This is a genomic window from Vampirovibrio sp. (assembly GCF_041737375.1).
Taxonomy (GTDB): Bacteria; Cyanobacteriota; Vampirovibrionia; order Vampirovibrionales; family Vampirovibrionaceae; genus Vampirovibrio.
Window position 1 is genome coordinate 1 of sequence record NZ_JBGSRV010000003.1, and the last position, 57671, is coordinate 57671.

General features: G+C 52.1%; 40 protein-coding genes and 1 tRNA gene. 18 read left to right on the forward strand and 23 right to left on the reverse strand.

Annotation, left to right across the window (positions count from 1 at the left end):
- Positions 1 to 258 precede the first annotated feature (258 nt).
- On the reverse strand, positions 259 to 945 hold the full coding sequence (locus ACEW81_RS00750; RefSeq protein ID WP_373531047.1) for a response regulator: 687 nt from the start codon (positions 943 to 945) through the stop codon (positions 259 to 261).
- A gap of 398 nt (positions 946 to 1343) precedes the next feature.
- On the opposite strand from ACEW81_RS00750, the gene ACEW81_RS00755 reads away from it, so the two are divergent.
- Together ACEW81_RS00755 and ACEW81_RS00760 are read left to right on the forward strand one after the other, a co-directional pair.
- Entirely contained in the window at positions 1344 to 3338 is a 1995-nt protein-coding gene (locus ACEW81_RS00755; RefSeq protein ID WP_373531048.1) for a tetratricopeptide repeat protein, read from the forward strand.
- A 273-nt stretch (positions 3339 to 3611) separates the two neighbouring features.
- Positions 3612 to 6491, forward strand: coding sequence for a glycosyltransferase (locus tag ACEW81_RS00760; RefSeq protein ID WP_373531049.1), 2880 nt, complete (start codon positions 3612 to 3614; stop codon positions 6489 to 6491).
- 188 nt (positions 6492 to 6679) lie between these two features.
- Here the strand turns inward: ACEW81_RS00760 and ACEW81_RS00765 are convergent, their stop codons facing one another.
- The 3 genes from ACEW81_RS00765 to ACEW81_RS00775 are packed head-to-tail and all read right to left on the reverse strand — an operon-like array spanning position 6680 to position 11597.
- Complete coding sequence (locus ACEW81_RS00765) at positions 6680 to 8371, reverse strand: alpha-amylase family protein (RefSeq protein ID WP_373531050.1); 1692 nt, start codon at positions 8369 to 8371, stop codon at positions 6680 to 6682.
- Positions 8371 to 10242, reverse strand: a complete 1872-nt coding sequence (locus ACEW81_RS00770; RefSeq protein WP_373531051.1) for a hypothetical protein — start codon at positions 10240 to 10242, stop codon at positions 8371 to 8373. Before ACEW81_RS00770 ends, ACEW81_RS00765 begins: the two co-directional genes overlap by 1 nt.
- Entirely contained in the window at positions 10242 to 11597 is a 1356-nt protein-coding gene (locus ACEW81_RS00775; protein ID WP_373531052.1) for a hypothetical protein, read from the reverse strand. Before ACEW81_RS00775 ends, ACEW81_RS00770 begins: the two co-directional genes overlap by 1 nt.
- Before the next feature lie 501 nt (positions 11598 to 12098).
- Here ACEW81_RS00775 and ACEW81_RS00780 point away from each other — a divergent pair.
- The 5 genes from ACEW81_RS00780 (at position 12099) to typA (ending at position 22391) form a co-directional block, all read left to right on the forward strand.
- Positions 12099 to 16475, forward strand: coding sequence for a hypothetical protein (locus ACEW81_RS00780; RefSeq protein ID WP_373531053.1), 4377 nt, complete (start codon positions 12099 to 12101; stop codon positions 16473 to 16475).
- Positions 16476 to 16682: 207 nt separating this feature from the next.
- Positions 16683 to 18044, forward strand: a complete 1362-nt coding sequence (locus tag ACEW81_RS00785; protein WP_373531054.1) for an MFS transporter — start codon at positions 16683 to 16685, stop codon at positions 18042 to 18044.
- Between the two features lie 126 nt (positions 18045 to 18170).
- Positions 18171 to 20123 carry an ABC-F family ATP-binding cassette domain-containing protein gene (locus tag ACEW81_RS00790; RefSeq protein ID WP_373531055.1) on the forward strand — a complete coding sequence of 651 codons (1953 nt, stop codon included), beginning with the start codon at positions 18171 to 18173 and terminating at the stop codon, positions 20121 to 20123.
- A 90-nt stretch (positions 20124 to 20213) separates the two neighbouring features.
- Positions 20214 to 20438 (forward strand): DUF3185 domain-containing protein, encoded by a 225-nt coding sequence (locus ACEW81_RS00795; protein WP_373531056.1) that lies wholly within the window; start codon positions 20214 to 20216, stop codon positions 20436 to 20438.
- A 114-nt stretch (positions 20439 to 20552) separates the two neighbouring features.
- Complete coding sequence (typA, locus tag ACEW81_RS00800; protein WP_373531057.1) at positions 20553 to 22391, forward strand: translational GTPase TypA; 1839 nt, start codon at positions 20553 to 20555, stop codon at positions 22389 to 22391.
- Between the two features lie 118 nt (positions 22392 to 22509).
- Here typA and ACEW81_RS00805 read toward each other — a convergent pair whose 3' ends face one another.
- The 8 genes from ACEW81_RS00805 to gyrB all read right to left on the reverse strand — a co-directional run bounded on the left by ACEW81_RS00805 (position 22510) and on the right by gyrB (position 35557).
- A complete protein-coding gene (locus ACEW81_RS00805; RefSeq protein ID WP_373531058.1) occupies positions 22510 to 23250 on the reverse strand; it encodes a hypothetical protein in 741 nt (246 codons plus the stop codon).
- 124 nt (positions 23251 to 23374) lie between these two features.
- Positions 23375 to 23761, reverse strand: a complete 387-nt coding sequence (locus ACEW81_RS00810) for a metal-sensitive transcriptional regulator (RefSeq protein ID WP_373531059.1) — start codon at positions 23759 to 23761, stop codon at positions 23375 to 23377.
- A gap of 111 nt (positions 23762 to 23872) precedes the next feature.
- Positions 23873 to 27031 (reverse strand): efflux RND transporter permease subunit, encoded by a 3159-nt coding sequence (locus ACEW81_RS00815; protein WP_373531060.1) that lies wholly within the window; start codon positions 27029 to 27031, stop codon positions 23873 to 23875.
- Between the two features lie 2 nt (positions 27032 to 27033).
- The gene (locus ACEW81_RS00820) at positions 27034 to 28359 is read right to left on the reverse strand and encodes an efflux RND transporter periplasmic adaptor subunit (RefSeq protein WP_373531061.1); all 1326 of its coding nucleotides are present in this window, start codon (positions 28357 to 28359) and stop codon (positions 27034 to 27036) included.
- On the reverse strand, positions 28328 to 30103 hold the full coding sequence (locus ACEW81_RS00825) for a TolC family protein (RefSeq protein ID WP_373531062.1): 1776 nt from the start codon (positions 30101 to 30103) through the stop codon (positions 28328 to 28330). The genes ACEW81_RS00820 and ACEW81_RS00825 overlap by 32 nt, the downstream gene beginning before the upstream one ends.
- 101 nt (positions 30104 to 30204) lie before the next feature.
- Entirely contained in the window at positions 30205 to 30921 is a 717-nt protein-coding gene (locus tag ACEW81_RS00830; protein WP_373531063.1) for an S-layer homology domain-containing protein, read from the reverse strand.
- Between the two features lie 119 nt (positions 30922 to 31040).
- Positions 31041 to 32903 carry a DNA helicase RecQ gene (gene recQ / locus ACEW81_RS00835; RefSeq protein WP_373531064.1) on the reverse strand — a complete coding sequence of 621 codons (1863 nt, stop codon included), beginning with the start codon at positions 32901 to 32903 and terminating at the stop codon, positions 31041 to 31043.
- Positions 32904 to 33133: 230 nt separating this feature from the next.
- Positions 33134 to 35557 carry a DNA topoisomerase (ATP-hydrolyzing) subunit B gene (gene gyrB / locus ACEW81_RS00840; RefSeq protein WP_373531065.1) on the reverse strand — a complete coding sequence of 808 codons (2424 nt, stop codon included), beginning with the start codon at positions 35555 to 35557 and terminating at the stop codon, positions 33134 to 33136.
- Between the two features lie 19 nt (positions 35558 to 35576).
- On the opposite strand from gyrB, the gene ACEW81_RS00845 reads away from it, so the two are divergent.
- Positions 35577 to 35789: a hypothetical protein gene (locus tag ACEW81_RS00845; protein ID WP_373531066.1), complete on the forward strand. Its 213-nt coding sequence runs from the start codon at positions 35577 to 35579 to the stop codon at positions 35787 to 35789.
- A 650-nt stretch (positions 35790 to 36439) separates the two neighbouring features.
- On the opposite strand, the gene ACEW81_RS00850 is transcribed toward ACEW81_RS00845, so the two are convergent.
- Both ACEW81_RS00850 and ACEW81_RS00855 read right to left on the reverse strand, forming a co-directional pair.
- Positions 36440 to 37228 (reverse strand): endonuclease III domain-containing protein, encoded by a 789-nt coding sequence (locus ACEW81_RS00850; protein ID WP_373531067.1) that lies wholly within the window; start codon positions 37226 to 37228, stop codon positions 36440 to 36442.
- Between the two features lie 86 nt (positions 37229 to 37314).
- A complete protein-coding gene (locus tag ACEW81_RS00855) occupies positions 37315 to 38331 on the reverse strand; it encodes a M23 family metallopeptidase (RefSeq protein WP_373531068.1) in 1017 nt (338 codons plus the stop codon).
- Positions 38332 to 38551: 220 nt separating this feature from the next.
- On the opposite strand from ACEW81_RS00855, the gene obgE reads away from it, so the two are divergent.
- Positions 38552 to 39838 (forward strand): GTPase ObgE, encoded by a 1287-nt coding sequence (gene obgE, locus ACEW81_RS00860; protein WP_373531069.1) that lies wholly within the window; start codon positions 38552 to 38554, stop codon positions 39836 to 39838.
- Positions 39839 to 39919: 81 nt separating this feature from the next.
- On the opposite strand, the gene ACEW81_RS00865 is transcribed toward obgE, so the two are convergent.
- Together ACEW81_RS00865 and ACEW81_RS00870 are read right to left on the reverse strand one after the other, a co-directional pair.
- Positions 39920 to 40270, reverse strand: a complete 351-nt coding sequence (locus ACEW81_RS00865) for a hypothetical protein (protein ID WP_373531070.1) — start codon at positions 40268 to 40270, stop codon at positions 39920 to 39922.
- Between the two features lie 186 nt (positions 40271 to 40456).
- Positions 40457 to 41509 (reverse strand): hypothetical protein, encoded by a 1053-nt coding sequence (locus ACEW81_RS00870; protein ID WP_373531071.1) that lies wholly within the window; start codon positions 41507 to 41509, stop codon positions 40457 to 40459.
- Positions 41510 to 41738: 229 nt separating this feature from the next.
- Between ACEW81_RS00870 and ACEW81_RS00875 the strand changes: the two genes are divergently transcribed.
- The 4 genes from ACEW81_RS00875 to ACEW81_RS00890 all read left to right on the forward strand — a co-directional run bounded on the left by ACEW81_RS00875 (position 41739) and on the right by ACEW81_RS00890 (position 44844).
- Positions 41739 to 42566: a transporter substrate-binding domain-containing protein gene (locus tag ACEW81_RS00875; protein ID WP_373531072.1), complete on the forward strand. Its 828-nt coding sequence runs from the start codon at positions 41739 to 41741 to the stop codon at positions 42564 to 42566.
- 24 nt (positions 42567 to 42590) lie between these two features.
- Positions 42591 to 43292: an amino acid ABC transporter permease gene (locus ACEW81_RS00880; protein WP_373531073.1), complete on the forward strand. Its 702-nt coding sequence runs from the start codon at positions 42591 to 42593 to the stop codon at positions 43290 to 43292.
- Entirely contained in the window at positions 43285 to 43980 is a 696-nt protein-coding gene (locus tag ACEW81_RS00885; protein WP_373531074.1) for an amino acid ABC transporter permease, read from the forward strand. The genes ACEW81_RS00880 and ACEW81_RS00885 overlap by 8 nt, the downstream gene beginning before the upstream one ends.
- Before the next feature lie 330 nt (positions 43981 to 44310).
- A complete protein-coding gene (locus tag ACEW81_RS00890; protein ID WP_373531075.1) occupies positions 44311 to 44844 on the forward strand; it encodes a hypothetical protein in 534 nt (177 codons plus the stop codon).
- Between the two features lie 272 nt (positions 44845 to 45116).
- Here ACEW81_RS00890 and ACEW81_RS00895 read toward each other — a convergent pair whose 3' ends face one another.
- The 4 genes from ACEW81_RS00895 to ACEW81_RS00910 form a co-directional block, all read right to left on the reverse strand.
- Positions 45117 to 45686: a type II secretion system protein gene (locus ACEW81_RS00895; RefSeq protein WP_373531076.1), complete on the reverse strand. Its 570-nt coding sequence runs from the start codon at positions 45684 to 45686 to the stop codon at positions 45117 to 45119.
- A 134-nt stretch (positions 45687 to 45820) separates the two neighbouring features.
- The gene (locus tag ACEW81_RS00900; protein ID WP_373531077.1) at positions 45821 to 46192 is read right to left on the reverse strand and encodes a hypothetical protein; all 372 of its coding nucleotides are present in this window, start codon (positions 46190 to 46192) and stop codon (positions 45821 to 45823) included.
- Between the two features lie 227 nt (positions 46193 to 46419).
- Positions 46420 to 47046 (reverse strand): hypothetical protein, encoded by a 627-nt coding sequence (locus ACEW81_RS00905; protein ID WP_373531078.1) that lies wholly within the window; start codon positions 47044 to 47046, stop codon positions 46420 to 46422.
- 275 nt (positions 47047 to 47321) lie between these two features.
- Positions 47322 to 47690, reverse strand: coding sequence for a hypothetical protein (locus ACEW81_RS00910; protein ID WP_373531079.1), 369 nt, complete (start codon positions 47688 to 47690; stop codon positions 47322 to 47324).
- A 530-nt stretch (positions 47691 to 48220) separates the two neighbouring features.
- Between ACEW81_RS00910 and ACEW81_RS00915 the strand changes: the two genes are divergently transcribed.
- Positions 48221 to 48772, forward strand: coding sequence for a hypothetical protein (locus tag ACEW81_RS00915; RefSeq protein ID WP_373531080.1), 552 nt, complete (start codon positions 48221 to 48223; stop codon positions 48770 to 48772).
- Positions 48773 to 48844: 72 nt separating this feature from the next.
- Here the strand turns inward: ACEW81_RS00915 and ACEW81_RS00920 are convergent, their stop codons facing one another.
- The gene (locus ACEW81_RS00920; protein WP_373531081.1) at positions 48845 to 49336 is read right to left on the reverse strand and encodes a hypothetical protein; all 492 of its coding nucleotides are present in this window, start codon (positions 49334 to 49336) and stop codon (positions 48845 to 48847) included.
- A gap of 257 nt (positions 49337 to 49593) precedes the next feature.
- Positions 49594 to 49684 (reverse strand) — tRNA-Ser (locus tag ACEW81_RS00925).
- Positions 49685 to 49894: 210 nt separating this feature from the next.
- On the opposite strand from ACEW81_RS00925, the gene ligA reads away from it, so the two are divergent.
- From ligA to ACEW81_RS00945, 4 genes are all read left to right on the forward strand, one after another.
- Entirely contained in the window at positions 49895 to 51973 is a 2079-nt protein-coding gene (gene ligA / locus ACEW81_RS00930; RefSeq protein WP_472922800.1) for an NAD-dependent DNA ligase LigA, read from the forward strand.
- Between the two features lie 165 nt (positions 51974 to 52138).
- The gene (locus ACEW81_RS00935; protein WP_373531083.1) at positions 52139 to 52492 is read left to right on the forward strand and encodes a hypothetical protein; all 354 of its coding nucleotides are present in this window, start codon (positions 52139 to 52141) and stop codon (positions 52490 to 52492) included.
- 227 nt (positions 52493 to 52719) lie between these two features.
- Positions 52720 to 55368, forward strand: coding sequence for a single-stranded-DNA-specific exonuclease RecJ (gene recJ / locus ACEW81_RS00940; RefSeq protein WP_373531084.1), 2649 nt, complete (start codon positions 52720 to 52722; stop codon positions 55366 to 55368).
- Between the two features lie 29 nt (positions 55369 to 55397).
- On the forward strand, positions 55398 to 55943 hold the full coding sequence (locus ACEW81_RS00945) for an adenine phosphoribosyltransferase (RefSeq protein ID WP_373531085.1): 546 nt from the start codon (positions 55398 to 55400) through the stop codon (positions 55941 to 55943).
- 150 nt (positions 55944 to 56093) lie between these two features.
- Here ACEW81_RS00945 and ACEW81_RS00950 read toward each other — a convergent pair whose 3' ends face one another.
- On the reverse strand, positions 56094 to 57533 hold the full coding sequence (locus tag ACEW81_RS00950; RefSeq protein WP_373531086.1) for a hypothetical protein: 1440 nt from the start codon (positions 57531 to 57533) through the stop codon (positions 56094 to 56096).
- Positions 57534 to 57671 lie beyond the last annotated feature (138 nt).

Genomic DNA, 57671 nt, shown 5'->3' on the forward strand with positions numbered 1-57671 from the left:
ACTCCGGGGGCGGCCAGTTCTTTGTTTTGGAATGACTGGCTCAATCAGTTCCCATTGCTCGTCACTCAAGGGTCTCCAAGGCATACGCTATCCTCTTCCAAACCCTGAAATTCTAACCCAAAGTTACCGTATTGGCTCTAAATTCAAAACACCAAAATCCAAAAATATGAGTTGCGCTCAAAAAATACGGCATCGTCTGTTAAGTCGGAATCTGCCAAAATAACCACACTTTAAATGACCAGGTCCTTGTCCCCTTAATTATAGCAAGGCATGCTGAACGGCCTTGACTGCGGCCTGCATGCGATCCTGCACCGATAATTTTTGCAAAATACTGCAAACATGGGCTTTGGAGGTATGCAAACTAATATCCAGGGCTTTGGCAATTTGGGAATTGCTCATGCCTTCCACAATAAAACGGAGGACTTCTCTTTCCCGATCAGTTAATGCCAGATGACGGGTTAAAGCCCGTTTATTTCCCCCTTGGGCAAACACCTGTAGCGCTCGGGAAGCCACCCGAGGATCCAGCCAAAGAGCGCCTTCACAAACCGATTTAACCACCTCCACCAGCCGTTCGGAAACGATATCCTTGAGGCAATAGCCATTGGCTCCCGCCGCCAGGGCCATAATCACAGAGTCCTCCGTCTCATGAGAGGTTAAAATCAGGATTTTGGTGGTTTGGTTAAATTTCCGGATTTCTCGGGTTAATTGCAGACCGTCCATATCAGGAAGCCCCAGGTCCAGAAGCAATAAATCCGGCTGATGCTGCTTAACCAGTGCCAAGGCCTGTTCCCCGCTTTCCCCTTCTCCAACCACCTGAAACGCATTGTCCGCATCAAGAACCATACGAATGCCAATTCGAATTAACTTGTAATCTTCCACCAGTACCAATCGAAGTTTTCCGTCGCTTTGTTTTCCGTCGCTTTCTCGTTGAATCGCTTTTGACATTGCTGTGCTAACCCCTATCTTTCTTTCTCTACGTATATATGCTTCTCATTATTTTTTTCTACGTGAATCATCGCTGAACGATTTTTGATTGTTTTATAAGATATTGTTTTAGAGCCTATTCCGGTTTGGTTGGCCGAATTATAGGGAAAGCCATTTCTGATTCTAACTAGCTTGTTGGGTAAAGGAAAAATGACGCTTGTCTAATCCTTACTCAACAGTAAGCGCAGGTCATCCGCTCAGAAGCGCTGAGGATTAAGACCCCGCAAGCATTCTGAAGCACCCTTCACCAGCCGCCCCATGCTACAAGCCGCACAAATTAGACCATAGAGGGATGTACGAGAGCATTGCTTTGGTTATGATGCGACGACAATCAAATAAGAGTGGAGAATCCTGATTCTATGCGGACTCAATCAAACAAGGTGTGGGCCATTGCCCTGAGTGTTACGTTTTTTAGCGTTGGCTTTTTTAGCGAAACCCACTTAAGCGCTGAAGCGGCGGCTCGGGTTTACAAAAGCGGCACCTCATACACTCGCTCTTTGCGAAATGCGGATGGCTACTTGCAAACGGGTGTGCATCAGGCTGCTGAAACTCGTTATATGAATATTTTAAAATCCAATCCCGGTAATATTGGGGCCAGAGCGGCTTTATCCAATGCCCAGGCCGAGTTGTACAAACTGGACGCCGCTGAAAAGAACGCGGACATGGTTCTTTCCAGAAACCCCAAAAACGCTATGGCCCATATTGCCAAGGGCATTGTATACCGCAACCGAACCGCTTCCATGGACATGACCTACCGCAGCAAGCGGGATGAGCTATTAGCCCAATCCGCCGAAGCATTGCGCAAAGCCATTTCCCTGGATTCCGATTCACCGGAAGCGCACAACCAGCTAGGACAGACTTACCGTTTTATGGGCCGTAACAACGAAGCCCAAAGCGAATTTCAAAAGGCGCTGGAACTGGATCCCCGTTTTTCTGAAGCCATGTTGAATGAAGGCATTATGCGGATGGAATCCGGTGATGCCAGCGGGGCCAAGGCCCGGTTTCAGGAAGCCATCAAACTCAACAGTAAAAACTATTTGGCCCACTATCGCCTGGGTTCTGCCCAATTGGCGGCAGGTGACCCGCACGAAGCTTTAAAATCCCTGAATACCGCCTTGGCACTAAACCGGGGTAACGCCGTGGTCATGGCCAAAATGGCGGAAGCCTATCAGGCTCAGGGAAACACATCAGCAGCCATTGCCAATTACCGCAAGGCCATTCAGGCCAATCCCGGCTTAATGCCTGCTTATGTGGGCATTTCAGATATTTTTGACGGCCGGGGCGATGGCGAACTGGCCATGTCGGAGCTGAGAAGCGCCTTAAACGTCAATCCCAACTTTTCGGCGGGAAGAAACCGGCTGGGACGGATTGCCCTGACCGTGGACAAACCCGATCAAGCGCTTCAGTACTATAAAGAATCTTTAAAGCAAAACCCCAACGATGCGGACGCCATTAACGGTATTTCACAGGCGCTGACCGTGGTGGCCCAAAAGCAGGCCAACTGGAGCCAGACAATGGGTTCTGAGAGCGACTTGGTGAACGCCGAGCAATCCATTCAGGAAGCCTTGCGTATGAATCCCGGTGATTTGCGCCTGCATTTGGCCAACCTGCGAATCAGCCAACTGGCTGGCAAACCGGCCATGACTGAGGCTGAAATGAACAACTTGGCAAATCGCGCCCCGCAAAACGAAGCCGAAGCCATGGTGCAGGGAGAGGCTTTTCTAGCGCTGGGACGCTATCAGGAAGCCGATCAGGTGTTTAGCGGCCTGATGCAACAAGCCGCCGGAAACCCCGACAAATTACTGGTACTGGGAGACACCCTGAAAGTGAACGGGGATCTGCCTCGGGCCAAAGACGCCTACCGGGCGGCCCTTGCCTCAGAACCGGGTAATTTAAAGGCTCAGCGGGGCATTGATCGCATTGAAAAAGCGGAATCGGAATCCCAGAAAACATTGAGAACCGCCAAAGCCCTCAACACCTGGCGTCGTGCCGGTAAAGAAAGTTCCATTGATTTTTACGAGGACACCCTGGCAAAAAATCCACGCCAGCCAGAACCCCGTTTGGAACTATCCAAACTGTACGAAAAAACCAAGGACTACGGACTGGCTGCCCGCTCCTATCAGTTCTATCTGGGATTGCGCCCCGATATGCCGTTGAAGGAACGTGAAGGCTACCAAAAAAAGATAGCCAAGTTGCAGGAAAAAGCACAGGAAATGGCCCTGCGTCAAAGCGGTAACCCGCAACCCCAAGGGGGAGCGGCGATGCCCTACAGCAGCCAGCCCGCCCAAAGCAGGCTAGCCCCGCAAGACAACGTCTTTCAACTGAGCAGTCCGGCCAACACCGCTCAAAAATAAAAGCAAAAACTTTTCAAACGCCCTGAAGTTCGCTTCGGGGCGTTTGTGTTTGCAGTCTTCATTTCAATATCTTTTCAACATAATTTGTATCAAAGACTTAATTATTTGAGGTGTTCCATCCGCTGAAACCGGTATGACTCATGGTTGGCAGCGAAATGGGTTTATGCGTTAATAATGTTTCGTTCAGGGTCTATATTTTATTTTGGAGCCATAAGGCAATTTCCGTGCTTCAGCATGCTTTTTAAAAAAAAGGCGCAGGGGTAACTTCATTTAATGTCATACACCATTCAAGGCACTCCAAAAATTAGCTACATCCCTAAACCGTTGCACTTTGGGCAAACGGGTAAGCCGGATCAGGGCAATATTCAGCATACGCCTCAAAACGGGGTTTGGATCACCACCGAACGCTCACCGGCAAAGGTGGGCGGGCTGGGAGAGGTTTCCAAAACCATCCCGGAAGCGTTCGCCCAATTCATGCCAAAAAAAGATTTACGGATTATTGTGCCTTATCTGGGCAAACACCGGGATGATGATGAAAGTAAAAAAGCCGCGCTGGCCCAAGGAAAAACCGATGTCAGCGAACAAGATATTTTTCAGCCCACCGGCGCCCAACTGAATTTTGAAACCGATGATGGCCGTCAGGCCCGACTGGAAGTACTTCAAAAATTTGAAGACGCCACCGGCTTTAAGGAGCACAATCAATCCCGAAAAGACGGTGAGAAAGTAGGCAACTGGGTTTACGCCCTGCGCAACGACGACTACTTTATGGGCAAGAATGAATATGGGGTTGAGGCCGAAAAAGGCTTGTCCGATTACACCTACAGCCCAGAGGCCGGTGAATTTGACAAAGTAATGCTCTTTAACAAGGGTGCCAAGGAACTGGTGCCTTTGCTGGATGGCAACAGCACTGATCCCCGCGCTGCCCGACTCAGCCGGTTCAACAACCTGCACAAAGCGCAAGCCTTCCCTGATAAAAAAGGGGTAAAAGCACCTGCCAACCAGGATTTTCGAAAAAATATCGATTTCGTGATTACCCACGACTGGCTGACCGGTGCCGTTAGCAATGAGTTGCCCGATTTGCCATACACCCGCAAACATTTTGTGGTTCATAACATGTTTGATAAAGAGCAGGCCCCTCATGTGGCCCTCCGAACCGGCCTGCTCACCCCTCCCCGGCTGTTTAATCAGGAGCGCACCTTTTCCGCGCTGAATGCGGGTATTGAGCCTTCTGATTCTATCTGGGTGAACAACAATTTTAAAAAAACGGTGCTGGAAAGCACCCTGCCCAACGGCGCCCCCTTTATCAACACCTTGCGTCAAAAAAGTGAAGCGGGACGCACCCACAACTTGCACCACGGCCTCAGCCTGGATTACACCGCTTCTGGCCCCCAAGCCCCTGCCTGTCTGGAAGAATCCTATACAGCTCCCCCGAACAGTGGCAAAAAAGGGTGGCTGAGCCAAGCCCAAAGCAATCAGCAAAAACTGACCCAAAACCTGAATACGCTGAATGAAAAAGCCAAAAACCTAAAAGCTGCCAACAAAACCCAGGAGCTGAAGCTGCTGAATAAAAGCATTACCAAAGCCAAGGCGGATTTGAACAAAGTCACCATTCAAATTAAAGCCGCCCAGGCTGGACATGCGGCAGGGCTTGCAAAAGGGGATGATACCCCTTACCAGTTCCAAAAACTGGCGGTGAATGAAGGCCAAACCCTGCCCACCCCGGCGCAAATGCAAACCTTCAAAGCGGCCAACAAAGCTGCCCTGCAAAAAAAGCTGGGGCTTAAGCAAGATCCGGATGCCACCATCATCGCCTGGGCCGCTCGGCTGGATCCCCGCCAAAAAAACGTGTACCTGTTTATGAAAAGCGTTGAAGAGATTTTAGAAAACGATCCCGAAGGTAAGGTTCAGTTTGTGGTGGTGGGCGATACCTCGGATCCCCAAATTATTGAATGGATCAATGGGATCAACAAAAAATACAACACCGACAAAGGCGAAAACCGGGTTTACATTCCCAACGTGTTCGCCAACCAGGATGAAGTCAAGCAAATTAACGCTGGGGCTGATTTCACCGCCCTGCCCAGCCTGTATGAACCCTACGGCTTAACCCAGCTAGAGGCCATGAAAATGGGTTCGCTTCCCATTGTGCATGGGGTGGATGGGCTTCGCAGCACGGTCAGTGATCCTGAAATGAACGAAAAGCTGAAAGCCCTCACCCCACCGGATGAATGGGAAGCGGTATGGGAAAAAGATCAAAACGGCATTTTAATGGAGCCGGTGGATATTGATGAGTGCAAAGCCTACATTGATGATCGCCAGGATTTTGAAGCACTACAAGCCTTAAAATCCAAACTGGATCAAAGCAAAGAACCCCTGCCCAAAGACGACCCCACCACGCTGGCCGACTGGAAAAAAAAGCAGGATGAGGCGCTGAAAGCGTTGATGGGAAAAATGGAAGGTTTGGCCAGCACCTTTAAACACAAGCTGGAAAGCTTTCAATTGCAATCCACAGAATTGAACCAGGCGCTTCAAAAACTAACCGCCGACGGCACGCTGACCCCGAAGCGAGAAACAGAACTAAATCTTAAAATCCAGTGGTTGAAGCAGCAAACCATGGAAAACTCTCCCCTGAGCCGCCGTGCCCAACAAGCGCAAGCCGCTTATCAGGAAGTGCTTAAAAACCCGGATACGCTGGAAACGGAATACGAACGCATCAAAAAACTGGTTGAACCCGATGAGAATACTAACGTCAAGGCGGCAGCCAAGCTGACCCACGCCATTCATCGGGGCATTGACTTGCTGAAAGACAAAGAAAAGAATTCGCAAATTCGGATTGACGCCATTGATTACGTAAATACCGAGCACGACTGGAAAAATATTTTACAAAAGTATTACCAGCCCGCTCTGGAAAATGACAGCCTGGATACCGAAATCCGAACCAGCCGTTCCAAAGAATTAAAAGAATTATTAGAGATTCAGGCGGCGTTAAAGCCCCCCGGTCCTGAGAATAAAAGCTACGCGCAAACCCGGCCCGGTGCCAGCGCAAAACCCAGTGGTTTTTCGGAGACGATGCGATATTACTGGAACACGTTCTGGAATATGAACCAGAAATTCTGGGCCGCGATTGGACGACTTGTTTCACTCCGCAAGGACTAAAACAACGAACCCCAGAAAACAAAATAAAATCTAGAAAAAATAAAACCAAGCGAGGCGTTGCCTTACCTGGTTTTATTTTTTATTTTTCTTTCTTTTTTTGAGCGTTGTAGGCTGGGCGCATTTTGGGCAACCCAAAAAATGGCTCATAAAGCCCTTCATTGCGCCAAACCCAACGAGCGCACTACCACTTAATACGTAGGCAAGTACCGGGACAATAAGGGGGTGTTGATTTCAAACAGGTGGAATCGTCCCGGCCCCAAATCTACTTCCAGCTGGTTTACACCGGGGAAAAACTGGCTGGGGCGTCCATAACTAGGCGCCAGATTATTAAGCGGCTGAAAGGCAGTCATGCCCGGAATGGACAAAGTGGCCTTAGAACGGGCGTTGATGTCTTTATTGGCCACCACCAGCAAGGTTTTTCCGTTGGCCTGACGGGCAAAAGAAATGACCTGATTATCGGCCACATTGCTGTTGGCCGGAATGGGAATAAAGGCCCCCTGAGTTAAAGCGGGTCCGTATTGGGGACTGTTTCGCAACGTCAGCATATGCTTCATAAACAGGCCAATTTCCGGGTGAGTGCCTTTGTGCTGCGGCACGAAATTGAAAATATCAAACTCCCCGGTATAGCCGGTGGTAAACCCATCCAGAATATAAGGATTGGTCCACGGTTGAGCGGCCATTAGCCCGGAGGCCAAAATGCTCATGGGAGCGCCGCCATGCTCCATCAAACTGGGATCATCGTGGGTGAGGAAGGAGCCGATAAACGATTTATCGTTGCCGCCCTGCTGGCTGGCCCGTTGGAACATGGCCCGATTGGACAGCAAATAATCCATATATTCCTTGGCGTTACGCATGGCATGGAAAATATGAAATTGCCCGTACATAGAATCAAAGCCCGACTTCAACAAGGCTTCTGGAATATCACGGGGCAGGTTTTTCAGCGGCGATTGATCCTCTTCGCAGTAGCTTTCAGCCAGCCAGGCCTTATCGGCATATTTACTGGTGAAGTGCTTCCAAAAATCGGTGGTGCGGGCTCTGGCTACATCCACCCGAAAGCCATCCACACCAACCTGATTGGCCATCAGGTCAAAAAAGCCTTCGTAATACTGGCGCAAGGCATCATCGTTTTTAAACATCACAATGTCCACCCAGTTGGTGGGGGTGAGCTTATTGCCGTTGCTATCCTTTAAAATCAAATCCGGGCGGGTGCGGGCCAAATCTTCAGAAGCGCAACTGGGCACATCCACCATCACGTGAATATTGCGTTTGTGGCATTCATCCACAAACTGGCGGGCCTCCTGCAAGGCGTTGGTCTGATTGCCGGGGGTGTCAAACTCGGGATTAATGGTGTGGTAATCGGAAGGGGCGTACAAACTACCCGCTGCTCCCAAGCGCCGGGTTTGCCCAATGGGATTGATAGGCAACAGGTGAATGGTATTGACCCCTAAAGCCACCAGCTGATCCAGATTTTGAACCGCTGATAGAAACGTGCCATTTTCTCCCAGCATGGGGGAGATGCGGCCATCCATATTTTTATCCTTGGCCCCGAACGTGCGAATGTTCAAGGCGTACATAACGGCCTGATTTTTATGAAACATTTGTTTTAACTTATTTTGCCACACTGGCCCCTTGGCCCAACCGGATGCAATGGGGCCAGCACCGGCAACACCATTCAACCCCATGGCAGCCCCGGAAGGGGAAGTTACAGCAAGAGGAGCGCGCATAAACATATCAGGGCGGGGCAAAGCAGGCATGTACGGCAAACCACCAGTGGCCGAAAAGGCAGGTGGAGTCGCAGCAGAAGGCCGGTTCATGACTGGATAAGCCTGGGGATAATATTGGCCGTAACGGACGGCTGGAGGAGGGGAAGGGAAAGCCATCAGGACGGTCCTCCGCTTTGCGGTTGTAAGGGCGGCTTGAAGTCACGACCTACCATCAGGGCGGAATAAAGCCCGGAGGCCACCAGCATGGTGCCACCCAAGCCGTAAACCACCCGGTTTCGCCACATGGCGTGAGCCTTCACATCTTTCAACACCCGGCTGAGGTGTGAACCAGGGTTAGCCCCCATCAATTGGTTGGCAATTTGATGCTGTCCGCCAGCCAGGGCATTTTCCATTTCAGAGAAAGCCGATCGCTGCAAGGCCTTGGCCGCTTGAGAGTTACCGTCACGCTTTTGGTTAATTAAATCCGTGAGCGTGCTGTTGGTCAAATTCAAGCGAATGCCATGGCGAAGCTCGGACAACGCTTTCTGAGCGGCTCCATCCAGAGTTTTTTCGGTGAAGCGTTTTTCAAAAGTTTTCTGGGCTTCCTGCAGAACCGCCCGATAATGTTCCACCGTGCTGCCAGCGTTGGTAATATTTTTTTCCATCTGGTCAGCGTGCTGCCGAACCAGATTCAGGCGCTTTTGCAAGGCCTCTTGTTTGTTTGTGTCCTGCGTTTTTTTCAATTCGGTTTCAAAATGATCTTCAAACGTGTGCAGGAAGTCTCGGGCTTTTTTACGCAAGGCGCCCAATTTACCGCCAATTTCACGGGTGATAACGCCCTGATCATCAGTTTTTTCCAGCACCTTGAATTCCCGGTCCAGATAAGAGAGAGTACGGTCCACTTTTTCTTTGGTCAGGCCCTCTACCCGGTTTTTGGGATGCTGGGCATCCTGAGTCTCGGCTTCATTGGTGAAATAACGGGTAATCTTGTCACTCAGCAACGTATCGCCTTCATCCATCACTTGCTTGCGGGTTAAAGCGTTTCTCAAGCCGGTTTTGTCAGAGATAGCCTCCCCGAAATCTTTCCACCAGCTGGTCAGTTCCGATTCCGGCAACGGGCCGGTCAACCGGTTCAAAGCCGCTTTCAAGCGCTTCTCAAATACTTCGGGCTTGTCGTGAGACATGGCCTGCTTGGCCCGGAAGCTGTCCACGCCTTTGGCCATCCAGTTATAGCCCCGAATTACCGGGCCTTGTAAATTATCCGCCACCAAGCCGGAAATCACCGGCGTGGCAGGACCGGCCATCAGCATCCACCAGGTGTGGGTTTGCACCGAAATCTGGCGCATTTTCTCCTCGGTTTCCCGGCGTTGATTGGGGCCGGGGGCGATATTCAACCGCTTGGCCACTTTGTCCATGGTGTCGGCGGGTAAAATGTGCAACGGCAAGTAGTTGGGGTCCTTGAAAATGTTCAGCCGCTCGCCATAAGTGCTGTCGTACTGTTGGCCCAAATTAACGCCGGTTTTGAGGCGAACCATATTGTTAATGACTGTGGGCGTGGCGGCCATGGCCCCAAACCAGCTCATAAAGCCCACATATTCGCCAATGCCTAAAATTTTCTGCTTTAAGCCCACGGTGGCTAGGGTGGCAATGGCCAAGCTGCCAAAGCGCTTCATCTGATCATCCAAATCAGCCAACTGGGAATCCTTTACCGGTTGCTGGCGGGCCACCTGGGCCAAGGTTTTTCCGGTATCGGCCCAATTCGGTTTCAGGCCTTCAATCAGTTGATGGGTGGCCAATCGGGCATACAGGCCCGGATGCTTTTTCTGCAAGTCATCGTTGGCCGGAGGAACCTGCACAGGCGCTTGTAACGGCAAAGCAGTCACCATCCCCGCTCTTTCCGGCAGGCGGCTGGGGCCCATCATGGGGTTCAGCATCGGGCGCCAGTTGTTCAGCGGAACTGGCGGACCATAAGCAGGCGCCCCAAAGCTTCTTCGGCTAAGCAAAGAAGGCCCGTACAAGGGGTAGCTAGGGGGGAAGCCATTACCCATCAGGAGATACCTCCCCGATACCAGAGATTAGGATTGAGCGAATCGGAAACAACCGGCGCTATTGAAAATGGCTGGACGGGTTGCTGGGAAAATTGCAAGGCGGATTTCTGAACGATCATGCCACCCTTGGACTGCATTGCCGGGTTATTATCAGGCCAAGAGCCTGGAATGGACGGGATAATCGGGCCTGAAATAGGCATGCTGTCATTTGAAACACCGGGTTGTCCAGTTTCCATGCGCTGGGCCACTTCAAACACCCCTTTGCGAGGCAGCTTATCCACATGCCCGCCGGGCAACTGCTGCTGAATGGCGGCAGTGAGAGAGGATTGCTCCGGGGCCAGAGCGGGAGAGAGGTTGGTGATAAAAGGAGACTCAAACGGCTTTCGGCTTCTGGCGCTGGCCATCCAGCTATGGCCAAAAATCATGGCAACCAGCGCCCCGGCGGTTCCCCATACACCGTAGCGGAGGTACTTGGCTTTTTTGAGGGCTTGGGCATCCAGGCCAGCCTGATGAGCGGTTCCCATAAAGGCCTCTTTGAACGGATCGGCGATTTTGGAGCCAATATGCGTGCCGGTGTTGACCAGACGGGTGACCACATTGCCTTCCGTTTTATACTGGAAGTTCCAGATGTTTTTCAGGTTGCTCCAGCCGCCGTCTTTCACCTTGAACAGGCTGGTCCAGGCATCGCTGCGAGCGATATAACCCGCGCCCACCGCCGCCAGAATATTTCCTAAAATCAGCTTGTCGGCTCTGGCGGCACTGATAATGGTGCGCACCTGATCCTGCACTTCCCGCTTGGGATCGGAGACATCATCAGGCACGCCCAAACGCTTCATCATGCGGCGATAATCGTTGCCTTGCAGTAAGTCAAACCGGGGAAAATCGGTACTGGCAAAAACCCGTTCCACATCGCCATTGGCCTTGCGAAACTTCAGATTTAAATCAACGCCGGTTTTGGCCTTATAAAAGCTGTCGATACTTTTATTGGCGCCCAGCACACCCAGATAATAAAGTCCGACCCCCACTGCCTGACGGGCAAAATCCACCTTGGCCCGACCGGCGGCAAAGCTAAGCGCCAAAACAGCCCCGCCCGCATAGTAAGGAATAGAAGTGACGTTCAGGAAGTTGGAGAACGTAAAATTAGAATCGCCCCGCAAGCCGTGATAAATGGTTTTGGGCAGTTTAACCAAAGTTTCATGAGCGGCCAGCTTGGTTTTACCCCAGGCGTTTAAGCGCAACAGGTTGTCGTCAAACGGGGTATCCAGATTATATTTTTTGCGGGTAATGGGATCGGCCAGCAAGTCGGTAACCGGAACGGGGCTGGCCTCGTTATGGTATGCCAGCGCCGGATTCATAGCGCTGGGCGGCTCCTGGCCAAAGGCCACAGGCGGGGCCGGGGGGCGAAGTTTTGCCCCGGGTGTGGTCAGTTGAGTTGTAAAATTTGGCGTAATGCCCATGCGAATAATCCGAAAGATACCCCTAGACTTTCGTGAAACACCGACCCGGTGCTTATTTTGACCGGTGCTTATATTTGAAAGATATAGGGCTGGTATTGGAGGACTAACAAATTTGGGTGTCTTTGGAAGTACTCATAGTAACAGCCCTCAATTTCATTAATTGTCATGAAACACGGGGGAATTCCAACCTTTTTATCAATTACTTTATTAATAAAAAGAACAAATGAATCAGGCCCAACCCCATGCCCTGAGAGAATTTAAAAAAGAGCTTAAAAATCAATTTGGCACTTTTTGGCATGTCGTGATTTTTATAGTATCACTTTGAATAGAAGCGTTTTGTCAGGGGTCTGTAAACGCAAACCAGTCATCCAGCCTGAACACCCCCACACGGGGATTCTTATGGAAATTGATTTACAAACCGCCAGACCCGCCCAGCCATTATTGAGGAAAAAACCAGCCGTGACCAGCGTTAAGCCACCGACAGTTCGTTTTTCCGGTTATAAATACGATGAAAATAAAAACCCGTCGCTGTTTTTACCTGGCTTTAAAAACGCTAAAAAAGTGACAGCTGAAATCCTCCCTTCCCCTGAATCCGGGCTTTCCGCCGGTACCAAAGTGGAAATGACCTCACAAGACGGGTACTGGACTTTAAACGGAAACTCAAAACTCAAACCGGGCGCTGCCTATCGCTTCCACGCCCAGAACGCTCAAGGCCAAGCCATGGCCGTGCCGCTGGATTTTCTGGAAACCGTGGCCGTTAAAAACGAGCAATCCGGTGCTATGGAAACCTTTAACCGCATTGCCCTGCATGACGAGAACACACCGCAAAAAAGCTCGGTTTTTGCCGACATTTACGCCGACAGCATTTTAACGCCAGCCCAAATCCAGACACTGGATGAACAAGAGCGCCAACGCCTGAACTGGGGCAAAGACCAGAAACCAATCCCCGCCCGCTTGCCGGTGCTACCCATGCGGAACCATTTTAATAAATTTAACCAAATCACCCTAAACCCGGAAACCTTCGAGAAAAAGGGCCTTCTGCCCGATCAAGCGGAAACCCACGGCTACGAAGAAGGTTTGAACCAGCTGGTGCCCAAACTTCGGGAACGGGGGGTCTCCGCCATTTTGTTCAAACCCTTTATGGGGGGCGATAATTTATCGTCGCACCGCTACTGGACCACCGATCCGTATGTGTTGAACGATACATTTCGCAACAAGGCCGCCTTTCGAAACTCTCTGGATTTGATGCTGAAAAACGGGATGAAGGTATTCGCCGATGGGGCCTTTGTCAACCAGGGTCTGAACGGGGTGCAGGTAATGTCCAACCTGCGAAACACCACTGATTCCCCCTACTGGGGAAACTGGTTTAAATTTGGTGATCATCAGCCCGGACTGAAACAGAAATTGCCGGGCCTGGCCCAACAGCCTTACAAGTTTGGGGTACTGCCCACCAAAACCGTCAATGGTTATTCGGAAATTGATTATGCGGCTTTTGCCATTCGGCTGTTAAACAACCCGGTGGATGAAGCCAGTTACAACCCCAAAAAGCCCACTTTTATTGAACTCTATGATCCCCGGCTGGAAAAGCAAGATGGCACCCCCATCCCCCTGTCACTCAACCCGGCAGATCATCAGGCCACCGCGGAGGCCCTGAAATCCAGCAACAATTCGGTGCAACGCTATAAATTTCCGGTCGATCCCGAAACAGTGCGGAAAAAAATGATTGCCCCTAACACTGGCCCGGATCCCAAAGCCAAATTTCTGGACTGGACGAATTTCAGCCTGACAGTGCCTTCCGCCGATGATTCCTCCAAAAAGTGGGACGGGCAAATTGATGTGGCCCTGATGAACACCCAAAGCGAAGAAGTAGTGGACTACCTGAAAGGGGCGGTCAATTACTGGAGCCGCATGGTCATGAACCACTACACCCACACCGTGGCCCAAGAAATGCAAAAAGCCAAACAACAACTGGTAATCAAAAATGGCAAGGACAACGTTACCGAGGCAGACATTTTAAAGGCGGTCACCCAAACGCGAGAAGCGACCACCCGCATTTTGCCCCCCGAAACCCATGCCGTGGATCATATTAATGCGGAAACCGCCAAAGAATTCGCAATGGCCAGCGCAGATTACGAACCCAACCAAACCGGTGGCGCCTTTGCCAAAGCACTGCTGCAAAATGTGCCCCTCAATACCTTGCAGTTACCCGTTTTATTTAAAGCCAACCTCAACCAGCCCACCTTCCTGACATCGCTGGCCCTGCGCACCGGTAAACTGCAAAATTTTCTGGAAGATCGTTTTCTGGACCTGATTGATATTCCCTATGTGGGCAAACCCTTTGAGCTGCTGAGCAACCTTGCATTTTCTCCCCGACTGGAAAAAGCCATGGGCCGAAAAATGCAGCAGGTATTTGATGAATTAAGCCAGCAAGGCAGCGCCGCAAACAAGCTGAAGCATGCCAACATTCAATCTATCGTGGCCGATCAATTGGGCGAAAAGTTTTACATTAGCCTGCTCACCGGCAAAACCCTGAAAGAGGCTGAGCAGCTTGTTCAGAACCCGGAGCGACTGGAAGCTGCGTTTTATGAAAGCCTGCCCCCCAGCCTGTCCCAAGCCTCTCCCCAGGATGCGGCCCGCCGCTTGCCAGCTCTGCTTCGCAAACGGTTGAGAGAACTCAACCACGCTGGCCCGAATCATACCCCCTCTCTTCAAGTGCAAGTGCGGGAAGAGGTGGAAAATATTGTGAAAGACCTGGATCCCCAACTGGTGAATTTGGCGGCCAAGGTCATCCAAAGGCGGGAATTTGGGTTAAACTGGCGCATTGACGCCGCCAAAGACGTGGCCGACATGGACAAGGTAAAAAATACGCCGAACGATGAAAAGGCCCGTCAGGAGTTCAAAAAGCAGATTCAGTATTTAAACCAGTTTTGGGGGCAGAAGCTGGGTGGAGCCATGCGGGCTGTATTCCCAAAAGCCTCTGTTATTGCGGAATTAACCGACTTTGGAACCTTGGCCCGAGACGGGGCCACCGGCACCTTGGGAGAAACCCAGAAAAAAAGTCTGTTTGATAACAACACCTTTACCAGCGCCCCCAATATGGAGCACACCTACAGTCCGTTGTTGCAGCTGGTGAATTACGCCCAGCGGCCCGATGAATTCGGGGCTTCGGTGATGACCGCTGGCAAATTCATGAAGGAACACCTGCAAAAAATGACGCAGGCCGTCCCGCTGTTTTCCCAGCGGAATTTCCAGAACCTGACCGCCAGCCCCGACTACACCACCACCACCCATGCCCTGATGGTGAACCCCGAACTGTTCAATCAGGATCGTAACAAGCAAATGGGGCTGATGGAATTTTTTGAGCAAGGCGTTCATGAACTTCAAAACATGGCTTGCTTTGCCAACCAGCGAAATGAATTAAAAGCCAAGCTGGGCATTACCACCGATGCGGAACTGAAGGCTTGGTTTGATGATTTCAAACAGTGGATTCACCGCTCCAGCAATGCCAATATTGATGGCGACATTGCCCGCAAAAACCCTGAGTGGCCGCCCGAAATTTACAATGCCGACAACAAGGCCGCCCTGTGGGATGAGAAAACAAAGCCTGAAAAGCACTATCTGAGAGGCCCGGTGCCTCACGATTTTAAACGCCAGTTCGCCGATCAGGTGCTGGGCTTGTGGACGGATCGACTGGACCCTGAAAACGGCGTATCGACCAACCACCGCTCCCGCTTGAAAACCGTGGCCCAAAAAAGCCCCACCCTCAGCAGCCCGGATGCCAATTTGCGCCAAACCGGCATCGACGTGCTGAAAGAGCAACTGAAACGCCGCATGAGCGAATCCGGGGAAGTGAAAGCCATGCGGGCCGTCATTAATAACGCCGTGGTGGAACTGGCCAAAACCAATCACACCGCCCAAAATCCGCAGGCCCTAAAAACCCTGTGGGACGCACTGGATAAAGCCATTAAGCGCTGGGGAACCCACTTTGGTTATCAGCCGCTGGATACAGCGCTAAACCATGTGTTTGAGCAATTTGAGCAAGCCAACAACGAACTCAATGAAAACGGCCTGAATCGCGATGAAATTGAAGCCTTCAAACTGGGCATCTACAACACGGCTATCAAGCCAGTGCTGCATAAGCAAGAGCGTATTTTCGCCATTCAAAACGCATTGCCCGGCAACCCGTCAGTTTATCTCCACGATTTATTGGGGCAAGGCGGCAGTGAATTAACCAACAACATTTACGCCCAAAACCGGGGCATCATGCGGGTGGATAAACTGCAAGAAGAAAATAGCGACTTCTCTCGATATTTAGAGCGGGTAGGCACTATTTTTAAAAGCCGAAACAATCTGGAAGTGCTAAACGATGGCATTGTACTGCCAGTGGAAACCGATGACGCCCACGGCATTTTGCCCATTGTGCGTGATAATGGCAGCGATCAGGCCATTGTGCTGATTGATACCGGCAAGCAAAATGTCAAAAACGGCGGGGTGATCAAGCCGCTGGATACTGACATGAAGTCCAGCCAGTACAGCAAGGTGGAGGGCCAGTGGATGGATGAAAATCGCACCATGGGTATGCCGCTGACCTTGAATTCTGAGCATTTAGTGCCGGAAACCACTTATATCGATCAGGAGAGCGGGGAAACCTTCAAAATTAACCAGGCCCACCAACTGGTAAAAGTGGAAAGCGATGGCCGAGAAATTCAAGATTTCGCCATTCGGGCCAACCGCATTTTGTTGAGAAAAAATCCGGCCCCCACCGCTGAGCGTTGAGAAATGTAAAGCCTGATTTTGCGCAACGCAATCTCGGTTTTGGGTAAATCTCAGCCGGGTATTTTCCGGTGGGTAGCCAATTTAACCCCTCTGTAGGACAATGTTCAATCAATGCTGTTAGGGGTTCGGTATTGAAGACACGGAAACACTATCCAGTCGCTTTTGTTTTAGTTGAAACATCAGACCCGCCGTAAAGGAAACACTGTAATGCCGCCAGGAATTTTAATGCCGCCCGTTCAGGAAAAACGGCCCGTCCACAGCGCCTCACCCACCGTGGATGCGGACGCCTGGAAAAAGAAAAACTTCTGGCAGCTGTTTAATATCAGCGTGGGATTTTTGGGCATTCAGTTCGCCTGGGCCATTCAAAACGGCCAAATGGGACCCCTGCTGGAGCGCTTGGGCTCCGATCCCCAGATGCTGGGCCTGATTTCTTGCGCGGGACCGGTAACCGGGGTTTTGGTGCAACCCATTGTGGGCGCTTTAAGCGATCGTTGCGGCTTGCCCATGGGCCGTCGTCGTCCGTTTTTATTACTAGGCGCCATTTTAACGGTTGTTGCCTTGGTATTGATGCCCAACGTTTCCGCCTTGTGGATGGCTGCGGTGCTGCTGTGGATTCTGGATGCCAGCATCAACATCACCCAAGGCCCTTACCGCTCCATGGTGCCAGATGTGGTTCACCCCAGCCAGCAAGCCAGCGCCTATTCCATGATGAGTTTTACCATTGGCCTGGGTTCGGTGGCCGCCTTTGTGATTGCCGCCATGTTTCCCAACTTGCAGGGCCTGTTTTATTTGGGGGCAGGGGCCATGCTGGTGGCCATGATCTGGACCAGCCTGACCACCCAGGAACGCCCCATGGAAATTATCCCAGCGGATCTCTCCGCCGGGCCGCCAGATAACTTTATAATGGGTACCCTGAAATCCATCGCCAGCATGCCCAAAGAAGGCTTGAAGCTTTGCCTGACCCACAGTTTGACCTGGTTTGGCCTGATGTGCCTGTTCACCTTTTTCTCGGTGTATGTGCCGCACCATATTTTTGGCACCACCGACCCCAACTCCGCCCTGTACGCCAACGGGGTGCAACTGGTGCAAATTTGTTACGCCATTTTAAATGGGGTTTGCTTTTTATTCTCCATGGTCATTGGCAAATTGTGCGCCGCCAGTTCTAAAAAAGCGGTGCATTCGCTGGGTTTAATCTGCATGGCAGGGGCCTTTATCGCCATGTGGTTCATTCAAACCCCCACAGAAGCGATGATTGCCATGGGCCTGATCGGCATTGGCTGGGCCACCACCCTGTCCATCCCCTTCGCCTTGTTGTCGGATCACTTGCCCAAGGGCAAGGAAGGGGTGATGATGGGCACCTTCAATATCTTCATCGCCGCACCGGGTGTTATCAGCAACCTGCTGGTGGGCAAAGTGGTTCACGATTATTTTAACGACAACGTGGCCGTGGCCCTGATTATCGGGGGTATTGCCATGATTCTGTCGGTGATCATGCTGCAAACCGTCAAAGAGCGCAAAACCAGCACGGAGCCGCACCCTCACCCGGAAGACGCCTATCTGGCCAGCTAGCGCTTTTTCACTTCCTATTTTCCAAAGCGGGTCAAATGGCTCGCTTTGCGTGTTTTATACTTATATAATAGGAAACTCTGAATCAAACCCCTCGTCCCCGCCCTTAACCTGAGCTATTGAAAATCAATGATACAACTGTCTGGTGTTGCCAAATCTTTTGCAGGAGAGCCCCTGTTTGAGGAAATTACCCTTCAAATTCGGGATAACAGCCGTTTGGGGCTGGTCGGCCGAAATGGCTGCGGAAAATCCACACTGCTGAAACTGATTATGGGCTATTACACACCAGATGCGGGCAGTATTAGCCGCTCTCCCGGCTCACGGGTGAATTACCTGTCTCAGGAGCCGCAACTCACCCCCGGCCTGACCCTGTATGAAGAAATGAAACAGGTTTACGCCGTGGTAGACAACTTGCGGGACGAGGAAAGCCGCATTCTGGAAGGATTGGAAGCCCTGCCCCCCGATGACCAGATCGCCGCCATTACCCGGCTGTGCGAAGTGCAGGAACAGATCAACATGTACGATGTGGACACCCTGGACAGCCGCATCAGTCGTTTATTGCAGGATTTAGGCTTCAATCAGGCCGATTACGAGCGGAAAACCGATGATTTCAGCGGCGGCTGGCGGATGCGGGTCAATTTGGCCAAGGTATTGCTGGAAGGCGCCGATATTCTGCTGCTGGATGAACCGACCAACCACCTGGATTTAGAATCTTGCGAGTGGCTGGAGCAGTTTTTAAAAGGCTATCCGGGCGGCATTGTTCTGGTTTCCCACGATCGCCGCTTTCTGAATGAAGTCACCACCGAAATCGCGGAAGTAGAGCTGGGTGGCATTACCGTATGGACGGGCAATTACAGTGCCTTCCAACGCCAAAAAGCGGAATTAATTGAGCGCACCCAATCGGCTTACGATCGCCAGCAAAAGGAAATCGCCAAGCAAACCGCTTTTGTGGACCGATTTAAGGCCAGCGCCAACCGCAGCACCCAGGCCAAAAGCCGAGAGCGTCAACTGGCCAAGCTGGAGCGCATCGAAACCATTCAAACCGATCATAGCCGCATGTCCGTCAAATTCCCGCCCCCTCAACCCAGCGGCAGGGAAGTGATTAGCCTGCGGGATTTAAAGAGATCCTTTGGCAACAAGCATCTCTTCAAGGGGCTGGAAGGCGATATTGAACGCAACCAGCGCATTTTTCTGCTGGGCGAGAACGGCTGCGGCAAAACCACCTTATTTCGCCTGTTGTTAGGGCTGGATGAGCCGACCACCGGCACCATCGAGCGGGGCTACAACGTCAAGCTGGGTTACTTCTCCCAAAACCAGCTGGAAACGCTGGATGCAAAGAAAACACCCTTTGATACCCTGCACGAAACCGCTCCCCTGATGACCCATACCGAGCTGCGGGGGTTGCTGGCCCGCTTTCTGTTTAGCGGAGAAGAAGTATTTAAGGCGGTAGAAGTACTGAGCGGCGGCGAAAAAAGCAAACTGGCCATTGCCAAATTAATGCTCACCGGCCCCAACACCTTGCTGCTGGATGAACCCACCAACCACATGGACATTCCAGCCAAAGAAGTGCTGGCGGAAGCCTTCAAGGAGTTTGAAGGCACCATTCTTTGCATTTCTCATGATCGCTTTTTTATTCAGGAACTGGCCACCCACATTTGGGAAATTTATGAGGGCCATTTAATCCAGTACGCCGGAGATTATGACTACTATCTGTTCAAACGGCAGGAACTACGGGCCAAAACCCTTGAAGCCGCTGCCAGCAGAGCCTCACGGGAATCCAAAAAAGGGGCTTCCGTGGTCATTGAGCCAGCCTCCGGCAATGGCAAATCCGGGAATTTAAGCCCCTTGCAAGCCCGCAAGGAAGTGGAAAAAAGGATTACCCGGCAGGAAAAGCAAATTGTGTCTTTGGAAGAAGCCATCACCCAGCTGGAAAACCAACTGGTGGATCCGGCCATCCAGCAAGACTTTAACCAGTTGCAAACCCTGAGTGAAGCCTTGCAGGCTAAAAAATCGGAGCTGGAACAGGCCAATCATCAATGGGAAAGCCTGAGCGAGGAATTGGTAGCCTATCCTGTCAACTGAGCCATTGGTAGACTTCCGACCGATGCCAACGGCAGTGAAGCCTTTTACAATAGAAACAGTAACAGGTCAGCAAGGGAGTTCAACTTTTATATGAAACAAATTATTGGCATTGTGCTGGTGATTATTGGCATTGCCTATTTTTCCTTTCAGGGATTCCGCTACACGGCGCAGGAAAAAGTACTGGATATCGGCCCGTTTGAAGCCACCAAAACCAGCAATCAGGAATTTTTACCGTACTCTCCTCTGCTGGGCGGGGCGATTATCGCAGGTGGAGTGGCCTTGTTTCTGGCTGGATTTCGTCGTCCCTCAGCATAATCAGGGCCTTATGATTTGACATGGGCTTCTGGTCGGTTCAAAATGGGAAGTTAAAGCGTCTATCAACAACCGCTAACTTCCCCTTATTAGACTTGTCACCGACACAGGAACGCCATGACTTCTGAAGCAGCTACCACCGCACCGCAGATCTTGAACGATCGCATCCGTAACATTGCCATTATCGCCCACGTTGACCACGGTAAAACCACCCTGGTTGACAGTATGTTTCGCCAAAGCGGCATTTTACGAGACAACGAACTTCTGGCCGAGCGGGCCATGGACAGCCATGATCTTGAAAAAGAGCGGGGCATCACTATTTTGGCCAAAAACACGGCCATCCCCTATGGTGATTACAAGGTTAACATTCTGGACACCCCCGGCCACGCCGATTTCTCGGGCGAAGTAGAGCGGGTATTGACCATGGTAGACGGCGCTTTGCTGATTGTAGATGCCGTGGAAGGGCCGATGCCCCAAACCCGTTTCGTATTGCGTAAGGCGCTGGAATTGGGCCTGACCATTGTACTGGTTATCAACAAAGTGGATCGGGCCGCCTCCGACCCGGAGCGGGCCATTGATAAAGTCGTGGATCTGTTTATTGAACTGGGCGCCGATGAGCATCAACTGGACTTCCCGGTGGTGTTTGCCAGCGGTTTGGCCGGTACCTCGGCTTTAACCATGGATGAGCCGCTTGAAGTGGGCAAGCACGACCTGAAACCCTTGATGGAAACCATCATCAACCGCATTCAGGCTCCTCCCGGCGATCAGGACGCCAGCCTGCAACTGCAAGTATCCACCCTGGATTACAACGATTACCTGGGCAGAATTGTGATTGGCCGCATTACACGGGGACAAATCAAAACCGGGCAAACGGTCAGCCTATTCCAGCGAGACGGTAAAATCAGCCAGCACCGGGTTTCCAAGCTATTCGGCTTTCAGGGCTTAAAGCGTATTGAAATTGAACAGTCTGGGGCTGGGGATATTGTGGCCGTGGCCGGGATTCCCGAAGTGCAAATTGGCGAAACCCTGACGGATCCCAACAACCCGGAAGCGTTGCCGCTGATTAGCATTGAAGAACCCACCCTGAAGATGACCTTTTCCATTAACAACAGCCCCTTGGCAGGACGGGAAGGCAAGTTTGTTACCTCTCGCCAGCTGAAGGACCGCTTGTGGAAAGAAGTCAAAAGCAACATCAGCCTGCGGGTTGAAGAAGGGTCTACCACCGACAGCTTTGTGGTCAGTGGCCGGGGCGAATTGCACCTGAGTATCCTGATTGAAACCATGCGACGTGAAGGGTATGAATTCCAGGTTTGCAAGCCGGAAGTATTGACCAAAAACGTGGAAGGTCAGACCCATGAACCCTTTGAAGACCTGATTTTCGATGTACCCGAAGAAATGACCGGCAGCTGTATCGAAAAACTCTGTCAGCGCAAGGGCGAACTGCGCCATATGGAAACCTCCGGCGGGCGCACCGTGGTGGAATTTAAAATTCCGTCCCGTGGTCTGTTGGGCTTCCGCAGCGACTTTATCCGTATGACCAAAGGCCAGGGCATGATGACCCACGCCTTCAGCGAATTCCGCCCATGGGTGGGTGAAATCGGCAGTACCCGTAACGGGGTTCTGGTGGCCAGCGAACCGGGAGAAACCACCGCTTACGCCCTGAAAAACGTGGAAGATCGCGGTATTTTCTTTATCAAGCCCCGTATGACCGTTTACAAGGGCATGATTGTCGGCGAGAACAACCGCCCGCAGGATTTGGTACTGAACGTGTGCAAAACCAAAAAGCTCACCAACATGCGATCCGCAGGGGCAGATGTGCTGGAAGTATTGCAAACACCCGTGGATGTGACTTTAGAATTTGGTTTAGATTACATCGAAAACGATGAACTGATGGAAGTCACGCCTCAAAATATTCGCTTGCGGAAAGAAAATCTGGACTTCAAGCGCTCTACCTAATTTGCCATGATGGCCAACGAAAAACCCGCTTCCCAATCAGGAGGCGGGTTTTTCAATAAAAAAGCACGATTTATGGTCTTGGTTTATTTTCTTTTTAATTTCTTCTTGATTGAATTTATTAAGGGTGCGCCGCTCGCCACAGTTGAAGAAATTCACCAGTGGCCCGAGGTCCTACCAAACTGGCCAATTGGGGCTGCACCAATTCCTGATTGGTTCCGTTCTCCAGATCTTCCAAAATGTGCAGCACCTGATGGTTAATCACCAATTGCCGGGCTTTGATTTGTTTTTTATAGCGGTGCTCAAAGAAAACATGCGCCCCAATACTCACCAAAGTAGCCCCACTGCCTACCAAACCCATCACCGAGGGAGCCAGACTTTCCCGATGTCCACCGCCCCCGCCGACGTGTTCACCTTCTTCGTGATGCGCTCCGCCCGCTTTATGCTGGTTGAGCGTTGCCAAACCCGTAATGCTTTGCGCCAGACCCAAGCCACTGACCCCGGCAATACTGGCTAAAAACAGATTGTTAGAAACCCCCATTTTTTTAACCAGCCCCTTCAGGGATTCATCCCGACGGTAGGCCATAGAAAGCAGCAAATTGCCCCATAGGCTGTCGGTCACTTCATCCTGTGAGTTCTCATCATCATGCAGCAATTGCCCCACCCCGGCGCTGGAACCTTCATGGTGAGCCAGTAATTTTTCATCGGCATTCAAGGTGATTGTTTCGGTTTCAGCCCCAGCAGCATCCAGCGAAACCGGTTCAGCGTGGCTGAATCCAACCAGGCCAGGAGCAGTGAACAAACTAGCGACAACGAGGCAAGCTGCGGCAGGGCGGCGTAAAAAAAGCAGTGAATCTGACATAACATAGAGGGTCCTTCAAATCCGTACTCTGGAAGCATAATGCAACAATACTGAAATTGTAAATTAAAATATTTGCGAATGAAACCACACCCCCGGTGGGGATAGCGGGATGCCGCCTAAAAAGTTAATCGCAACAGCTTTTGCCGTTGCCGGATAAAACAGCTACCCGCTCAAGTTTAAGCGCTTTTTGAGGCAACGGCTTTTGAGGCAACCCTTCCAGCTTTAGATCATCCAGATTTAATTCCGGTGCTCGGCGAAAAACCTGAATGAGTTCATCAATCACCCGGCTGGTATCCTGATTTTTAACCGCATCCACCACGCAAGTTTCCAGATGCTGGCGCAAAATTTCCTCAGAAATTTTATCCAAGGCGGCCTGAACGGCTTTCATCTGGTGCAGCACATCCACGCAGTATTTTTTTTCATCCACCATGCGGTGAACGGCGTTTAAATGGCCCATGGCCTTTGCCAGCCGGTTTTTCAGTTTTTCCTTGTTATCATCGGTAATGGCCATACCGCACCTCGATTAATCAGTAAGCTTGCTGAGTTCCCTTGATTTTATCACAAGCAGACTGGAATTTAAATGAGGATTTGAATAAAGCAACGCCCTACATGGGGTTCCCAGCTATTTTGCCGCTTTATTAAACGCTCGGGATTTGACCAAATCATACATCAGCGGCACCACGTACAAGGTGAGAAAGGTGGCCAAAATCATGCCGCCCACAATGACGGCGCCCAGTGGCTTACGGCCATCCACACCTGCCCCCAGACCCACCGCAATGGGAATAGCCCCAAAAATGGTGGCCACAGAGGTCATGACAATGGGACGGAAGCGAATGCGGGAGGCCTCAATCACCGCTTCTCGTGGCGATTTCTGGGGTTCCCGCTCCCGAATCTGGTTGGCGAACTCCACAATCAAAATGCCATTTTTGGTGACCAGACCAACCAGCAATACCAGCCCAATTTGGCTGTAGACGTTGAGGTTGTACTTCACCGGAACCCAATCGGCAAACATGGGCAGCATTTTGAGCAGCATGGGCACATAAGACAGCATGAACAAGGTCAACACAGCGCCCGCCACGGCCAAGGGAACCGTCAAAATAACAATCAACGGGTCAGAGAAACTCTCAAACTGGGCGGCCAAAACCATAAACACTACCAGCACCGCCAAGCCAAAGGCAAAGAACGTGGCCGAATTGGCGTCGAAGAACTCCTTGGCCTCGCCTTTCCAGGCTACCCGCATGCCGGAAGCGATTTCCTGCTCCGCAATTTTTTTCATTTTTTCCAGCTCAGTTCCCAAACTAACGCCGGGAATGGGCAACAGGGAACCGCTAATGGTGGCGGCCCGCATCCGGTTATAGTGGTTTAACTCCTTGGGAGCTACCGCCTCCTGATAATCCAGCACACTGGACAAAGGCACCATCACCCCATTCATGCCGTTGACATAAATGGTGGCCAATTGATCCGGGGTCGCCCGAAGTTCCGGCAAAGCTTGCACCATCACGTCATAGCGCTTACCGCTGTACTGAAAAGTGGATAAATTCAAGCCACCCAGCATAATTTGCATGGTGCGGGCCACATCCCGAACTGAAACGCCCAGCAAGGAGGCTTTTTCCCGGTTAATGCCCACTTCCAGCTGAGGTTTATCCAGCTTCAAATCGGTATCCACGTTAATTAAAAAAGGAATTTCCTGAGCGATACGCAACTGAATTTTACTAATGACACTGGCCAGCTCATGAATATCGCCATTGGTTTGCACCGCCATTTCAATCGGCTTACCAAAGGACTGAATGGGACTAGACGGCGGGCTAATGGGGAACACAAAGGCTTCAGGAATGCTCAGCAACTGCGGCATCACCCGATTTACAATGGTATCCTGGGCCAAGGTGCGTTCTTCCCGAGATTGTAAATCCACAAACATAATGCCGCTGTTCACCTGCCCCGGCCCGGTTGAGCCTAAAGCGATGACTGAAAACAGGTTTTCAACCCCCGGTGTTTTCAAATAAATAGTCTCGGCCTTGCGAACCGCTTTATCGGTGTAGCCCAACGTGGAACCTTCCGGGGAGGAGATGAAGGTGAGGATGGAACCCCGGTCCTCGGTGGGTAGGAACTCTCTGGGAATTAGCCCGTACAAGGCCCCACAAATCACCACCAGAATGGAGACACTGATGAATACCGGCCACTTGAAGCGCATCAACTGGCGCAAGGTGGTTTCAAACCCGTTGGCCATCACTTCCACAAAATTGTAGAAAACCGTTAACAGGCCCGCCAACGGATTAAAGCCCTGTTTTTTACCGGTAGAAGTATGCTCTATTTTCAAGAGGCGAGCGCACAACATGGGGGTGAGGGTAAGGGACACAAAACCCGAAATCATAACCGAACCGGCCACCACCACCGCGAATTCTTTCAAAATACGGCCCAGCACACCGCCTAAAAAGATAATGGGTAAAAATACGGCCACCAAAACAGCGGTGGTAGCGATAATGGCGAACCCGATTTCCTCAGTGCCTTTGAAAGCGGCTTCCATCGGATTTTCGCCGTCCTCAATCCGCCGGTAAATATTCTCAAGCACAACAATCGTATCATCCACCACCAGGCCAATAGTCAGGGTTAGGCCCAACAAGGTGATGGTGTTAATGGTGTAGCCCAAAAAATACATAATGGAAAACGTGGCAATCAGCGAAATGGGAATTGAAATAGCCGGGATAAACGTGGCGCGGATGTTCCGCAAGAAAAAGAAAATAACCACCACCACCAGCCCAAACGCCACAAACAGAGACTCTACCACTTCATCAATAGAGCGCTGAATAAACACCGAGCTGTCAAAAGCCGTGTCCATTTTCATGCCAGGGGGCAAGGTTTTGCTGATTTCCTGCATTTTTTGCTTCACCGAGCGGGCCACATCCAGCGTGTTGGCCTTGGACTGCTTTACAATGCCCAAGCCCACCGCCGGTTGCCCGTTAAAGCGCACCAGCGAGCGATCATCCCTGGCCCCAATGGCCGCGTGTCCAATATCGGCCAGATACACCGGAATGCCATTAACCCGTTTCACAATCAAGCGGTCAAACTGCTCAGCGGTTTTCAGTTCGCCCTGGGTGCGTACCGTAAATTCCCGGTTGGTGCTTTCAATCCGCCCCGAGGGAATATCTACGTTATCGGCCCGTAAGGCGCTTTCCACATCTAAAGCGGAAACCTGACGGGCGGCCATTTTGGCAGGGCTCAGCCAAAGCCGCATAGCGTATTCACGCTCTCCGCCAATAATGACAGAACCCACCCCATCCACGGTTTGAAACTGGTCGTTGATGAAGCGATCGGCGTAATCGGTAATTTGCAGGGGAGAATAATTTTCGCCATAGAGACTAAACCACAGAATGGCGCTGGCATCGGTATCCTGCTTGGAAATAATAGGCTCTTCAATATCATCGGGCAGCACCCCACGGGCGCGCGAAACACGATCCCGAACGTCTTGGGCGGCCACGTTAACATCTCGCTCCAGCACGAACTCGATAATGATGGTGCTTACACCTTCCCGACTGACCGAGTTCATGCTGCGAATGCCCTCAATGCCAATCAGCTCGTCTTCCAGCCGCTCGGTAATGGTGCTTTCCATAATTTCAGCACTGGCACCCGGATACACAGTAGCCACAGAGATAATGGGCGGATCAATATCGGGATACTCTCGCACCGAAAGGAAAGACAGACTCACCAGCCCGAACAGAATCATCAAAATGGAGACAACGGACGCCAAAACCGGACGTCGGATTGAAATATTAGAGATCCACATGTCTAGCGCCCTTTCGTCCCTTGAGCGGCAGGCGCTGGGTCGGGATTGACCACCAGGTTATCGCTCACTTTTTGCAGACCGCTCACAATCAATCGCTCACCGGGTTTTAGGCCCTGCTTGATTTGCACTTTGCCCGCTTCCCGGTATCCCACGGTGACTTCCTGTAAATGCGCCACATCCACGGGTTCTGCGGCTTGTTCCGGCGGCTTGCCAGACGGACTTTTTTCGCCTTCCAACACTCGGGGCTTGTAAACTTCGTGCCGAATCACATACACAAAGGTTTTTTCACCTTGCGGCACAATGGCTTCCTCGGGAATGACCACCGCATCGGGAATCACACCCAGTGAAAGCGCCACATTGCCCAGCAACCCATCTCGTAAGCCCGGAGAGGAGGGCAATAAAGCCTTCACCCGCACTGTGTGGGCATCCGGATCAATCACCGGATCAATAAAATTCACCTGACCACGGGCCGTTTTTTCGGTCAAGCCCTCAAAAGTAACCTGCACCGGCAAGCCCAGTTTTAATTGGCCCAAATACCTTTCAGGCACTGTAAATTGAACCCGAAAAACTGAGGAATCCACCACGGTGATTAACTTTTCAGTGGGGGCCACATAATCCCCCAAGTCCACGTATTTGGAACCAATCATGCCGCTAAAAGGAGCCCTAACCACGGTTTCTCCAGCCAAAGCCAGATTATAACGATAACTGGAGCGAGATTGTGCCAAATTGGAGGAGGCCTGAGCCGCCTGAGTACGGATACCGTTCAATTGCTGAAGCGAAGACTGATAGTCAGAGGCTGCGGTTTGGTAGGCGGCCCGTTTTTGCTCCAGCTCCAGCTGGGAGATAAACTCATCGTTAAAAAGCTGCTCATAGCGAGTTAGTTCAGATTTGGCCAATTGCATCTTTACGCTGGCACTGTTCACCATGGCTTGAAACTGGCTGATGCTGGCCCGTTGCTGTTCCACGCCCCCTTGAGAGGCCGCGATACCGGCGGCGGCTTGTTGCACCTGGGCCAGTTGCTTGTCCGCTTTAAAGCGCATCAAAACCTGTCCGGCACGAACCAAATCGCCCTCTCTCACCAAAATTTGGCTGATGATTCCCGGCGTCTCAGTATTTAAATCAACCTTGTTATTGGCCTCCAGGGTACCTGTGGCGGTATAGGAAACCGTCCAGGGTTGCTCCGTGGCACGGGTGGTTTCTACCACTGGCGGGGGCATCTGCCAACCACCGCCACCCCCGGCGCAGCCGGAAAACAGCAAGGACAGTGAGAGGGCCAAACTTAATACCAGCGTGTTATTAGCGGGACGGTGACTTCTGGGTAAACGCATCAGCTTTCATTCCGTTCAGGATGTTAGGGGAGGAAACTTCGCCAACCGCCTTTAACAGGCGAACCTGGGCTTCATTAAAATCAAAGATGGCCCGCACCACACGCACTCGGGCCAAGGCCAGCGCTGTTTGGGAGTTCAGAACGTCTACGTTGATGTTCAACCCTGCCTTGAATCGACCAAAAGAAAGCCGGTAAGCCTCTTCGGCCACGTCCAGTTGCTCCTGGGCGGCGAAAATGGATTTGGCACCGGCCCGGCTATCCAAAAAGGAGTTAATCACATCGGTTTGAACGGTTCGCACTTGCTCGGCCAGCCGGATTTTTTGCTGGGCCACTTGTAAACGCCGGGTGCGGTAATCGAGCGGCAGGGCGGTTCCCAAGCCATTAAAAATATTGGATTGAATCGCAAAGCCCCCAAAACGGCCCAAACCCAACTGATCGATTTGAGGGCCGGTTCCATTGATGTAGGTCTGCAAGGTAACCGTTGGCACCAAATCGGCCAAAACGGCTTTACCTTCATAGCCAATGGCTCTAATCTCTTGCTGAATCACCTTCAGGGAAGGATTATTGGCCACCGCCTTATTGACCAACTGTTGAGTATCCACATCCAGCGGAATTAAAATACGGGCTTCCGCCTTCACCTGAGGCGGGATTAAGGCCACTTCAGGATCCAGATTCAAACGACTCAACAGAATTTGCTGGGTTTTGGCCAAGTTGTTCTCGGCTGCGATCAGCTCCAATTCTCGCTCAATCAGCAAGGCTCTGGCCCGTTCCACATCCAGCTTGGTTCCAATGCCTGCCTTAAGTCTGGCATCATTCAGATCTACCTGACCTTGAACCTCCTGAATATTGGCCTTAACATTGGCCACCCTTACGCCAGCAGCCAGCAGTTCATAATATTCAATGGTGGCCTGGGTCAACTGATCCTGCGCCGTCTGCTCCAGCAGGTATTTGGCGCTGCGGGCGCGTTGCTTGGCAGCCAAAGCGATAAACACATCTCTCCCGCCCGGATTAATGGTCCAGGTGGCGGTGGCTTGCGGCACAATGCGGGTTTGATAAATCTGAGTCGTCTGGTTTCCAAAAATCTGAATAACCCCTTGAAAGCGGGACTGATTATAAGTACCCTGCACATCCGGCAACAAACTGGATACAGTGCGGTAAAACAGGTTATTCTGAATTTTGGCATTCACCGTGAAATCTTGCAAAAACAGGTTTTGTGCTTCCACCAATTTTAAAATAACGGGCAAATCCACAGGATATTCCTGCACCTTCACCACAGAAGCAGTCAGCACCTGATTCAACAAGGATCGGCCTTCGGCCAGCTTTTCCCTATCAAATAAATGAACGGGCTGCTGTTCCAGCAAACGCACATCTTCACTGGTTTCAGAGGGAATTTGCTTGATATTACGATCGGCGGCTTTTTCAGCGGGAAGCGGATCTGGTTGCACACCATCCAGAGAATAAATAGTGGGGCTGGCCGGAGTCGTCAAACCGGCAGGGGCTGGCTGAGCCATTTGGCCGCCTTGCAGGGGGGCCGCTTGCAAGGTTGATGGCGCTGGGCTGGATGGCGCTGGCAAGGAAGGAGCAGCGGTTGGGGTGGACTGCATTGTAGGCACACCCATCACGGAACCCGCGTTGGGAGCCGCCATAGAGGGTGACAATTGCGACCAGGCAAATTGGGGCTGAACGCTCAGCGTTAAAAAGGAAAATAACAAGGCTGCTCGCGAGGAGGGAGCGAGAAAAGGCATCAAACGTCTCATGGGTCACGCAAAGAAATTATAACAAGTGACTGGTGGCTTTACCTTGGCTTATTGTCGCCGAGGCCGCTCAAAATAACAATGTAAAAGCCCTAATACGGAATGCCTTGCTCAGATTGATGCAGGCGATTCAGGTACTGCCCAAGCGCAAAGGCCATGTCTCCTCGTGTCATCGGTTTCAGCGGGTGGATTTTACCCGTGGCGGAGACATCTACAAAGCCACTTTTTAAGGTTGTCGCCATCGCCTTCTCCGCCCAATCCGGGATTTGAGCGGCATCCGGGTAAGGTGCCAAAATGGTTTTCACGGTGGCGTCATCGTATTGCTGAACCCCGTAGGCTTGCGCAAAGATGGACAGGGCTTCTGAGCGGGAAACACGCTGCTCCGGGTAGAAATAACCGTCTCTGTAGCCCTTCATAATACCCAAACGCATCACCGTATCAATATCCTTGGCCGCCCAGTAATCAGCGGACACGTCCTTCAAAGGCTCTACTTCTGGATTCATGGCCTTGCGGGTTTCCAGCTTGAAGGTTTTGCTTAGAATGGCAGCCAATTCCGCACGGCTCAGGGCTTTTTCAGGGTGAAAGTTTCCTTTTTTATCGCCTTGCATCAACCCGGCCTTTTTAACCGCTTCAATGGCTTCCGCTTGGGTGGTGGTGGGAGGTGTTACCCGCTGATCCCGCTCTGTCTGGGAAGCACCCGGCACTTCGCTGGGCGCTTGCTCAGCAGGCATGTCCATAGGCGTGGGCTGACACCAACCCGGCGCCAAGCCACTGGCCAAAACCGCAATTATCACAACCAGATTACGCATTATCATCCATTCACGCATGGTCAAAGCCCTCTCCAAAATTGTAGGTAAGAATGGCTGTATCTTATCATATTCACACCGAAAAACCTTGTCTGCCAATGCTCTATAAACAACGCTACGGTTCAAAAGCCAGATTCTCCAGCCTGAAAGCCATCAATAAGCTCAATAAAGCGGGGTCCCAATTCCTGACGCTTGGTTTCCCCCACCCCCCGCAATTCGCCAAAATCGGATAAATTGACCGGGCGCAGGCGAACCATCTCCTTCAGGGTCACATCGCTGAAAATAATGTAGGGGGGAACCCGCTTTTCGGTAGCGATTTGCCGCCGCAAGCGACGCAGGGCCTCAAACAGGGCCTGAGCCTCATCGCTCCAGTCTTCCATGGCCTCAACCGGCGCTTTGCCTTTTTTAGAGGCCTTGCTGGCTTTTTGAACAATGGGCTGAGCCAGCGAAACGGTGCCACCTTCCTTCAGCAACTGAATGCCGGTGGGGGTTAGGCGCAAACTGCCGTATTCCGCCTCTTTTTCCAGAAAATTCTCATGCACAAGCTGCTCAATCCAGCGCACAATGTTTTTGCGATCAAACTCGCTCAATAAGCCGTAAGTAGACAATTCCTGATGCTGAAACTGGCGGATTTTTTCAGTATCCGCCCCTTGCAACACCTGGGCCACGTGTTGCGCCCCAAATTTTTGGCGGGTTCGAAACACGCAGGATAAAATCTTTTGGGCGATAACCTCGCCGCCTTCCATCACCTCGTATTCGCCCAGACAGCAATCGCAATGCCCACATGAGGGCTTGAGAAACGGTTGACCAAAATACTCCACCAAAAATCGATGCCGACATAAAATGCGCTGGCAATAATTGGACATTTCAAACAGCTTGGACAGGGCCAGCTTCTGGATTTCATCGGAACCCGCGGTGTCTGACTGCTTCATAATATCGCGCCACTTCACCACATCCGCCCCGGAGTAAAGCAAAATGCATTCTGCGGGCAAGCGATCCCGGCCCGCCCGACCGGCCTCCTGCTGATAATGCTCAATGGATTTGGGAATGGCGGTATGAATGACATAGCGCACGTTGGAGCGATCAATGCCCATGCCAAAGGCCACGGTGGCCACAATAATGTCCGCCTGCTCGTTGGAAAAAGCGGCCTGATTGGTGGCCCGCACCTGATCACTCAACCCGGCATGGTAGGGCAACACCCGATGTCCCTTGCCTTGCAGGGATTTGCTCAGCTGATCCACATCCTTGCGGCTAATGCAGTACACAATGCCCGCTTCATTGGGGTGGCGATCAATGACCTGACAGACCTGTTTCAGGGTATCGCTGCGGTACTGCACCCGGTACAACAGGTTGGGGCGGGTAAAATCGCCCACCATGCGGTTGGGGTTGCGCAAACTCAGGGCGGTGCAAATATCATCCTGCACCGTGGGGGTGGCTGTAGCGGTGTAGGCGTGAATGCCCTTGTTGGGGAATGCTGCTTTTAATTTTTGCAAGGCCCGGTAAGCGGGACGGAAATCATGCCCCCACTGACTGATACAATGCGCCTCATCCACAATAAAAGCGGCCACATCGCCTTCCCGTAAGGTATCCATAAAACCGGCGGCTTCCAGTCGCTCCGGGGCCACATAAAGCAAGCGGTAATCACCTTGTAGAAATCGCTCAATGGTGTCCCGCTGCTGGCTGGCGTTTAAGGTGCTGTTTAAATAAGCAGCGGAAATCTCCAACCCCAGCAGGGTATCCACCTGATCTTTCATCAGGGCCACCAGCGGGGAAATCACAATGGTGGTTCCCGACATCAGCAGCGCAGGCAACTGATAGCACAGGGATTTTCCGCCCCCGGTGGGTAAAATAGTTAACGAATCCTGACCGGCCAGAATGGCTTGCACCGAGGTTTCCTGCAGCGGCAAAAAATCATCGTACCCCCAGAATTTTTTGAGCAGGCTATGGGGCGTATGGGTGCTTTCCGGGGAGTGGGCAGGGGTCATAAATGGTCAATCCTTGGGGGCCAGGAGAAGGCATAAACAGGGCAGCTAGAATTTTGAAGAGGCTTCTATCATAGTGGGTTTGGCCTGATTTAAAAACCGCTAAATTTTCGGTTATTGCAGCGGCGTTGATCATACAGCGCTGAACCTTGAGGTGACCCAGCTACGAACCATATGACAAAGCGATTACGGCTATTAAAACCGCAATCGCTTTGCAAGGGTGTTTCTAAAACCTAAACGTCCAGATTTTTGACGCTGGCCGCGTTGGTTTCAATAAAGTGCCGACGGGGTTCCACCCGCTCGCCCATCAGGATGTCAAACATCTTGTCGGCGGTGGCCGCTTCATCAATTTCCACTTTTAGCAGGGTGCGGGTATCCGGGTTCATGGTGGTGTCCCACAGCTGCTGGGGCATCATTTCGCCCAAGCCTTTAAAGCGTTGCAGCTGAGCGCCTTTTTTACCACGTTCTTCCACATAGAATTTCAAATCGTCAATGGTCAGAATTTCACGCTCTTCTTTGCCGCCAATCACCAGCATCAAGGGGCGTTGCTCGGAAGGGAGGAAAGGCTCCACCTTGGGGCGTAAGTCACCCAAACGCTCAAACTCCAGACTGTCCAGCGTTTCAACGGTGACCCGTACGAAAGAATCGGCATCCGAAGCCGTAGTGACCTTTTCCGGGTCATTGATCAGCAGCACATAGCGATCTTCTTCCGGGTGCGATTCGATGCTGAATTCATACTTGCCAAACAGCCCTTTCAACTTGGCCGAAAAGGCGGTGGCGGCATCTTCACTGGACAGTTCAGTGGCTTCCACCTTGTTTTCCAGCAGCCAGAACAGCAATTCATCCGGCAAGTACTTCAGCAGCGGGTAATTGCGGGCCGAGGTGTACTTGTTGATATCGGCCAACATGGTTTTCAAGGCGTCTTCTTTAACCGACTCCTTACGATCCTTGTCAAACAGCTCCAGATTGGCGGTTCCCCGATCGGTCATCATGCGATCCAGTTCCCGATCGTTGTACAGGTAGCGCTCTTCCCGGCCAATGGTAACTTTGTACAGGGGCGGCTGAGCGATGTACACAAAGCCGTTTTCAATCAGGGGGCGGGAATAACGGAAGAAGAAGGTCAGCAACAGGGTGCGAATGTGCGCCCCGTCCACGTCCGCATCCGTCATGATGATAATTTTGTGGTACCGCAGCCGCTCCATATCAAAGTCTTCCTCGGTGCGGGAAATACTGATGCCCAGCGCCTGAATGAGACTTTGAATTTCGGTGTTGTTGTAAATTTTATCCAGCCGGGCCCGTTCCACGTTCAAAATTTTGCCTCGCAGCGGCAAAATGGCCTGGAACATCCGGTTTCGGCCCTGCTTGGCACTACCGCCAGCCGAATCGCCCTCTACAATGTAGATTTCGCAACGTTCTGGCTCCCGGTTGGCGCAATCGGCCAGCTTACCGGGCAAGGTACTGCTTTCCAGAACCGTTTTACGGCGGGTCAGTTCACGGGCTTTACGAGCCGCTTCCCGAGCCTGCAACGCCAGCACTGCTTTGGATACAATCATTTTGCCGTGCTTGGGGTTCAACTCCAGCCAGTCGGCCAGCTTTTCGCCCATAACATGCTGAACGATACCCTGCACTTCGCTGTTGCCCAGCTTTTCCTTGGTCTGGCCCTCAAATTCGGGATTGGGAACTTTGACGCTGACAATGGCGCTCAAGCCTTCCCGAATGTCATCGCCGCTCAGGTTGGCTTCGTTCTCTTTGATTAAATTATTTTTGCGCCCGTACTCATTCACAATGCGGGTCAAGGCGTTCCGAAATCCGGTTAAGTGGGTGCCGCCGTGGTGGGTGTTGATGTTGTTGGCAAAGCTCAACACGGTTTCCGAATAGGAATCGGTGTACTGAATGGCCACTTCCACCAGCACATCATCCTTGGTGTCTTCCACATAAAATGGCGGGTCAAAAATGACGGTTTTGTTTTCGTTCAGGTAAGAGACATAACTGCCAATTCCGCCCTCGTAGTGGTAAATCTCGGTTTTGTCATTCTTTTTATCGGTGAAAACCAGCTTCAAGCCCTTGTTCAAAAAGGCCATTTCCCGCAGACGGGTGGAAATCACATCGCAATCCATCAGGGTGGATTCAAAAATATCGCCATCTGGCCAAAAACTGGTTTTGGTGCCGGTAATATGGGCCTCGCCCACTTTTTCTACACCATGCTGGGGGATGCCTCGGGCATAAGACTGCTTCCAGATAGCCCCATCCCGGTGAACTTCCACAATCATTTTTTCGCTAAGGGCGTTCACCACTGAAGCGCCAACGCCGTGCAAGCCGCCAGACACCTTATAGCCGCCATCACCGAATTTACCACCGGCATGAAGCACGGTATGCACAATTTCCAACGCAGATTTGCCGCTATCGGCCTTGGTGGAAACCGGAATGCCCCGCCCGTTATCCTGCACGGTCACGCTGTCATCTTCGTTGATAATAATCTGGATTTCGCTGCAATACCCGGCCAGCGCCTCATCCACCGAGTTGTCCACAATTTCGTAAACCAAGTGGTGCAAGCCCCGTTGGCTGGTAGAGCCAATATACATACCGGGGCGCAGACGAACCGCTTCCAACCCCTCTAGCACGCGGATCTGATCGGAATCGTAAGAAGATTGGGTCATAGTGGAAGCGCTCTCTATCATGGATGGTATCCTGTGTTATTTTGAAAAATTGATGCGGCAATGGCTAAAACGGCGAAAAAACGACGATGCGCCGGATTACGAAGGGCATCCCTCTGTCTCCCCACCGGTGGATTCGGTCATTCATCGATTGAACGAAACTGACTCAACCAATTGCAGCGGGCTGAAACAACGAACCGAATGGTGCCCTAGACATTACGCAGGTCGATTATAACACGCCCCCCGGTCAATCCCAAGGAAGCCGGGACTCAATTGTAACAAGCTCTTTAACCACCTCCCCCCAAAATCCCCCCAACCCTCCCCAATTTCCCCCGCCAATGCCTCCTCCTCTTTCCCCCAGCAATCTCCCCTGTCATTCCTTGATTTCCCCCTGTCATTCCCGCGCAGGCGGGAATCCACTTCGACTACGGGGGTGTTGATGTACACTTCTGCCTTTAACCCCACGCACTTGAGCGATCTCCTCCTTTCCAAATTGACTGCCCCCTGTCATTCCCGCGCAGGCGGGAATCCACTGCGACGGCGGGGAGGTTGTCGATGTACACTCCTGCCTTCAATCCCACGCACTTGGGGAGATCTCCTGCTTTCCACATTGCCTGCCCCCTGTCATTCCCGCGCAGGCGGGAATCCACTGCGACTACGGGGGATGTTGATGCACACTCCTGCCTTTAATTCCACGCACTTGGGGAGATCTCCTGCTTTCCACATTGCCTGCCCCCTGTCATTCCCGCGCAGGCGGGAATCCACTGCGACGGCGGGGAGGTTGTCGATGCACACTTTTGCCTTTAATTCCACGCACTTGGGCGAAAGTGGATTCCCGCCTGCGCGGGAATGACAGGGGGGCGAATGGGGTTTGGGAGGGGAGGATTAGGGAATCAAAGGGTTAGGGGGGTAAGGTTTGGGGCGGAGGGGTTTGAGGGTGCGGGGTTTGACATTGACTTTGGGGCACAGGGAGGCAACCGGGCAGCGATCGCAGTGGGGGCCAATGGGGCGGCAGATTTGCTGGCCGTGCAGCACCATCATGGTGTTAATCACGTTCCAGTAGGGCAGGGGCAAAATTTCCCGCAGCGTCATCTCGCTTTCATCCGGGGTTTTGGTTTGAATGTAGCCCATGCGGTTGCAGATGCGATGCACATGAATATCCACGCAAATGGCGGGCAACTGATGGCCCAGCCCCACAACCAGATTGGCGGTTTTACGGCCCACGCCCTTCAGGGTCAATAATTCATCAATGGTGTTGGGCACCTCGCCCCCAAAATCATCCAGCAATTTTTGAGAAAAATCCACAATGCTTTGTGCCTTGGTTTTATAAAAACCCACCGGATAAATCAGCTCAGCCACCTGGGCCACCGGCAAGGTCACCATTTTGGCGGGAGTGTCGGCATGGGCGAACAAGCGCTCGCTGGCGGGCATGGTCACTTCATCTTTGGTACGCAAGCTCAACACGCAGGCCACCAGTACTTTATAGGGATCATGCTGGGTCAGCTCCCCCATGGGATGAAAATCGTAAGTGTTGGCCAAAATTTCCAACACCTGGCACATGGTGGTATTGTCCATCGCAGCGGCGTTTTTCTGCTTTTTGGAAACAGGGGCTTTCACAGCGGCGCTGGACTTTACCGGGCGTTTAGAGGCGGGCTGAACAGGGACTTTGGGCATGGCGAAATGGGGTCCATTACGAACGTTGCGCCTATTTTATCTCAAAAATTCATCTCAAAACCGGCGGCCTATCGGAACGGGCTGGCCTATCGGCACAAGGGCACCCCGAAAATCCACTGGTTGGGATTCACCGGCAAACCGCTCACATACAAGCCCCAGTGCAAATGCGGCCCGGAGGCAAAGCCGGTAGAGCCGACATAACCAATGACCTGTCCCTTTTTAACCACGTCCCCGGCTTTCACGCCCAGTCTGGACATATGAATATACACCGAACCCACCCCTTGGCCGTGATCCAGCCCCACGGTTCCCCCGTGCAGGCGGTACATGGTGGAAATTTCCACCCTTCCGGCGGCGATGGCTTTAATGGGGCGTCCAGCGGGAGAGCGCAAATCCACGCCCTTATGATAATCTCCGGTGGAAACCCCATTGTGGTAGCGCTTTACACCGTAGGGAGAATTCTGACAATCGGAGGTAGGGCTAATAAAGGGCGCTTCCCAGTACTGAACCGGGCTAACCTTATCCTTCAGGGCCTGAATGGCCTCCAGCTCTCCGGGCAACGGCTTTAGTCCGGCGGTTCCCTTGCTAACCGACACGTTTTGGGTTTTGTAGCGGCCATCCTCAATGGTGATGTCAAACTTTTTTAGCGGAACGCCCCCGGCGTTATAAATGGATAAGGGAGCCACCCCCGGTTTTTCGTAAATGGAAACCGACATGAGGGCCAGTAAATCGCCGTTTTTTTGCGTAAACAGGCGGGCTTTGCGTCCAGCCAAGGTAACGTAGGCAAAATCCGGGGTTCCCCACTGAACGCCCGTGGCGTTTTTGAGGGTCACTTTCAACACTTCGCCCTGCTTGACCCGATCGGCCACCACAAACTGGGGCTGAGGCTTGGTGGTTTCTGTTTTTTCCGTTTCAAAATGATGCATCACAAAGGGACGCAGCATCGGCCCTCCATGAGCAGATCCGGGTTCAGGCTGGTGATTGTCCAGCGTGGCGGGCTGAGGCACCGGCTGAGAGCCTGCGAACAGGGAAGCTCCGGTCAAGCCCATCATCAAAGCCACGGCAGACATCACGGAAATTACTTTTTTGCGCTCCAATGCACTCACAAAACACGCCCTTTCTCTCAACCACGGGTAGGAACAACTGGCAACAATCGACCTCCCCATTATAGCCACCCCTGGCACTTTGCGCCAACCACCCAGCGCCTTTTTCCTCTTGAATGAATGGACTCTTTTAAAAAACCGAATCACCTTTATAGTAGTATGTCTTTTGCATCCCCTCATTTTCACCCAATCCCCCTCCCTGAACCCAATAGGATATTTTCCCATGTTTGTTGATAAAGCGACCATTCACATTCTGTCCGGCTCCGGGGGCAATGGCATGGTGGCCTGGCGACGGGAAAAATATGTACCATTCGGCGGCCCTGCCGGTGGCGACGGGGGACGTGGCGGCGATGTGATCATTGAAGCCACCAGCGACCTGAACACCCTGATGGACTTTAAATACATGTCCATCTTTAAAGCGGAAGACGGCGAAAAGGGCGGCATTAAAAACATGCACGGCAAAAACGGCAAGGATATCGTGATTCGGGTGCCTTGTGGCACCATTTTACGAGACGCCGACAGCGGAGACGCCATTGCCGATATGAAAGAACCCGGCGATCGGGTGCTGGTAGCCGCCGGTGGGCGTGGCGGGCGGGGAAACTCTCGCTTTACCTCTTCCAAGCGGCAATCTCCCCAGTTTTCCGAACCCGGAGAGCCTGCCATTGAGCGCAATATTGAACTGGAATTAAAACTGCTGGCCCAAGTAGGCATTATTGGCCTGCCCAACGCCGGAAAATCCACCTTAATCAGCGTCATCAGCGCCGCCAAACCCAAAATCGCCGATTACCCGTTTACCACCCTCATTCCCAATTTGGGCGTGGTTAAAAAACCCAGTGGCGATGGCGTGGTGGTGGCCGATATTCCCGGATTGGTGGAAGGGGCCAGCGAAGGCATTGGCCTGGGGCATGAGTTTTTACGCCATGTGGAGCGCACCCGGCTGCTGCTGCATCTGGTGGATCTATCCGCCCCGGAAGATACCATTATGGCCAACTTTGAACTGATTAACACCGAGCTGGCCAAGTACAGCGTTCGACTTTCCAAAAAACCCCAGGTGGTGGTGCTTTCCAAAATTGACGCCGTACCCGAAGAAGTACTGGAGCATTACCGGGCGGAACTGGCCCAGCAAACCCAGGGTTTGGTCTTCGCCATTTCCTCAGTCACCCATCAGGGCATTGATCCGCTGCTACACCACATGTTTCGTATGCTGGATGAACTGCCGCCCGATGAGGAAATTGTGCCACTGGTAGCCGACCTGAAAGCGTTTGACAACGATGACAGCGGCTTTGAAATCATCCGCAAAGGCAAAGTCTTTTCGGTGGCGGGTGGTAAAATTGAGCGCCTGTTTAGCGTCACCGATATGAAAAACCGGGAAGCCTCCCAGCGGTTGATGAACATTATTAAAGCCATGGGCGTTTACAAGGAACTGGCCAATCAAGGCGCTGAAGAAGGCCATATTATTCAAATGGCGGGTATGGAATTTGAATACTACCCGGATGAGATACCCGAATAAAGGCGCGAAAAAATAATGGGCCTTTTCTCTTTTAAAAATCCCCGATTTTAAAAACTCGAACGCCTTACGCTAAAGTGTAATTTAAGCCAGCCAGCCCGGATGGGATAAATCCCTGCTTTTTTTACTAACCAGTTCAGGCACTGAACATTCAGGGATAACCGGCATTGCCTCAAAGCGTCGTTTTTTATAGCCGGTTTCGGGCGGGTTTAAGTTGGGCCGCTGGATGGCATGGGGAGATGGGTCCGCCGGGGATACCAGCGACAGTTTGGCCAAGCTTTCAAACACCGCTTCCGCCGCTTTCAAGGCATCCGCTTCGCTGAGATAACGCCCCACAATATTAAAACTGTCTTCTTTACCCACATGAGGGTTGCCGTTCACTAAAAACTCACCCGCACCCACAGGAATCACCAGCGCTTCAGGATTTTTGGCCACCACACTATTTTCTTTGTGTTTTTTCGAAAAACCACGATATCCATCCGCTAAAACCTGCATTTAAACCCTGCTTTCCAAATTGTAACTTTACACAATCACCTAAAAAGCCAATGCCGCTGAATATTGCCAACCCTAGCCTTATTGTTTTAATGACACCATAAACAAGGCCAATATTTAAATATTAATTTAAATAGCGCTGGCGCGGCCTTGCTGTAAAGCGGTCTGGTTATCCAGCTCCAAAATAACCCGAATTAATAAATAAGCGGCATGAATTACCCGAGCCGATACCCCACCCACCGGATGCAACCCCACCGACTGCGTTGCGGCCTTTGACCCGGCATTCACCGGAGCCGCCCCCTCATCGCCCGCGTAGGATGCCTTTGCCTTCCCCTCAGTGAATCGACGACCCGACTGGAGGGTAAAAACCAGAGTGGGTTGCTCTAAAGGAGTTGCCTCCCGCAACGCTGATTCGATTTGCGCTGTAAAGGCAGTGGCGATAGGCTCATGGCTCACAATCGCCTGCCAGCAACTTTCCGGACCTGTGAGAATGACCACTCGAAACGCCCCAAGCGTCATGGTTTCCATATACACCACCAATTGCGGCGCCTCCCCGCCTTCAGGGCCTCCCGCTTCCTCATCGGGCGGCTCAAAGCGCAAAGTAAAAGCCTGCGGCGGATGCAAGGGGTAAAAGGGCAAATAAAGGGTAATGGTGGCATGCAGGGCCTCGGTAGGCGCTTGAGCGCTTTGGGCCGATAACGCCGATAAGCCTTTCATCAACTCCCCCATTTCCCCCGCCCCGGAAAGCGCTGCCGGATTGCCCTGCAACAGCTTTAATAACTTTTCCTGAGCCTTGTCCACCCGGCCTTGCAAAAAGTCCTGCAAGGCTTCCAGCGGAATTTTCACCTCCTCGCTCAGCAGGGTTTGCAACAGGGCCTGCCCGGCGGCAGGATCTTGCTGGGATAACAGGGCCAGTAACTGCACCAGCTCTCGGGGCATGCTCAGTAAATTTCGCAACAATTGGGCCAGCTGAGCCGGGGCCAGCGGGTTTTGCCGTGCCAGCAAGGTGGCCAGTGATAAAGTACCATCTGCCCCCAATGGCGCCCGGTGGGTTGTAGAAGGTTCAGTCGATCCCGCGGCGGTAGATGGCCCACCCGCCGCATTCGGGCCTGCGCTTTGTCCAGCGCCAGCGGCCGGATTGCGCTGTCCGGGGGGTCTGAAGTTGGGGCCAATAAAGCTCATACTCAAAAAATCCGGGTTGCGGGGAACACCAGCAATCACTGTGCGGCATTAACCGGGGTATCGGCCTGCCCCGTAAAAAGTTGAATGCGCAAGCCTGTTTTAATCATAAGCCGATTTGGCAATCTACCCAATTTAGCCCAAATCAGGCCCATTTGGGTCAGCCTCGGGTTCCCCGCAACAGGAGGGTAAGGTATGCTTTTAACAGAAACAGGTTGGAGAGAAGAACGCCATGCCATTGTACCCACGGTCTAAACACTGGCTATTAGTGCCCCTCATGCTGGGGCTGCTGTTCGGATTCGGCTGCGCCGCAAAACAGACGGTCAGTGTGGATAGCGTAAAAGCACGGGGCAAACTGCTGGCCGGGGTTAAATACGACAGCCCGCCCTTTGGGTATCTGGATACCAGCGGCCAACTGCACGGCTATGATATTGAGCTGCTTCGGGACATTGGCAAGCGGGTTTTGGGCAGCGAGCAAGCGGTGGACTTTCAGCAAGTTTTTTCCTCCACACGGGTCATTGCTCTGAATTCTGGCAGTTTGGACGTGGTGGCCGCCACCATGACCATTACCCCGGAGCGGGCCAAGGTGGTTGATTTCAGCGATCCCTACTTTGTGGCCCATCAGGCGGTGATGGTGCCGGAAGGCAGCCCCATTCAAACCTTACAGGACCTGAACGGCAAAACCATTTTGTTTGTACTGGGAACCACCAGCGAAGCCACCATCAAAAAACGCCTGCCCCAGGCCCGATACACCGGCTTTAAAACTTCTACCGACGCCTTTTCAGCGCTCAAGGCCAAGCGGGGAGACGCCCTGACCACCGATGACGCCATTTTATATGGATTTATGGGCCAGCATTGCGGGTTTCGCCTGCTAAAAGAAACCCTCTCTGAAGAGCCTTACGGGCTGGCTTTTCGACAAATTAAAGGCCAAGCGCCCCCCAACAGCCTGAAAAACGCCGTAAACCGGGCCTTGGCCGATATGAAAAACGACGGCACCCTGACCCGTTTAAGCACAAAATGGATCAGCCCGGAGCAGGCCAAAAAATCCTGTAAGCCCTAGTTCTCAGAGGAGTTTAGCGAGCCTTTGGATCCGTTTCTCACCGATTGGAGCGTGCAGCAGGCTTTTTTGGAAGGCTTGCTGACCACCCTTAAACTATCTGCCATGGCCGCCGCCATGGCCTTAACCCTGGGTTTTGGCATGGCTTTTGCCCGTGTTTCCGAACAAAGCTGGCTGAAATGGCCTGCCGGGGCGTATGTAGAGCTGTTTCGAAACACCCCCTTGCTGATTCAGCTTTACCTGTATTACCGGGGCCTGCAATCGGCGGGGCTTAGCCTTTCCCCGGAAACCTGCGGGGTGTTGGCCCTGTCTCTGTACACCGGGGCTTATCTCACCGAAGTATTCCGCTCCGGCCTGCTGGCCATTCCGCAAACCCAAAGCGAAGCGGGGCTGTCTCTGGGGTTGAGCCGCTTTAAGGTATACCGGCTGATTCTGGTCCCCCAAGCCATGCGTCTGATTTTACCGGCCATTGGCAATCAGTTGATCAGTCTGGTTAAGAACTCCTCGCTGGTGGCCTTTATCACCGTGAACGATCTGTTTTTGGTGATTTACAAAGGGGCGGTGGATCAATTTAAACCGGTGGAATACTTTCTGGAAGGCGCCGCCCTGTACCTCAGCGTATCACTCAGCCTGTCGCTGGGCATTAAGCTGATTGAAAAGCTCATGTCTCCCCCTACCCCCAAGCCCCAGCCCGCCTTGCCCACCGATTTGGCGGCCCCTCATGGCTAGCCTCGTTTTTCACTGGCAAGACATCTGGGTGGGCCGCTCCCTGCTGGCTCAGGGCTTGCTTTACACCGTATTGCTTTCAGTCAGCAGTTTTACGATTGCTTTTATACTGGGTACCGTACTGGGCTTGCTGCGGGCGGAAATTAAAGGCTGGCCCGGCAGGCTGGCCGCCCTGTATATTGAATTCCTGCGGGGCATCCCCCTCATTTTGTTCCTGATTTTTATTCACTACGGCCTGATGCCGCTGGTACTGGGGCGTAGCAATTTTTTGCTGTCCAGCTGGCTCACCTTTGTGCTGTTTGAAGCCGCCTATGTGGGCGAAATTATTCGAGGCGGCTTGCGCTCGGTTAGCCTTGCCGAGCGAGAAGCGGCCATTAGTTTGGGCCTTAGCCGCTGGCAACAAATTCGGGAAGTACTGCTGCCGCTAACCATGGCCCGCATGGCCCCGGCCCTGGTGGGACAATTTGTGTCCCTAATTAAAGATACCTCGCTGGCCGCCGTGGTGGGGGTGATTGAACTGACCCGCGCCGGGGAAATCATTTACGAGCAACGCTTTCATGATTTGGAAATTCTACTGTTTCAGGCGCTGGTCTATTTTGCGTTATGTTTCAGTGTGTCGTTGCTAGGCCGTCGCTTTGAATCCCCCACCCGCAAGGCGGAAAACGTTCTGGCCCGTACTATTTCCGACTAATGGACCGGCCACCGAACGCTCCTGATTCCGCTCCTCTTGTTTTCCGCCTCCAGTTGAGAATTATTCTCACCTTATGTTATTATTGAGAATAATTCTTACTTAGGGGGCTTTCGGGTGTGCCCCAACAAGAACTCAGCCTATCGGCTCAAGGCCTATTTGGTATTGTGCTGCTACCACTGGCGTGAGGGCTTTTCTGGCGGCTGGCACCCCTAAGCGCCCCAGCCCAGCCAGATTCGAAAACCGGTTCAGGCAGAAACGAGACAAAGTGGGGTAAGCATCCCCAAAAGGCCAAAAGGCAAGATGAAGATAAGGTGAGGAGAGGGTGAATTGATGCAACCTGTTTCAGAACCAGCCTTGGCAGACTGCTTGCCACAGGCCACCCATTTTTTAAGCCTGATGCAACGCATGCAACCCGACACCCAACGTGCTTTTTTAACCATTTACCAATGGGCGCCCCACACAGCGGAAAGCCCAGCCAAGCGCCTGAAGGGCGATCATGTCAGGCTGGCCATGATGGAAGCGCTGCTTCATCCTGAAATGGCCTATTGGGTCCGGCTCAATCTGGCGGTGCGAGTGGCTCGAAAACTGGCCCAAACCACCGGTAACGCCACCAAACTGCAAAAGCTGGATGACACTCTGGAAGCTTTTCATGTGGCGGCAGATGCCTTTGCCTTGCAAATCCCTCTCAGTGCTTCCCAAGCCCAGCGCCAAGGCCGTGCCAAACCAAAAACATCCGTACAACCCGCCGTAGAAAACCCCACCGGGATTCCCGATGAGGACGTGGCCAAAATTCAAGCCTTTAAAAACCGGGTCATTCCGGGTCTGGTTCGCGCCATTCGGGAAAGCGTTTTTAAAAGCGCTTAGCGGATTGAAGGGCGGTTTTTGATGCAGGCCTGAAGCCTGATAGCTCAGGCGTTCAAGTTTTTTAAAAAACTAACAACCAATGTTAAAAAACGGGTTTCATGCACTTGGATAAAAACTCGTTTCAGTACTCAGACAATCGCCACGGCTTTTCCTGTTTTTAAACGGGGAAACCGTGGCGTTTTTTTAGCGAAAACCTGACAAGCTATCTAAATGAAGTAAAATAGGCCCCCCGTGAGGAGAGCCTATCCAATGGTTTCAAACCGATACCAATCCTAGTTCCAGGTTGAGAGATACGAAGGATCGGTGGTGGTGGTGGTCATGGTATCACCGGCGTTGGTCGGTGTTAAGGCCTGTCCACCGGTGGTAAAGCGACCGTTGTAATACTGCCAGAAAGTAATGGCACCCAAAGGCCCGGTGCCATCCGGATCCAGGTTGAAGGCAATGGCATGGGTGGAGGTTGAGCCGCCGAAGGTTTCAGCGGTATCGTACTGAAGGATCCCGCCGTTGTGCAGGCGCAAGCAGGCAAAGGTTGCCGAGCAAGCCGCCAGGTTTAAACCACTGGTTGCATCCGCCAAATCCGTAGCCACCGCCGCACTAACATAGTTCATATACTGAGTGAGCGCACTAGGGCCAACAGTGGTAGCGGAACCGTTGTTCAGGGTATAGGTGGAATAAGCGCCGGCAATCATGGATGCCGCTTCTTTGGCGATGGCTGTATTTTGGCCGTTGGCTGAGGAGCTCAGGATTTTAGGAATGGTAAAAGTGGCGATTACGCCCAAAATGGCAAGCGCAATCAATAATTCCGCAAGGGTGAAACCCGAATTGCTTTTCAAAATACTCATGGATACACGTACCTCCCAAAAAAAGTTCTTTTTAAACGTAAAGCCTAATCCCAATTATTTTCAGTGTATCGCTATTCTGCCGGTTCGGATTATCAGCCCTGTTTAACAGGGCAAAAATCCACCAGTCAGAGGAGCTAACAAGAAAAACAGGGGGGGCATCCGCTCCAGAATTTTTCCGGGTACAAAAGTTGAGACGGGCGGTGGGTGATGATTAAAATGGGCTTCAGCAACACCCCGCCTAACAAACGGGCAAAATCTCCAATACAGTGGAAAATAATTTGGGTGTTCAGTGTTTTTAAAAAAGCTTGCTCAAACACGTGGTCCTGCAAGCTATCGGCAGTGACCCGAATGCCTACATTTTTAGACAACACCTGCTGCACCTGCCCGGAAGTAGACTGAATCAAACAATGACCCAGCAACTTGCCCACCAGATTGGAGAAAAGCACACAGCTTAGCACCATCAGATAGGCCAAAGGCAGTAATTCAAGGTGTTGAAAGAGGCTCATGGAATAGGGGTTAAACTCCATTCAAATGCGTTCAGGCCCATTGCAGGAACCATAACGCACTGTCATTTTTAACTACTGCGTTGGTAGATAAAGGGGGTATCGTATCGGTTTGTAAAAACTTGAGAAAATTTCATCAGATTCTTAACATTTCTTACAAATTAAAGCGGTTGACCTGCGTTAGAAAAAGGGGAAAACGACCCTGGCTTTTAATAAAGCCCCATAAGACTTTAGCGGGATGGCGCAGCTGGGGACGCCGCAGCCGGTTTATCAGCAGCAGGGGGGGGAGTGGCACCAGCAGCCATGGCCGTTTCTGGGGTAGTGGCTGCCGTGGGCGTGGCTTTTTCTACCGAAAAATAATTGGCCCCAAACTTGCGCTCCAGTATTTGAATTTGCCCTCTGGCCTTGGCCCCGTAGGGATTGCTGGCATAACCCTGAGCCAGATAATTGAACATTTCAAAGGCGTCGTTATAAGCTTCCCGATCGGTAAACAAGGTACCGGCCTGATAAACGGGCTTGGCCAGCAAGCCGTTTTGAGGATACGCTTCCATCAAATCAAGCAATTGGTACTTCAGCTCCACCAGTTGGCCCGCCTCGGCCGGGGAAAGCAACCCTCGGCCCTGAACACGCATTAACAGTTTGGTTAATTGCAAACTAATAGGGTCCAGCCCTTTTTTAATAGCCGCTTCAGAGGCTTTGGCCTTGGCATCGGCTTCGGCAGCGGCCTGAGCCACGGGATCCACTTTTTCAGTTTTCTTTTTGGCCTCGGCGGTTAAATCACGGGCGCCCCCCAAACTCACGCACAACAGGAGCAGCATCAGGGCGCATTTCTGCTTCAGGGTCAGCAAGGATTTCATGAACAAACTCCTCCGGCTCGCCGAACAAAGTAGGCGTTTTGGAACTCTATCTCCTATATCGGAAGGAGATAGCAATACTTGATAGCAATGCTTCTACTGCGTTTGGAGGAGATTTTGATCCAGCCATTTGAGATCACCAAAAAACGGGGCCCAAAAATAAAGGCCCCGTCCGGCTTTACCGGTTGAGGCCTATTGGCAATCCACAGGAGTTATTTGAGGGTTAGAGATCCCAGGGATCTCAAATCGATAAAAAGGCTTTCAATATCAGCGCCTGCTTAACGCAAAAAGGCGCTGTTGGGAGAATTCAAAAGACTCTGGGCCAGGTCATCCGTATTGATGGAGCGCAAATACTCGTTAATGCGGCCACTATCCAGCATATTTTTAATGTTGGCTACTTTTTCAGAATCAAAGGGGGTTTTAATCCGCTGAGCCAAGCGGCTAAAACGCATTACTTCCTTATCTTTCTGGTAGGCGGTTTTGGCTTCATCCGAAATGGTAGCCTCATCCAGCAACTTGAGGACCCCTGCGCTTTTGTTCTCGCTGGCGGATTCCACATTGGTTTTTTCCACGGATTGCTGGCGATCCACGTTCAGCAGAGCGCTGTCCTGAATAGAATTGGAATTCCCTGAAATGCTGTCGACCATAACGCCCTCGCTTATTCCTGTGTGTCGCGTATCCATTCAACCCGTTACCGGCAGAGACGCTTGATTGCTTTACAAGTTCAGTATGACAAACCGGAATGGGCTTGGCATTGATCCGGGGATCAATGCCGCCCCGGCCCAAAGGTGGATCTTTGCCATTGGATTTTCAGAAACAGCTCATCCTGAGAGCGTATCTCATGGCTGTGTTTCGATGGATTTTCATCCTGCATACCGGAAAGTATTAATGCCAGCCGTGCCTTTCCAGCCATCCATCAACTAAAGGATAGCTGGCTAAGCCCCCTTTGCTCCATTGTCCGGTGGATGAGAGTCCACCGCCAAAAGAGACATACTACCGATAGAATCCACATAAACCACCTCGTTTATTCCCCTGAAAGGCTCAAGCCATAGGCTTCGGGTCTTTTTCCCTTTGGGGCGGGTTTTACACCACTCGCCAGTCATGGCCCGCCCTTGAGTGCGTTGCGCATGCCTGTTATGGTAGGCATGTTTTAGCCATACCCCACCTGAGGTTTATCATGCGCATTCCCCACACCCCCGCTCAACCCGCCTTTTCGGTACGCAAGGCAGCTACGCCGGTTCGCTTTGCCGCCAATAGCGAGCAAACAGAAATACAACCTTGTGAACCAGACAGCCCTTCGGCCAGCAGCTTTGGGGGCTTTGAAACCATCGATGACCCTACAAGCAAACCCAAGGGTGGTGCTAAAGACGGAAAAGATGGATGGGAAGGCAATTCCTTTTTAATGCAGCTGGCAACGGACAACCGGCTGGAAACCGCCGATTCCGCAGAGTTCGCAGATTCCGCTGAATTGATTGAAACGCCCCAACGCACCGATTATGTGAGCTGGCATCAACAACAGCAACAAAAAAAGCTGGAAGCCATTGGTCGGCGGTTTTCAACGCCGGGTCGTGCCTTAACCTCGCTGGAAAATAACAGCAAATCCATCTCCCGCAAACTAATGAGTCAAACCAAAGAATTGGCAAACACCACCAGCAAAGCCTTTTGCCGCAACGCCGCCCATTACTTCCGAAAAGCCGCCCAAACCCTGGAAAAATGGCAAGACGCGTAAAATGAACGAAACAAAATCATGAGGCCTAGTGTTGGGCCTCATGATTTTTACTATTAAATGATGGCCCGCTGGCTAAGCGTTGCGATCAAAGCGAGGGTCTTTGCTCACGGTTTCAACAAAAGCATGGTGATTGCGAATCAGGCCGGTCAGATTGTAATGAGCGCCAGCCAAGGCTTCACTGGCTTGATTTAAACTGGCCATGATAGAAGCCGCACCTTGGGGATCGATTTCAGTGGAACGTATTTGGGTCAGCAGGGATCGCTGCATCAAAGACCCTGCATACATGGCTTCTCCCAGTGTATTGGTGTAGTTCATAGAGCCTTTTCGATAGTTATCCACATTAGTGAGCGTGTTTTGGTAAGCCGGTTCGCTTAATTTACCCACAATGGGTTTATTGGAGCGGCTAGTGGACAATTTAGCGGGGGAATGAGCGGGCCTGAAAAAATCGCGCACAGGATGTTCCTGTAACGGCTTGGGGGAAGCTTGAGCAGAAACCAGAGAGGGAAGAAAATCCTGCGCATGGTTTCCACCAAATCGAGGCGAACCGTTGAAAGCAATCATCATAAAAAAACCTTTTACTTATTACTAAAGAAGAAAATAATCTCGTTCAATGCCTACTGGTAAGCGCACAGCCCAGCTTGCGCTATGCCAATTGCAAGCGAAGGTAAACCCTAATAGCAATCCTAATGTTGATCCAAACAGCAGGCCGGTTTCAACTCAAAATAAGCCACAATAAAAACAGCCTCAGATTAAACATCCAAAGGCTGAGACTCTTTTATAGTGCTTAAACTATAGTGTTTGAAAAATATTTGTTTAAAAAGTGGCGGAGCGGGGGAGATTCGAACTCCCGGTTGGGTATAAGCCAACACAGTCTTTCCAGGACTGCACCTTAAACCACTCGGACACCGCTCCAATAGAGGGCTTCCCCTGGGAAGGAGAACAGAATGCCGGTTAAGGCATCCCAAACCTGTGGAAAAAACTATACATCAAAGGCCATTTAAAAGTACACTCCCAATTCGGGAAAAAAAACGGCCCCCCAAATCGCCCTGTAAAACCCGTTTCCGAAATCGGCTTTTTTTGGTTATACTCCGGCCATACAAGCCGTTCAAGATATGAGCCAGTATGGGTATCCGTCCTCCCATGACTTCCCCACAACAGCAAATGCAAAGCCTCCGGGATCAGATTAACCGGCACAATTACCTGTACCATGTGCTGGATCAACCCGAAATTGATGACCCCACCTACGATCGATTGTATCGGGAATTGGTGGCGCTGGAGCAAGCCCACCCCGATTTGATGACCCCGGACAGCCCCACCCAACGGGTTGGTCATCAGCCCGTCAAGGCCTTTCATAGCGTCACCCACCCGGTTCGACTGTATAGCCTGGACAACGTTTTTGATGAAAACGAGCTGATAGCCTGGGAAAAACGCATTGAAAAACTGCTGGGCCGCAATGAAAATTCGGTGGATTATGTGGCCGAACTCAAAATTGATGGTCTGGCGGTAACCCTGCTTTACGAAAACGGCCAACTGGTGCGAGGCGCCACCCGAGGCAACGGGCTGGTGGGCGAAGACATTACCAGCAACCTGAAAACCATTAAAAGTATTCCCCTTAAAATTCCGGTTTCCGGCAACCAGCCGGTGCCTGCCCGCATGGAAGTGCGAGGCGAAGTGTTCATGCCCAAGGACGCCTTTCTCAAGCTTAATCAGGAGCGCAGCCTGAAAGGGGAGGCCGAGTTCGCCAACCCCAGAAACGCCGGAGCAGGCGCCGTGCGGCAACTGGACCCCCGCATTACCGCCAGCCGAAAGCTGGACGCTTATTTTTACGGGGCCACCATTCTGGAAGACGGGCAAACCCTCAAGCCCAAAACCCACTGGGACAGTTTAAATTACCTGCACGATCTAGGCTTTAAAATCAATCCCGGCAAACAGCGCTGTCAGGGCCTGCCCGAGATTATGGCCTTTGTAACGCATTGGGATACCGCACGCAGAGCACTTTCTTTTGCCACCGATGGGGTGGTGATTAAAGTCAATACCCTCAGCTGGCAGGATGAATTGGGCTATACCGCCAAAAGCCCCCGCTGGGCAGTGGCCTATAAGTATGTGCCTGAGGTGTTGGAAACCAAAGTGATTGAAATTGACTTCAGCGTGGGCCGCACCGGGGTTATTACTCCCGTGGCCATTATGGAGCCTGTTTTTATCTCTGGCTCCACCGTGCAACGGGCCACCCTGCACAACTTTGAAGAACTGGCCAAAAAAGATGTGCGCCCCGGCGATACCGTAAAGGTGCAAAAAGCGGCGGAAATCATCCCGGAAGTCATTGAGGTGTTACTCAGCCAGCGCCCCGCCAGTGCGGATCAGCCGGTTCTGCCCCCCACCCAATGCCCGGTTTGTGAGGCTCCGGTGGTTCAAGTTCCGGGCGAAGTGGCCCTGCGCTGTGGGAACCCGGAAAACTGTCCGGCCCAAGTGCTGCGCCGATTAGAACATTGGGTGAGCAAAGGCGCTTTGGACATAGATGGCGTTGGCCCCGCCTTGCTGGAGCAACTGGTCAACAAGGGACTGGTAGAGTCTCCAGCCCATCTCTATCGCTTGCAGGTGGAAGATTTCCTGACCTTAGAGCGCATGGCCCTCAAGTCGGCCCAAAAAGCCCATCTGGCTATCCAGCAAAGCAAAACCCAGCCCTTGTCCCGCCTCATCAACGCCTTGGGCATTCGACATGTGGGGCAGGAAACCGCCATTTTGCTGGCCCAAACCTTTGGCAGCATTCAGGCCCTCAGCGAAGCCTCACTGGACACCCTGACCCCCATTCCCGGCATTGGTGGTAAAGTGGCCGAAAGCATTGTGGTATTTTTCGCGGACCCCGGCAACCAGCAGCTTTTAACCGATTTACAAGCACTGGGCCTAAAACTGGCTGAAGAAACTCAGGGACCACCCAAAGACGCCTCCCAGCTTATTTTTCTGGATCAAACCTTTGTACTCACCGGCACGTTGCCCACCTTATCCCGGCAGCAGGCCAGTGATTTGATCCGGGATCACGGGGGCAAAATTTCAGGCTCGGTCAGCAAAAAAACAGATTATGTGCTGGCTGGAGAAGAAGCCGGTTCCAAACTGGCCAAAGCCGAACAACTTGGTGTTAAAATAATATCCGAACCGGAATTGCTGGCCCTGTTAAGCGCTACAATTGCTGAGCTGCCCGCCTAAACAGCAAGGCCCCAGCCGTTTTAAATGGCATTCAACCAACCCCACGAACGTATACTCCCCCAACCGGCGCTTTGCCACTCAATCAGCCCAATCCGTCCAAGCAAGTCTCACCCTACAAAGGGCCTACCCCTTCATGAGACAGGAAATGTGGAGATCACTCTAACCATGCATGTATTCCATATCCGAAGCCTTTCCAGCATTTTGCTGTTTCTACTGGCCATGATGGGCGCCGTTTTACTGTTGCTGGTTTTGCCTGCCGCTTTTATGATGGTGGTGTGGAACGCTTTGGTTTTTGAAGGGTTTAAAGGGCCTGAAATCAATCTTTATCAAGGGTTTCTGTTATGGGGAATGGTGCTGGTGGCCTTAAAACTGATTTTAAAGCCCGAAATCCAGCTAGAGTTCATCAAAGCATCGGGTAAAGATAAAAAGAAAGACCCTTCCTCCCGCAACCCGGACGGCGACGCCACCCACGAAACCAAGGCCACTCCGCCGGAAAAATCAGAAACCGAAAACAAGTAAAACCGAACGTTTGCTGATTTGAGGGTTGCCGGGGCTTTGCTAACCTGTTTGTTAAGCGCACCGGCTTTGATTTTTTAAGTTTTTAACGTGTTTTGAGCTGCTACAAATACCATACTTGGGCGCAGGCATTACAATAATGAAAAGTCCGGGTGGTTCGCCGCCCACCAGCGCTGCCCGTTCCACGCTGAATCCACCCACTGTTTTTTTCAACGCACAGGAGATTCTCATTGGCTAATATCTGGCAATTCAGAGGGCAAAGTGCCTCAAAAGGTTCCCCTTTCCCCAAAGAGGTGCTGGATACCGTAGAGGGTTCTCCTTTACTGGCCCGCTTGCTGGCCAATCGTGGCATTACAGAGCCTTCTGAAATCAACGCCTTTTTGAATTTAGAGGACTACAAACCCGGCAGCGGTTGGGCCTTGCCGGATATGGACAAAGGCGTTGCGCGCATTTTAAAAGCCATTGAAAGCAACGAGGCCATCCTGATTTACGGAGACTTTGACGTAGACGGGATTACCGGCACCTCGGTGCTGTATGAAACTCTGAAAAAGCACCTGAAAGCCAACGTCAGCTTTTACATTCCCGATCGGGCCACAGAAGGCCACGGACTGAATACCGCGGCGCTGGTGCGCTTGACCAGCTCCCGCAAAGTGAAACTGGTCATCACCACCGACACTGGCATTACCAACTTTTCGGAAGTCAGCCTGTTGAACGGGCTGGGGGTGGACACCGTGATTACCGATCACCACGCCTTGCCCGAAAATTTACCGCCCGCAGTGGCCAACATCAACTCCCAGCGCCTATTCACCGCAGCCGATCCCAAGCACCCCATGGGCCACCTGTGCGGAGCCGGTGTGGCTTACAAGTTGTGCGAACTATTGCTGGAAAAACTGCTTCCCCCCGATCAAGCGGCTTCAGCGGCGGAAAGCCTGCTGGATATCGTGGCCGTTGGCACGGTGGTGGATATGGTGCCTTTGGTTCATGAAAACCGCTGGCTGGTTTACCGGGGTTTACAGGTCTTGAACCGCCGCAAACGCCCCGGCTTCAACGAACTTTTAGAACAAGCAGGCGCAAAGCCGGATGCCCCCATTACCAGTGAAACCCTTGGCTTTACCATTGGCCCCCGCCTAAACGCCCTGGGCCGACTAGAGCGGGCCGATCAAGGCGTGGAACTGATTACCTCTGATGACCCGGAACGCATTCGGGTAATTGCGGCCCATCTGGAGTTTTTAAATCGTAAGCGCCGTGAGCTGTGCGATCAAACCCATCTGGACGCCGAGGCCCACCTGCAAAAAACGGGCGGACTGGCCGATAAACGGGCCATTGTTCTGGCCAGCCCCAGCTGGAATCCGGGGATTATTGGCATCGTGGCCTCCCGGCTGATTGAAAAGTACCATGTGCCGGTATTTATGATGGTGGTGGATGAGAACAAGGCCGAAGTGCGCTGCTCAGCACGCTCCATTCCGGGTTTTCACCTGCACGATGAACTGTTGGCGCTGGAGCATTACTTTTTAGGCTTTGGCGGACACGCGGGCGCCGGGGGCTTTGCCCTGAAGCTGGATCGGTTGGAATCCTTCAAGCGGGATTTACACCAGATTTGCAATCAGAAAATAACGGATGAGCAAATGCGCCCCATTGTAGAGGTTGACGCCAAGCTGGAATGGAGCCAGGTCAACCCCCGTCTGCTAACCCTCATTGATAAGCTGGCCCCCTTTGGCATGCAAAATCCCTCCCCCAAATTTGTGCTGGAAAACGTAACCGTAGCCGCCCAACGCTTTCTGGGTGAAGATGAGCGACACATCAAACTGGTGCTGGCCAATATCAAGGGCGGCAAAGGAGAGGCCAACACCCCGCTGGAGGGCATTATCTGGAACTTTGGGCGCAAAGAGCGCTTTGATGCCCGCTCTCCTTATAGCTTTGTAGTGGTTCCCGGCCTGAATACCTTTAACGGGGCCTCTAAAGTGCAGTTAATTATTGAGGACTACAACACCCCTCAGGGCGCTAAACTGGCCACCGAAACCCGTGAAGCCCCTGCCCAAAGCAAACTTCAAAAGCCTACTACTGCCGAAGTCCGCCCCTCGATCATTCAAGCAGAAGCGTCTTCTCCTGAGGAAGGGCCTTCGGGGCCTCAGTGGATTGATCATCGCAGCCGGGAATCGGTGGATGTGTTTATCAGCCAGTTGATGCTGCCCTTGCAGGATCAACGCAGCGTGATTATTTATCACGAAGGCAAAAAGCCGGATATTCCTTTTCTGGATGAAGGCTTGCTTAAAAACCGCACTCAGCTTGCCCCCGCTCAGGAGCTGATTTTGTGGGATTTGCCCCCTTCCGCGGAAGGGTTGCAAAGCCTGCTGAAACAAGTTCAGCCCGAAGTGATTCATTTGGTGGGCGGTAAATATCAGGCGGTTCCCGTTTTTGCTTCCGAGCAGAATTATTTGAAGCTGATTGTGCAGATTTTACGCCGTGGCCCGGAAACCCAGACCCTGGAGGTTCCGACCTTCGCCGCTCAGCTAGCCACCACCGAAACCGTGGTTACCCACGGGTTGATGCTGCTGGAAAAGCTGACCATGCTGGAAAGCAGTCTGGCCGAAGCGGGGAATCTGGAAAAACTTCAGGTTAAACTGCTGCCCCAAAACGCCAGCAATCAGGAAGATATTACCCGACGGCTGGAATACGCCTTTTTTCAGCAGGCGTTGAAAGAAGTCGGGAAATTCCGCTCCTGGCTGTTAAAAACCTCCATTGTCGAGATCAAGTCCACATTCAATGCCTCCATGTTGAGCGAGTTTGTGTTAAATTCATCAACGGTCGTTACGACCCCGGACGTCTCTATGGAGAACCGGCCTCAGTCGGTCGCACCGGCGCAAGTTATGTCCACTTAAGTTAATAGAAATACAGGAACCACCCATCCATGCCAACCACTCAGGAGCATATCGCCGTGGATAAGATCAAGGCGGCGATCCGTGAAATTCCCGACTTCCCCAAACCCGGAATCATGTTTAAAGATATTACCCCGGTGCTGAAAGATCCCGTTCTGCTGAACCAGGTCATCGATTATTTCTACTACCAGCTTAAAGATAAAAAAGTGCAGTATGTGGCGGGGATTGAATCTCGTGGTTTTATTTTCGGTGCAGCACTGGCTTACAAGCTTGGGGCTGGTTTTGTACCCATTCGTAAAAAAGGCAAGCTGCCCGGTTCGGTGGAGCAACACGAATACGACCTGGAATACGGCACCGATACCATTGAAATGCATGTGGATGCCGTTGAAGCGGGCTCTCGGGTGGTCTTGATTGATGACTTGCTAGCCACCGGCGGAACCGCTGCCGCTTCCTGCAAATTGCTGGAAAAACTGAAAGCTGAAGTGGTAGGCATTCACTTCCTGATTGAACTGGAATTCCTGCACGGTCGGGAGCGCCTGCCCCAAAACCTGCACACCCATTCCATGATTCAGTTTTAAATTCCCCAAAAACAGCTTCAAAAGCCGCTTCTGTCGCAGAGGCGGCTTTTTTACAGATTCATTAAAATTTGCAGGCGCCAGCAAAAAGTCCGGCGACACGACCCAAAGGGGTGTCACCGGACTTTTTTAAGTTTAGTTTAAGTGGTCAAACTATTTTTCTTTGGCTGCTCGGGTGGCGCGGGCTTTGGGCTTGGCCACTACCGGTTCAGCTGGAGCCTCTTCACCCGGTGGTAATTCCACCACTTCGGCCAACGCTGCTTTTTTAGTGCGGGTTGCTCTGGGTTTAGGGGCGGGTGGGGGTTCCACCGCAACAGCAGGTTCAGCCTCAGCTTCTTCGGTAGCCGCTGCCACCGGCTCGGCGGCGGTTTCATCAGGCACATCGGTTTCAACTGGTGCTTCAACGGGTGTTTCCACAGGGGCGATCGCTGCTGAAGGCTCAGCCTCCGCCACCGCAGGAGAATCATCCGGGTTCGCTTGTTTAGCGGCCGCGGCTTCTTTAGCCGCTAATTCTTTGGCAGCCGCCTTTTCCTGCTCCGCCTTTTCACGTTCTTCACGAGAACGCTGCTGGGCTTCTTTCATTTCCGGCGGCAAATCATCGCGATCTTCGTTCCAGCGGTTCAGGTTGCGGTTTTTGCGAACCAGACCAATGGCCACGTGAGTCCGCCATTCATCCATTCTCAATTGCTTGGAAATAATTTTATGAATACCCAAAGGCGGCAATGGCAAGTAAGGCTCATAAAGCGTCTCAATGGCCATTAACTGTTCAGGACTCACCGCCAAACGGCGCTTGGGATATTCCAGCTTGGGCAAACGCATTTTTTCACGAACCAGATTGATTCCGAAAAACACCTTGCTAGGAGCCAGATTAATCTGCTCCCCAATCACTTCATGAATATCCGGGTTAGGCAGGGGGAGAGCCCCTTTGTACAGTTTTTCAATTTCAATCAACTGCTCTTTAGTGACCAGCAATTTTTTGGGAGGGCCTGCGGGTCTGCCACCCGGACGTCCGCCAAAGCCACCGGGACGGGGTCCGCCGGGACGAGGACCACCAAAACCGCCGGGACGAGGACCACCGGGGCGAGGACCACCAAAGCCACCACCGGGACGAGGCCCGCCTGGGCGAGGGCCACCAAAGCCACCACCGGGGGGACGAGGCCCACCGGGGCGAGGACCATAGCCACCCCCTTGCGGAGGACGCTGCTGATAGCCGCCCTGTTGACCGTAACCACCGCCTTGCGGAGGACGTTGCTGATAGCCGCCTTGTTGACCATGTTGACCGTAACCACCACCGGGCGGCCCATAGCCCTGTTGGCCATAACCGCCACCTTGCGGAGGGCGCTGCTGATAGCCACCTTGTTGACCATGTTGACCGTAACCACCGCCTTGGGGTCCATAACCCGGTGGGGGGCCATAGCCACCGCCGCCTTGTGGCTGATAAGGACGTGGTTGTGGTTGCTGATAAGGAGGTGGAGCGGCTGGCCGAGAGGCGGGAATAGCGCCTTCGGGGTATAAACAATTGGGACAGATGACCCGTTTGGGGTTCTTTGTCTCAAAGACCTCACCACATTTAGAGCATTGATTTGTGAACATAGTTGGTGTCTATCCGCTTGACTTAACCGAATCCAGACTAATGACCGTGGAAAAACAGGAGGCTTTTGACAGGGCGGATTCGTAATAACCCTTCAACTCTGTGTAAAAGTAATAACTTAAAACGACGACTTTTTACCT

Bases quoted from the DNA above. Each gene is read 5' to 3' on its own strand.
- ACEW81_RS00750 (WP_373531047.1), bottom strand. From the start codon at position 945: ATGTCAAAAGCGATTCAACGAGAAAGCGACGGAAAACAAAGCGACGGA.
- ACEW81_RS00755 (WP_373531048.1), top strand. From the start codon at position 1,344: ATGCGGACTCAATCAAACAAGGTGTGGGCCATTGCCCTGAGTGTTACG.
- ACEW81_RS00760 (WP_373531049.1), top strand. From the start codon at position 3,612: ATGTCATACACCATTCAAGGCACTCCAAAAATTAGCTACATCCCTAAA.
- ACEW81_RS00765 (WP_373531050.1), bottom strand. From the start codon at position 8,371: ATGGCTTTCCCTTCCCCTCCTCCAGCCGTCCGTTACGGCCAATATTAT.
- ACEW81_RS00770 (WP_373531051.1), bottom strand. From the start codon at position 10,242: ATGGGTAATGGCTTCCCCCCTAGCTACCCCTTGTACGGGCCTTCTTTG.
- ACEW81_RS00775 (WP_373531052.1), bottom strand. From the start codon at position 11,597: ATGAATCCGGCGCTGGCATACCATAACGAGGCCAGCCCCGTTCCGGTT.
- ACEW81_RS00780 (WP_373531053.1), top strand. From the start codon at position 12,099: ATGGAAATTGATTTACAAACCGCCAGACCCGCCCAGCCATTATTGAGG.
- ACEW81_RS00785 (WP_373531054.1), top strand. From the start codon at position 16,683: ATGCCGCCAGGAATTTTAATGCCGCCCGTTCAGGAAAAACGGCCCGTC.
- ACEW81_RS00790 (WP_373531055.1), top strand. From the start codon at position 18,171: ATGATACAACTGTCTGGTGTTGCCAAATCTTTTGCAGGAGAGCCCCTG.
- ACEW81_RS00795 (WP_373531056.1), top strand. From the start codon at position 20,214: ATGAAACAAATTATTGGCATTGTGCTGGTGATTATTGGCATTGCCTAT.
- typA (WP_373531057.1), top strand. From the start codon at position 20,553: ATGACTTCTGAAGCAGCTACCACCGCACCGCAGATCTTGAACGATCGC.
- ACEW81_RS00805 (WP_373531058.1), bottom strand. From the start codon at position 23,250: ATGTCAGATTCACTGCTTTTTTTACGCCGCCCTGCCGCAGCTTGCCTC.
- ACEW81_RS00810 (WP_373531059.1), bottom strand. From the start codon at position 23,761: ATGGCCATTACCGATGATAACAAGGAAAAACTGAAAAACCGGCTGGCA.
- ACEW81_RS00815 (WP_373531060.1), bottom strand. From the start codon at position 27,031: ATGTGGATCTCTAATATTTCAATCCGACGTCCGGTTTTGGCGTCCGTT.
- ACEW81_RS00820 (WP_373531061.1), bottom strand. From the start codon at position 28,359: ATGCGTTTACCCAGAAGTCACCGTCCCGCTAATAACACGCTGGTATTA.
- ACEW81_RS00825 (WP_373531062.1), bottom strand. From the start codon at position 30,103: ATGCCTTTTCTCGCTCCCTCCTCGCGAGCAGCCTTGTTATTTTCCTTT.
- ACEW81_RS00830 (WP_373531063.1), bottom strand. From the start codon at position 30,921: ATGCGTAATCTGGTTGTGATAATTGCGGTTTTGGCCAGTGGCTTGGCG.
- recQ (WP_373531064.1), bottom strand. From the start codon at position 32,903: ATGACCCCTGCCCACTCCCCGGAAAGCACCCATACGCCCCATAGCCTG.
- gyrB (WP_373531065.1), bottom strand. From the start codon at position 35,557: ATGACCCAATCTTCTTACGATTCCGATCAGATCCGCGTGCTAGAGGGG.
- ACEW81_RS00845 (WP_373531066.1), top strand. From the start codon at position 35,577: ATGGATGGTATCCTGTGTTATTTTGAAAAATTGATGCGGCAATGGCTA.
- ACEW81_RS00850 (WP_373531067.1), bottom strand. From the start codon at position 37,228: ATGCCCAAAGTCCCTGTTCAGCCCGCCTCTAAACGCCCGGTAAAGTCC.
- obgE (WP_373531069.1), top strand. From the start codon at position 38,552: ATGTTTGTTGATAAAGCGACCATTCACATTCTGTCCGGCTCCGGGGGC.
- ACEW81_RS00870 (WP_373531071.1), bottom strand. From the start codon at position 41,509: ATGAGCTTTATTGGCCCCAACTTCAGACCCCCCGGACAGCGCAATCCG.
- ACEW81_RS00875 (WP_373531072.1), top strand. From the start codon at position 41,739: ATGCCATTGTACCCACGGTCTAAACACTGGCTATTAGTGCCCCTCATG.
- ACEW81_RS00885 (WP_373531074.1), top strand. From the start codon at position 43,285: ATGGCTAGCCTCGTTTTTCACTGGCAAGACATCTGGGTGGGCCGCTCC.
- ACEW81_RS00890 (WP_373531075.1), top strand. From the start codon at position 44,311: ATGCAACCTGTTTCAGAACCAGCCTTGGCAGACTGCTTGCCACAGGCC.
- ACEW81_RS00895 (WP_373531076.1), bottom strand. From the start codon at position 45,686: ATGAGTATTTTGAAAAGCAATTCGGGTTTCACCCTTGCGGAATTATTG.
- ACEW81_RS00900 (WP_373531077.1), bottom strand. From the start codon at position 46,192: ATGAGCCTCTTTCAACACCTTGAATTACTGCCTTTGGCCTATCTGATG.
- ACEW81_RS00905 (WP_373531078.1), bottom strand. From the start codon at position 47,046: ATGAAATCCTTGCTGACCCTGAAGCAGAAATGCGCCCTGATGCTGCTC.
- ACEW81_RS00910 (WP_373531079.1), bottom strand. From the start codon at position 47,690: ATGGTCGACAGCATTTCAGGGAATTCCAATTCTATTCAGGACAGCGCT.
- ACEW81_RS00915 (WP_373531080.1), top strand. From the start codon at position 48,221: ATGCGCATTCCCCACACCCCCGCTCAACCCGCCTTTTCGGTACGCAAG.
- ACEW81_RS00920 (WP_373531081.1), bottom strand. From the start codon at position 49,336: ATGATGATTGCTTTCAACGGTTCGCCTCGATTTGGTGGAAACCATGCG.
- ligA (WP_472922800.1), top strand. From the start codon at position 49,895: ATGGGTATCCGTCCTCCCATGACTTCCCCACAACAGCAAATGCAAAGC.
- ACEW81_RS00935 (WP_373531083.1), top strand. From the start codon at position 52,139: ATGCATGTATTCCATATCCGAAGCCTTTCCAGCATTTTGCTGTTTCTA.
- ACEW81_RS00945 (WP_373531085.1), top strand. From the start codon at position 55,398: ATGCCAACCACTCAGGAGCATATCGCCGTGGATAAGATCAAGGCGGCG.
- ACEW81_RS00950 (WP_373531086.1), bottom strand. From the start codon at position 57,533: ATGTTCACAAATCAATGCTCTAAATGTGGTGAGGTCTTTGAGACAAAG.